The sequence below is a fragment of the uncultured Caulobacter sp. genome (assembly GCF_937900395.1).
GTDB lineage: Bacteria > Pseudomonadota > Alphaproteobacteria > Caulobacterales > Caulobacteraceae > Caulobacter.
On record NZ_CALCDX010000014.1, the window covers coordinates 1 to 57,671 of the forward strand.

General features: G+C 66.9%; 50 protein-coding genes (1 of these 50 running past the window's edge). 20 read left to right on the forward strand and 30 right to left on the reverse strand.

The annotated features are described in order from the left end of the window. The first annotated feature begins 176 nt into the window (after positions 1-176). Entirely contained in the window at positions 177-1,370 is a 1,194-nt protein-coding gene (locus Q0379_RS00925; protein WP_299003217.1) for a benzoate/H(+) symporter BenE family transporter, read from the forward strand. Positions 1,371-2,384: 1,014 nt separating this feature from the next. Here Q0379_RS00925 and Q0379_RS00930 read toward each other — a convergent pair. After that, entirely contained in the window at positions 2,385-3,296 is a 912-nt protein-coding gene (locus Q0379_RS00930; protein WP_299003220.1) for a hypothetical protein, read from the reverse strand. A gap of 329 nt (positions 3,297-3,625) precedes the next feature. Between Q0379_RS00930 and Q0379_RS00935 the strand changes: the two genes are divergently transcribed. Further along, positions 3,626-4,054 carry a response regulator transcription factor gene (locus Q0379_RS00935; protein ID WP_299003222.1) on the forward strand — a complete coding sequence of 143 codons (429 nt, stop codon included), beginning with the start codon at positions 3,626-3,628 and terminating at the stop codon, positions 4,052-4,054. Positions 4,055-4,086: 32 nt separating this feature from the next. On the opposite strand, the gene Q0379_RS00940 is transcribed toward Q0379_RS00935, so the two are convergent. Together Q0379_RS00940 and Q0379_RS00945 are read right to left on the reverse strand one after the other, a co-directional pair. After that, positions 4,087-4,809 (reverse strand): response regulator, encoded by a 723-nt coding sequence (locus Q0379_RS00940; RefSeq protein ID WP_299003225.1) that lies wholly within the window; start codon positions 4,807-4,809, stop codon positions 4,087-4,089. Positions 4,810-4,882: 73 nt separating this feature from the next. After that, the gene (locus Q0379_RS00945; RefSeq protein WP_299003227.1) at positions 4,883-6,499 is read right to left on the reverse strand and encodes a GMC family oxidoreductase N-terminal domain-containing protein; all 1,617 of its coding nucleotides are present in this window, start codon (positions 6,497-6,499) and stop codon (positions 4,883-4,885) included. A gap of 126 nt (positions 6,500-6,625) precedes the next feature. Between Q0379_RS00945 and Q0379_RS00950 the strand changes: the two genes are divergently transcribed. The 3 genes from Q0379_RS00950 to Q0379_RS00960 all read left to right on the forward strand — a co-directional run bounded on the left by Q0379_RS00950 (position 6,626) and on the right by Q0379_RS00960 (position 9,962). After that, positions 6,626-7,735, forward strand: coding sequence for a GAF domain-containing protein (locus tag Q0379_RS00950; protein WP_299003229.1), 1,110 nt, complete (start codon positions 6,626-6,628; stop codon positions 7,733-7,735). A gap of 134 nt (positions 7,736-7,869) precedes the next feature. Then, a complete protein-coding gene (locus Q0379_RS00955; RefSeq protein WP_299003232.1) occupies positions 7,870-9,129 on the forward strand; it encodes a cytochrome P450 in 1,260 nt (419 codons plus the stop codon). A gap of 155 nt (positions 9,130-9,284) precedes the next feature. Next, positions 9,285-9,962 carry an alpha/beta fold hydrolase gene (locus Q0379_RS00960; protein WP_299003346.1) on the forward strand — a complete coding sequence of 226 codons (678 nt, stop codon included), beginning with the start codon at positions 9,285-9,287 and terminating at the stop codon, positions 9,960-9,962. 50 nt (positions 9,963-10,012) lie between these two features. On the opposite strand, the gene Q0379_RS00965 is transcribed toward Q0379_RS00960, so the two are convergent. The 6 genes from Q0379_RS00965 to Q0379_RS00990 form a co-directional block, all read right to left on the reverse strand. Continuing rightward, positions 10,013-10,789, reverse strand: coding sequence for an anti-sigma factor (locus Q0379_RS00965; protein ID WP_299003235.1), 777 nt, complete (start codon positions 10,787-10,789; stop codon positions 10,013-10,015). Continuing rightward, a complete protein-coding gene (locus Q0379_RS00970) occupies positions 10,786-11,304 on the reverse strand; it encodes a sigma-70 family RNA polymerase sigma factor (RefSeq protein ID WP_299003348.1) in 519 nt (172 codons plus the stop codon). The genes Q0379_RS00965 and Q0379_RS00970 overlap by 4 nt, the downstream gene beginning before the upstream one ends. A gap of 33 nt (positions 11,305-11,337) precedes the next feature. Then, positions 11,338-12,783, reverse strand: a complete 1,446-nt coding sequence (locus Q0379_RS00975) for a YncE family protein (RefSeq protein WP_299003241.1) — start codon at positions 12,781-12,783, stop codon at positions 11,338-11,340. Position 12,784: 1 nt separating this feature from the next. Then, the gene (locus tag Q0379_RS00980) at positions 12,785-13,150 is read right to left on the reverse strand and encodes a DUF305 domain-containing protein (protein WP_299003245.1); all 366 of its coding nucleotides are present in this window, start codon (positions 13,148-13,150) and stop codon (positions 12,785-12,787) included. 576 nt (positions 13,151-13,726) lie between these two features. Then, on the reverse strand, positions 13,727-14,782 hold the full coding sequence (locus tag Q0379_RS00985) for a HAMP domain-containing sensor histidine kinase (protein ID WP_299003246.1): 1,056 nt from the start codon (positions 14,780-14,782) through the stop codon (positions 13,727-13,729). Then, positions 14,779-15,468, reverse strand: coding sequence for a response regulator (locus Q0379_RS00990; RefSeq protein WP_299003249.1), 690 nt, complete (start codon positions 15,466-15,468; stop codon positions 14,779-14,781). Before Q0379_RS00990 ends, Q0379_RS00985 begins: the two co-directional genes overlap by 4 nt. A 170-nt stretch (positions 15,469-15,638) precedes the next feature. Between Q0379_RS00990 and Q0379_RS00995 the strand changes: the two genes are divergently transcribed. From Q0379_RS00995 to Q0379_RS01030, 8 genes are all read left to right on the forward strand, one after another. Then, positions 15,639-16,760 carry an efflux RND transporter periplasmic adaptor subunit gene (locus Q0379_RS00995; RefSeq protein ID WP_299003252.1) on the forward strand — a complete coding sequence of 374 codons (1,122 nt, stop codon included), beginning with the start codon at positions 15,639-15,641 and terminating at the stop codon, positions 16,758-16,760. A 4-nt stretch (positions 16,761-16,764) separates the two neighbouring features. After that, complete coding sequence (locus tag Q0379_RS01000) at positions 16,765-19,881, forward strand: efflux RND transporter permease subunit (protein WP_299003254.1); 3,117 nt, start codon at positions 16,765-16,767, stop codon at positions 19,879-19,881. A 3-nt stretch (positions 19,882-19,884) separates the two neighbouring features. Then, positions 19,885-21,261, forward strand: coding sequence for an efflux transporter outer membrane subunit (locus Q0379_RS01005; RefSeq protein WP_299003257.1), 1,377 nt, complete (start codon positions 19,885-19,887; stop codon positions 21,259-21,261). Positions 21,262-21,360: 99 nt separating this feature from the next. Continuing rightward, positions 21,361-21,825, forward strand: a complete 465-nt coding sequence (locus Q0379_RS01010) for a sigma-70 family RNA polymerase sigma factor (protein ID WP_299003259.1) — start codon at positions 21,361-21,363, stop codon at positions 21,823-21,825. A gap of 102 nt (positions 21,826-21,927) precedes the next feature. Then, positions 21,928-22,434: a GNAT family N-acetyltransferase gene (locus Q0379_RS01015; RefSeq protein WP_299003262.1), complete on the forward strand. Its 507-nt coding sequence runs from the start codon at positions 21,928-21,930 to the stop codon at positions 22,432-22,434. A gap of 272 nt (positions 22,435-22,706) precedes the next feature. Continuing rightward, on the forward strand, positions 22,707-23,915 hold the full coding sequence (locus Q0379_RS01020) for a TetR family transcriptional regulator (protein ID WP_299003265.1): 1,209 nt from the start codon (positions 22,707-22,709) through the stop codon (positions 23,913-23,915). Positions 23,916-24,159: 244 nt separating this feature from the next. Then, on the forward strand, positions 24,160-26,370 hold the full coding sequence (locus tag Q0379_RS01025; RefSeq protein ID WP_299003268.1) for a TonB-dependent receptor: 2,211 nt from the start codon (positions 24,160-24,162) through the stop codon (positions 26,368-26,370). A gap of 10 nt (positions 26,371-26,380) precedes the next feature. After that, positions 26,381-28,222, forward strand: coding sequence for an alkaline phosphatase D family protein (locus Q0379_RS01030; protein ID WP_299003271.1), 1,842 nt, complete (start codon positions 26,381-26,383; stop codon positions 28,220-28,222). 315 nt (positions 28,223-28,537) lie between these two features. Here Q0379_RS01030 and Q0379_RS01035 read toward each other — a convergent pair whose 3' ends face one another. Next, positions 28,538-28,945 (reverse strand): hypothetical protein, encoded by a 408-nt coding sequence (locus Q0379_RS01035; protein WP_299003273.1) that lies wholly within the window; start codon positions 28,943-28,945, stop codon positions 28,538-28,540. A gap of 233 nt (positions 28,946-29,178) precedes the next feature. On the opposite strand from Q0379_RS01035, the gene Q0379_RS01040 reads away from it, so the two are divergent. From Q0379_RS01040 to Q0379_RS01055, 4 genes are all read left to right on the forward strand, one after another. After that, the gene (locus tag Q0379_RS01040) at positions 29,179-29,589 is read left to right on the forward strand and encodes a hypothetical protein (protein ID WP_299003275.1); all 411 of its coding nucleotides are present in this window, start codon (positions 29,179-29,181) and stop codon (positions 29,587-29,589) included. Between the two features lie 102 nt (positions 29,590-29,691). After that, positions 29,692-30,132 carry a hypothetical protein gene (locus Q0379_RS01045; RefSeq protein ID WP_299003277.1) on the forward strand — a complete coding sequence of 147 codons (441 nt, stop codon included), beginning with the start codon at positions 29,692-29,694 and terminating at the stop codon, positions 30,130-30,132. Positions 30,133-30,197: 65 nt separating this feature from the next. Continuing rightward, positions 30,198-31,757 (forward strand): hypothetical protein, encoded by a 1,560-nt coding sequence (locus tag Q0379_RS01050; RefSeq protein WP_299003279.1) that lies wholly within the window; start codon positions 30,198-30,200, stop codon positions 31,755-31,757. Continuing rightward, positions 31,754-32,650 (forward strand): hypothetical protein, encoded by an 897-nt coding sequence (locus tag Q0379_RS01055; RefSeq protein WP_299003281.1) that lies wholly within the window; start codon positions 31,754-31,756, stop codon positions 32,648-32,650. The genes Q0379_RS01050 and Q0379_RS01055 overlap by 4 nt, the downstream gene beginning before the upstream one ends. 1 nt (position 32,651) lies before the next feature. Here the strand turns inward: Q0379_RS01055 and Q0379_RS01060 are convergent, their stop codons facing one another. Next, complete coding sequence (locus Q0379_RS01060) at positions 32,652-33,830, reverse strand: MFS transporter (RefSeq protein ID WP_299003283.1); 1,179 nt, start codon at positions 33,828-33,830, stop codon at positions 32,652-32,654. 133 nt (positions 33,831-33,963) lie between these two features. Beyond that, positions 33,964-36,519: a TonB-dependent receptor gene (locus tag Q0379_RS01065; protein WP_299003285.1), complete on the reverse strand. Its 2,556-nt coding sequence runs from the start codon at positions 36,517-36,519 to the stop codon at positions 33,964-33,966. A 175-nt stretch (positions 36,520-36,694) separates the two neighbouring features. On the opposite strand from Q0379_RS01065, the gene Q0379_RS01070 reads away from it, so the two are divergent. Both Q0379_RS01070 and Q0379_RS01075 read left to right on the forward strand, forming a co-directional pair. Beyond that, positions 36,695-37,828 carry an ROK family transcriptional regulator gene (locus Q0379_RS01070; RefSeq protein WP_299003288.1) on the forward strand — a complete coding sequence of 378 codons (1,134 nt, stop codon included), beginning with the start codon at positions 36,695-36,697 and terminating at the stop codon, positions 37,826-37,828. After that, on the forward strand, positions 37,821-39,155 hold the full coding sequence (locus Q0379_RS01075) for an MBL fold metallo-hydrolase (RefSeq protein ID WP_299003291.1): 1,335 nt from the start codon (positions 37,821-37,823) through the stop codon (positions 39,153-39,155). The genes Q0379_RS01070 and Q0379_RS01075 overlap by 8 nt, the downstream gene beginning before the upstream one ends. 251 nt (positions 39,156-39,406) lie before the next feature. Here Q0379_RS01075 and Q0379_RS01080 read toward each other — a convergent pair whose 3' ends face one another. The 5 genes from Q0379_RS01080 to Q0379_RS01100 all read right to left on the reverse strand — a co-directional run bounded on the left by Q0379_RS01080 (position 39,407) and on the right by Q0379_RS01100 (position 45,797). Then, positions 39,407-40,321 (reverse strand): universal stress protein, encoded by a 915-nt coding sequence (locus Q0379_RS01080; protein WP_299003293.1) that lies wholly within the window; start codon positions 40,319-40,321, stop codon positions 39,407-39,409. Between the two features lie 19 nt (positions 40,322-40,340). Further along, positions 40,341-41,537, reverse strand: a complete 1,197-nt coding sequence (locus tag Q0379_RS01085; RefSeq protein WP_299003295.1) for an HlyD family efflux transporter periplasmic adaptor subunit — start codon at positions 41,535-41,537, stop codon at positions 40,341-40,343. Positions 41,538-41,540: 3 nt separating this feature from the next. Next, positions 41,541-43,910, reverse strand: a complete 2,370-nt coding sequence (locus Q0379_RS01090; RefSeq protein ID WP_299003297.1) for an FtsX-like permease family protein — start codon at positions 43,908-43,910, stop codon at positions 41,541-41,543. Next, a complete protein-coding gene (locus tag Q0379_RS01095) occupies positions 43,907-44,638 on the reverse strand; it encodes an ABC transporter ATP-binding protein (RefSeq protein WP_299003299.1) in 732 nt (243 codons plus the stop codon). Before Q0379_RS01095 ends, Q0379_RS01090 begins: the two co-directional genes overlap by 4 nt. 313 nt (positions 44,639-44,951) lie before the next feature. Next, positions 44,952-45,797 carry a universal stress protein gene (locus tag Q0379_RS01100; RefSeq protein WP_299003301.1) on the reverse strand — a complete coding sequence of 282 codons (846 nt, stop codon included), beginning with the start codon at positions 45,795-45,797 and terminating at the stop codon, positions 44,952-44,954. Positions 45,798-45,957: 160 nt separating this feature from the next. Here Q0379_RS01100 and Q0379_RS01105 point away from each other — a divergent pair, with 160 nt between their 5' ends. Beyond that, entirely contained in the window at positions 45,958-46,998 is a 1,041-nt protein-coding gene (locus Q0379_RS01105; RefSeq protein WP_299003303.1) for an AI-2E family transporter, read from the forward strand. Here Q0379_RS01105 and Q0379_RS01110 read toward each other — a convergent pair. The 13 genes from Q0379_RS01110 to Q0379_RS01170 form a co-directional block, all read right to left on the reverse strand. After that, positions 46,953-47,573 (reverse strand): DUF308 domain-containing protein, encoded by a 621-nt coding sequence (locus Q0379_RS01110; protein WP_299003306.1) that lies wholly within the window; start codon positions 47,571-47,573, stop codon positions 46,953-46,955. The genes Q0379_RS01105 and Q0379_RS01110 overlap by 46 nt on opposite strands. 4 nt (positions 47,574-47,577) lie before the next feature. Then, positions 47,578-49,074, reverse strand: a complete 1,497-nt coding sequence (locus Q0379_RS01115) for a phospholipase D-like domain-containing protein (protein WP_299003309.1) — start codon at positions 49,072-49,074, stop codon at positions 47,578-47,580. After that, a complete protein-coding gene (locus Q0379_RS01120) occupies positions 49,071-50,132 on the reverse strand; it encodes a patatin-like phospholipase family protein (RefSeq protein ID WP_299003310.1) in 1,062 nt (353 codons plus the stop codon). The genes Q0379_RS01115 and Q0379_RS01120 overlap by 4 nt, the downstream gene beginning before the upstream one ends. Positions 50,133-50,593: 461 nt before the next feature. Next, positions 50,594-50,998, reverse strand: coding sequence for an OsmC family protein (locus Q0379_RS01125; RefSeq protein ID WP_299003311.1), 405 nt, complete (start codon positions 50,996-50,998; stop codon positions 50,594-50,596). A gap of 90 nt (positions 50,999-51,088) precedes the next feature. Beyond that, positions 51,089-51,514: an arsenate reductase (glutaredoxin) gene (gene arsC / locus Q0379_RS01130; RefSeq protein WP_299003312.1), complete on the reverse strand. Its 426-nt coding sequence runs from the start codon at positions 51,512-51,514 to the stop codon at positions 51,089-51,091. 11 nt (positions 51,515-51,525) lie between these two features. Beyond that, positions 51,526-52,596 carry an ACR3 family arsenite efflux transporter gene (gene arsB, locus Q0379_RS01135; protein WP_299003314.1) on the reverse strand — a complete coding sequence of 357 codons (1,071 nt, stop codon included), beginning with the start codon at positions 52,594-52,596 and terminating at the stop codon, positions 51,526-51,528. A 27-nt stretch (positions 52,597-52,623) separates the two neighbouring features. Further along, positions 52,624-53,157, reverse strand: coding sequence for an arsenate reductase ArsC (locus Q0379_RS01140; RefSeq protein ID WP_299003316.1), 534 nt, complete (start codon positions 53,155-53,157; stop codon positions 52,624-52,626). Then, on the reverse strand, positions 53,154-53,528 hold the full coding sequence (locus Q0379_RS01145; RefSeq protein ID WP_299003318.1) for a metalloregulator ArsR/SmtB family transcription factor: 375 nt from the start codon (positions 53,526-53,528) through the stop codon (positions 53,154-53,156). The genes Q0379_RS01140 and Q0379_RS01145 overlap by 4 nt, the downstream gene beginning before the upstream one ends. Before the next feature lie 71 nt (positions 53,529-53,599). Continuing rightward, on the reverse strand, positions 53,600-54,760 hold the full coding sequence (locus Q0379_RS01150; protein ID WP_299003321.1) for an MFS transporter: 1,161 nt from the start codon (positions 54,758-54,760) through the stop codon (positions 53,600-53,602). Next, the gene (locus Q0379_RS01155) at positions 54,757-55,251 is read right to left on the reverse strand and encodes an arsinothricin resistance N-acetyltransferase ArsN1 family A (RefSeq protein WP_299003324.1); all 495 of its coding nucleotides are present in this window, start codon (positions 55,249-55,251) and stop codon (positions 54,757-54,759) included. Before Q0379_RS01155 ends, Q0379_RS01150 begins: the two co-directional genes overlap by 4 nt. After that, the gene (gene arsH, locus Q0379_RS01160; RefSeq protein WP_299003327.1) at positions 55,248-55,988 is read right to left on the reverse strand and encodes an arsenical resistance protein ArsH; all 741 of its coding nucleotides are present in this window, start codon (positions 55,986-55,988) and stop codon (positions 55,248-55,250) included. Before arsH ends, Q0379_RS01155 begins: the two co-directional genes overlap by 4 nt. A 58-nt stretch (positions 55,989-56,046) precedes the next feature. Continuing rightward, positions 56,047-56,373: a metalloregulator ArsR/SmtB family transcription factor gene (locus Q0379_RS01165; RefSeq protein ID WP_299003330.1), complete on the reverse strand. Its 327-nt coding sequence runs from the start codon at positions 56,371-56,373 to the stop codon at positions 56,047-56,049. A gap of 255 nt (positions 56,374-56,628) precedes the next feature. Continuing rightward, on the reverse strand, positions 56,629-57,671 hold the 3' portion of the coding sequence (locus tag Q0379_RS01170; RefSeq protein ID WP_299003333.1) for a PLP-dependent cysteine synthase family protein. 34 nt of this gene lie beyond the right edge of the window; 1,043 of the gene's 1,077 nt are visible here — the last part of the coding sequence; its start codon lies off the right edge, out of view; its stop codon occupies positions 56,629-56,631.

Consider the following 57,671-nt stretch of genomic DNA (forward strand, 5'->3'; position numbering starts at 1 on the left):
CCGAGGCCGTCGCCAATGTCATTGACAAGGCGGCGACGGCGGCCGGTGAAAAGACGAAGTAGCGCCAAGGTCTTCTCAAGACCCGTTAAGCCAGCCGCCGACGCATCCCCCGCGTCGGCGGCTTCCCCGATGGCGGCTGGAAGTCGCCGTCGCTCTCCTGCTATGCGGCAAGCTTCATGGCCTTCAAAACACCCCCCGTCACCGCTTGGTCCGCCGCCCTGATCGCCGCCCTCATCGGTTTTGGCGGCACGGTCGCGCTGGTCGTCCAAGCCATGAAGGTCATGGGCGCCAGCCCTGAACAGACAGGCTCAGCCGTCACCGCCCTCTGCCTGGGGATTGGTCTCGCCGGCGGCGCGCTGTCGGTCGGGCTGCGGATGCCCGTCGTGCTCGCCTGGTCGACGCCGGGCGCGGCCCTGCTGGCGGGGACCACCGCTCAGCTCTCATGGCCCGTCGCGATTGGCGTTTTCGTGATCTCGGCCGTGCTGGCGATCGTGCTCGGCTTGGTTCCGGCCCTGGGTCGACTGGCCGAGAGGATTCCGAACGCCGTCGCCTCCGCCATGCTGGCCGGCGTCCTGCTGCCGTTCTGCCTGACCCTGTTTCGCACCGCCACGGTGGACCCGGTTCTGGTCGGCGTGATCCTGGCGGTCTTCCTCGCGGCCCGGCAGCGCGCGCCGCTCTATGCCACGCTTCTGGCCCTGACGGCCGGGGTGGCGCTGACGCTGGCGCGCGGAGACCTCTCCTTGCCGTCCTCGGGCCACGTCCTGGGGATGCTGGCGCCGCAGGCGCCCCTCTTTCAGCCCGCGGCGATCGTCAGCCTCGCCCTGCCGCTCTTCCTGGTCACCTTGGTCTCTCAGAACCTGCCCGGCCTGGTGGTGTTGCGCACGGCCGGCTATCGCCCGCCGCCCCGCCCGCTGCTCGCCGGAGTTGGCCTGGCGTCCTTGCTGGCGGCGCCGTTTGGCGCTCATGGCGTGAATCTGGCGGCCATCACCGCGGCCATCTGCACCAATCCGGAAGCCCATCCCGACGCGACGCGGCGCTGGGTGGTCGGCGTGATCTACGCCGGCGTCTATCTGCTGCTGGCGCTGTTCTCGCCCTTCCTGGTCGGCGTCTTCCTGGCGTTGCCGCATGCCGTAATCGCGGCGCTGACGGGGCTGGCCCTGATCCCGGCCCTCCTGGGCGCGCTCGAGTCGATGTTGGCGTCGAACGCCGACCGCGACCCGGCCATCGTCACCTTCCTGGCCACCGCCTCTGGCGTGACCCTTCTGGGCGTCGGCTCGGCCTTCTGGGGCCTGACCGCGGGCTTCCTCGCCCTGGGCGCTCGCGCGCTCCTGAGCCGCCGCGCGCGGACAGATCGACCGGGGGCGACCTAGCCCCAAAGGGCGCTTCGGCTACGACTGAAACCGAAAAGCCCGAACCTGTCCTCTCGCCGTAGCCGGGGCGCGTCATCACGCGATCGATATCGTTCTTACGGATTCGATCATAAAGACCTTCGCGCCGCTTCTCCTCGTCGGCTTGATCTCGGCGTGCGCGCCGGCCTCCTCGCCCTCGGCGTCGATCGAGAAAGCCGCCCCCATCGGCATCGAGCTCGGCCGCTACCAGATCCGGATCAGCGGCGGCGGCGACTGCCGCGCGCCCAGCGACCCGCGGGCTGACGACGGCGCACGGCAATCTCTGCGGCTCGGCAGCCCCGCGATCGCGCTCCACGCCCCGTGGGGCGCGGCTTGCTCGGGCGATTTGCGACTGACGGCCGCCACGACCTCTGAAGACGCGCGCCCCGCGACGCCGGCGTCCGATGACGGAGCGCCAGGTCTGCTCTGGCTGATCAACCAGGCGAGCAGATTCCCGAAGCAGAGCACGCTCCGGCCCGATGTACGCGCCGTACGCTCAACCCGCCGGACTGCGCCCCAGAGCTTGGCGCCCGATGAAGGACGCTCGACGCCTGAAACCGGCATGGCCGCTGTCGCTCCGGTCGGTCGTTGAGCCGAAATGTCCGGATTGCTTCGCCGCGCCCTCATAAGCTTCGCCCTGGCCGCCGCGGCGATCGCATCGGTCTTGTCCACCCATGCCTAGAGACAGGATCGACACCGATAGCCCAACTATTACCGCTGAAACCGTCCTTTGATTGCGAAGCCGACCGGTAACAACGACAGTCGATCTCAAGAAAGCGCCGCGTTCTTCCGCCCTGCGAGCATCGGGATGGATAGGCCCAAGGCGCTCACCTCATTCGTCCCCTCCCCCCGACCCTCGGGACGACGACTTCGACGCGACGCCTCCAGCGCGCGTCCTTCCGGCCCAGACGGAAGATCGGCGCCCCCGACCTGCGTCGTGACCTCCAGCTTGAACCGGCCGAGTGGCGGCGGGCCTCGAAGCCCGCCGTCGATGTTTCAGCTCTTCTCCGGCGCCGCCGCGCTGGCCCGCGCCAGAACCGCTTCGGCCGCCTCGAGACGCAGTCGAACGGAGGGTGACTTGAGCGGCTCGATCGAGACGATTTCGGCGCCGCGCTCGTCCAGCACCTGGATCTTCAGCGGCGTCGCAAAACGACTGGAAAGCGCTCGCCAAGCCATGAGCTCGGCGAAGTCCTCGCCCGCCGACGCCGTGGAGTACAGCGACACGAAAGGCGTCTGCGCCAGCGATCGGTAGAGCGCCGGGCTTTGGGAGAGCGGAAGTTTGGGTGCACGTCGATAGACGGAGCGTGAGGCCGCACTGCCCGCATAGGGCTGCGCCAAGCTCCGATAATCAACCCATACCGCCTTGAAAGGCCCGCCGCCCGTGGTGACGTCCAGCGTGCGATCGACCACATGCGTGGCCTCGTGCAGCAGGATGTAGGTCAAGGCCGCCGTGTCCCCTGCCGAGACCCGAACGCTGTAACCCGACCCGTCGGGAAAAAAGAGCGCCGCCTCCTTCTGCGTGAGGAACTCCCACAGCGATTGTTCGAGCACCTCGGCGCGTATGGTGATGTCGAACATCGACTCCCCGTTGGGTCCCCCGGAAGCGCGCGTCAGGGCCGTGCCCAGGCTGGCCGGCGCGTCGACGAAACTGAGCCGGGCTAGGCGTTGCTCTAGGACGCGTCGGTAGAGTTCGGGAAGGTCGGCGATCGCGTCCTCGACCAAGGCCCATTCACGTTCGGTGAGGACATGGGCCTTGGTCTCCTTCGCACCCGCGTCCATGTAGGCCTTGATTGTCTCCTCGTGCGGCGGAACGATCCGCCCGCGAAGAACCGAGGCGGTCTGGTCGCTTCGCGTCATCATCCTCGCCGTGGCGGCGGTTTGGGCGAGACTATCGCCGGGCCAGGCCAACAACAGCAGGCCGCCCGCGAGGAACGCGCCAAATATCAGAGCTGGGCGCCACGAGACTTTCGGCATGCGCGGTCTTTTTCTCCATTAGGGGTCATCAACGGGCGAGGATGTCCGGCCAAGCGAGCCTGGCCAAGCCCCCATGGGCCGCCGTCGTGTTACGGCGGTAACGGCTTGGCGCTGTTACGCAATGGAGCCGACACGCGCGCCGCTCAGGATCGCCGCATGCCGTCAGCTCCCTTGAAAATCGAAGGCGATCCGACGCGCCGTCAGGCCGCGGAGGATCGCGACCGCTTGTTCGTTGGCCCCGTTATTCTGGCGGCCGGTTGGAAATGGGGGCTGACGACTATCTCGTCAGTCCGATCGACCTGCGTGAATTGATGGCGCGCATTCGAACCATTCTCCGGCGGCGAAGCCTCGCGCGACGCCTCATCGAGGGCGCCTTCACGCGCCTGCGCTTCGGCGCCTGGGACCTGGACGACGCCACGCGCCTTCTGCGCCAGGACGGGCAAGCGCCGGTTCGGCTGACGCGGAGGGAGTTCGACTTGCTCTCGGCGTTCCTGCGCGCCCCGCGAAAAGTCCTGTCGCGCGAGGATCTGCTACGCGTGACCGGCGCGCCCGGGGATCTCTTCGACCGGGCCATCGACACCCAGATTCGGCGGTTACGCGGCAAGTTGCGGAGCGGCCGGCAGGGCCGCGCGGTGATCGAGACAGTGCGCGGCGTGGGCTACGCGTTCCAGGCCGAAGTGGAGCCGGCCTGAACCAACGAATTCCCCGCCGAGACGGCGCGGCGTTAGACCGTTTCGACCGGCACGGTGAGGGCGTAACCTTCGCCGCGCTCGGTGCGGATGATGCGCTGACCATCGGGCCAGCCGGCCAATTTTCGGCGCAAGCGCAGGATCATCACGTCGATGCTGCGATCGGTGACTTCGTCGGGATGCACGCGACAGGCCGCCACCAATTGCTGACGACTGAGCACCTGACGGGGCGCCTTGAGCAGCGCCGCGAGCAGGTTGAACTCGGCGGCCGTCAGCTTGACCACCTCACCGGTCGGCGCGGTCAGACTGCGTCGTCGCATATCGGCTTCCCAGCCGACGAAGCGCCAGCGGACGCGTTGGCGCACGCGCGCCGATCGCGCCGGTCCCGCGCGCCGCAACACGGTGCGGATCCTGGCGAGCAGCTCGCGCGGGCTGACCGGCTTGCTCATGCAGTCATCGGCGCCCAGCTCCAGCGCCACGACCTTGTCCGGCGCCTCTCCCGGCGCGCCGGTGAGGCTGATCACGGGCGCCACGTCGCGATCGATGACGCCCCGCATCAAATCAAGCCCGTTCTCGGCGCCCAGCTCCAGGTCCAGGACGACAAGATCCACCGGCCGCGCGGCCAGGATCCGCTTCATGGCCGCGCCGTCCGGCGCCGTGCTGACCTGAAAGGCGTAGGCGCTCAGATAGCCTTGGAATTCGTCTCGGGTCCGCGGGTCATCGTCCACCACAAGGACGTGTCTTTGGGCGTGCTGCATGCATCCGGCTTTCTTGAAATTCAACGCATGGGACAGACGCGGCCACGACCTCAAAGGCGCGGCCGCGTCGCGGTCAGAGTCCGTGATCGGCGCGGATGTAACGAGAAGCCTTCTCACCAATGATCACACAGGGGGCCATGGTGTTGCCCGTCGCGACCTTGGGCATGATCGAGCCATCGGCGACCCGCAGCCCTTCGACGCCATAGACGCGCAGACTGGCGTCGACCACCGACATCGCGTCCCGCCCCATCTTGGCCGAGCAGGTCTGGTGCCAGTAGGTCACCGCCGCGTCCCGCACATATTGCTCCATATCCGCCTTGTTCAGCGGCCCCGGCAAGGCTTCGCGGGTGACCAAGGGGGCGAAGGCCTGGGTGTTGCCGAGGTCGCGGCAGAGCTCCACGCAAGCGAGCGCGGTCTTCAGGTCGTCCGGGTGGCTGAAGGTGTTCAGCTCGATCCGCGGGGCGATCGTCGGATCGGCCGAGGCCAGCCGCACCCGGCCGCGGCTCTTGGGATGAGCCAGGCCCGCGAACATGGTCCAGCCGTGCTCGGGAACGCCGCGCCCGGCCGTCTCGGGGCTCGGGACCGGGAACTCGACCTGGCAGAACAGCAAGTCCGGCTCGGTCAGAACCGCCTCCGACTTCCAGTAGAGCGTGGCTTCGCTGCCGCTGTTTCGCGGCGCGATGGGTTCCTTGTATTCCCAGATGCAGCCGAACGAGACGTGGTCCTGAAGGTTCGCGCCGACGCCAGGCAGGCTTTGCGCCACCTTGATGTCGTGGGCGCGCAGCTCGGCCTCTTCGCCGACGCCTGATCGCATCAGGACGGTCGGCGTCTGGATCGCGCCCAGGCACAGGATCACCTCGTGGGCCGCCCCGAAGCGATGGAGCGCGCCGTTGCGGACGGCCTCGACGCCAATGGCTCGGCCGCCTTGGATCATGACCCGGTTGACGAGGGTGTCGGTCAGCAGGGTCAGGTTGAGCCGGTCGAGATACGGATAGGTGAAGGCCCGGAAGATGGAATGACGCTTGCCGTCGCGGATCAGCACATCGCTGATCGCGCAGCCGCCCGGGCTCTCCATCATCTCGCCGTTCGGCGAGGCGTAGGTCGGTATGCCGAGCTCCTGGGCGGCGTCGACCATGGCGTGGGCGGCCGGGCCCGGGTCCGGCGCCGGCTGCACATAGACCGGCCCACCCGTCCCTCGCCGCAGGGGGTCGGGCGCGCCCTGCCAGTTCTCGAGCTCCCGATAGATGCCTAGCACGGCGTCGTAGCCCCAGGAGCTATCCCCGCTTTCCTCAGCGAAGTGGTCCCAGTCGCTGCGGTGGCCGCGCGCCCACACCATGACATTGATGCTGGAGCCGCCGCCGCAGACCTTGCCCATCGACATCGGCATGGCGCGTCCGTTCAGCTCGGGATCGGGCTCGGCCACGAAACCCCAATCAGTGTCGCCACCCAGGTTGGTCGGCCAGGCCGCGGGCTCCATCACGCTGGCGCGCTCGTCGCCGCCCCCCGCTTCGATGAGCAGCACCTGGACGGCGGGGTTCTCCGCCAATCGCCGGGCCAGCACCGAGCCGGCGCTGCCCGCGCCGCAGACGATGAAATCGTAGGTCGACTTCAGATTGACCGTCCGCTCGGCCTGGTTGGCCGCGACCCGGGCGGCGAAGTCGGGATGGTCGCTGGGGAGGTGGTCGATCACGGTCATACTCCAAACTCAGAATGAGGTATCAAATCTATCAATTTCATCAAATGCATCGAATTTTGACCTTGTCAAGGCAAGGCGGGGTAGGCATCTGTTCGCCGTGGCGCTAGGCCCGGAGACACGATGGACACGGCCGAGAAGGACATCCTGACCACCACGGACGTGGCGAAGATTCTGGGCGTGTCGGTGCGCACGGCGCAGTTGCTGATCGAAGGCGGATCGATCCCATCGTGGAAGACGCCGGGCGGTCATCGCCGCGTCTATCGGTCGGACGTGCTGGCGCTGGTGCCCGGCGAGGCCTTGGCTCTGCCGGTGTCGGCGCGGGTGATCGTCATCGCCGCTCCCGAAGCCCTGCCGGCGTTGACCGCGCAGCTGGCGCGAGCGCCCTCCTGCTTCGTCGACGCCTATCCCGAGCCGTTTTCCGCCCTGCTGAACATCGGCGGACGTTCGCCGGCCGCCGTGGTGATCGACGCGGGCTCCTTGCCGACGGCGGCCGAGCTGCTGCGAGCCCTGGCGTCTGATCCAGCGCTGTCGCAGACGGCGATCCTACTTCTCGGTCCCAAGGCCCAGACCGCAGCCTTCGCCGAAGCGGCCGGCGGTCGGGTCGGCTTCGTTGAGGACCTGAACACCCTGGCCGAGGCCGCCGAGACGGCGGTGCGGGGGCCGACGCCGCCTCCAGCCGCCCCCGAGGACAGCTCAAACGTCCCGCTGCCCGCCAACGAATCCCAGCGCCTGCTGGCGCTCGAGCGTTCGGGCCTCGTGGACACCCCGCCCGAGGACGCGTTTGACAGGCTGACCTGGCTGGCGGCCCAGACGCTGGGCATGCCGATCTCGCTGATCACCCTGCTGACCCCGACCCGCCAGTGGTTCAAGTCGCGTCACGGCCTGGACATGGCCGACACGCCGCGCAGCTGGGCGTTCTGCAACCATACCATCCTGGAACGGCGCTGCATGGTGTCGGAGGACCTGTCGGCCGACCCGCGCTTCGCGGACAATCCCGCCGTCGCCGACACGCCGCACTTTCGGTTCTACGCCGGCTGCCCGATCGTCGATCCCGACGGCTTCACACTGGGCTCGCTCTGTGTGATCGACACCAAACCGCGCACGCTGGACGCCACCCAACAAGCGATCCTCACCAATCTGGCGTCCCTGGTGTCGGATGAGATCAAGCTGCGCGTCACCGACGGGCGGCTGAGACGCGCCATAGACGTCCTGGAGCGCAAGTCGCGCTAGTCCGCGCGCGCCACGTTACAACGGTCATCGATTAGCACCTTCGCTGCAACGCGGAGGTGATATCCGATCAGCAGGGTCGATCGATCGGTCGGAGCCATTGAAGGGCTTATCGGCCGTTCGCCGAGGACCTCACGATGACCGCTTTCCCTCAACGTCCCGATCATGCTGCCCAGGATGGCTATTCGACGGGCCAGCCGCCCTTCGTCCCCTCCTCAGCGCTGGAGAGTGATCCGCACGCCGTCTTTCGATACTGGCGGGTCAGGACGCCGGTCATTCAGCGCGAGGACGGCGCTTGCCTTGTACTGCGCGCCGCCGATGTCGAGGCCTTGCTGACCGATGGCCGGACGCGGCAGATCGATGGCGGACTCTACAGCCGCATCCGCGGCGTCCCCCCAGGACCGCTACATGACCTGCTCGTCGAGTCTCTGCTGATGTCGGAGGGCGATGCGCACCGGCGGCGCCGTGCGCCGATGTCCCGCGTCCTGGCGTTCCGCGCCGTGGAAGCCTTGCGCGACACCGTTCGCTCGGCGGCCGAAAGCCTGATCGACGACGTTGAGACCAAGCGCGGGACCGAAGACGAGATCGATCTGATGACCGCGTTCTGCGCGCCCTTGCCACCGTTGGTGATGAGCCGGCTGCTGGGCGCGCCGTCAGGCGACGCCCAAGCGTTCGCGCGCTGGGTCTATCAGGCCTCCCCAGCCTTCGCGCCTTCCCTGCCCGGCGAGGACATGGGGGAAATGGTCGAGGGCGCCACACGGCTCACGGCCTATGTCGAACAGGCCTTGGCCGAGGCCATGGCGGGCGAAGGCCCGCGCTCGGAGCTGATGAACAACATGGTCGCGGCCGTCGGCGCCGAAGCGCTCACTCAGGCCGAGGCCGTCGCCCAGCTTGTGACCCTGATCATCGGCGCCAGCGACACAACGCGAACCGCGATGGCGATCCAGGTTGGGCTGGTGTTGGCGACCGGCCAAGCCTGGCGGCGGCTCGGCGACGACCTAGACCTGGCCCGCGCGACCGTCGCCGAGGCGCTGCGGGTGCAACCGGCCGTTGGCTCCATTCCGCGTTACGCGATGGAGGAGATCGTGCTGGACGGGGCGACCATCCCCGCTGGACGGCTCGTATCGCTTTCGACACTGTCGGCGATGCGCGATCCCGCCCGGTTCTCCAATCCCGACGCCTTCATCATCGACCGGACGGACCATCCGCGATGGCCGCTGGCGTTTGGCGGCGGAGCGCATCGTTGCATCGGCGAGGCGCTCGCGCGCCTGGAACTTGAGGAGGGCCTGATGGCGCTCAGCCGTCGCTTGCCCAGCCTGCGCCTGGCGGGGCCGCCGCCGAAGATCGAAGGCTATGCAGGCATCCGCCGCATCGACGGCCTGCGGGTGGCGCTGTGATCCGGCGGCGGTTTCTCCTAAACACGGCTGGCGGCCTGTTGGCGCTAAGGACTCTGGCCGGATGCGCGACGGCGCCAAGCGAGGCGAGCGCCGAGGGCTACTTCGAGCGGGATGGCGCCAGGCTCTGGTACGACGTCGTCGGAAAAGGCCCGCCGGTGATCCTTCTTCACGGAGGCCTATCGAGCCACAGGGTCTGGGACGGCCAAATCCCCGCCTTGATCCAGGCCGGCTACCAGGTGATCCTGTTCGATAGCCGGGGACATGGCCGCAGCTCCCTGGGCTCAGCGCCGCTGACCTATGAACGGATGGCTGGGGATGTCGGCGCCTTGATCGCGCGCCTGCGCCTGAAGCAGCCCGCGATCGTCGGCTGGAGCGACGGCGCGATTATCGCGCTCGTGCTGGCTATGGACCCTGCGGCCGGTCTCGGACCGATCTACGCCTTCGGCGCGAATATGAACCAGGCAGGCGTGCGTCCGAACGCCGGAGACGCTCCGATCTTGAAGCAGGTCGGGCCGCGGCTCGCGGCTGACTACGCCGAGCTCTCGCCAGCCCCAGATTTCTCCGCGCTCGCCCGGGCGGTGAGGACAATGCAAAGCTCAAGGCTCAACTTTGACGCAGGCCAGGTCTCCCGCATCCGGGCGACGGCCGTCAGGATCGCGGCTGGTGATCATGACGAGTTCATTCTTCCAGCGCATGCGGCCTGGATCGCAAACGCCATTCCTGGCGCTGAACTCGAAATTCTGACCGGGTGCGGGCATTTTGCGCCCTGGCATGCGCCAGCGACCTTCAACCGCTCCGTCCTCTCCTTCCTGAACGCGCACGGACGCTCCTGATCCGGGGCAATGACCCGACCGCGTCAGTACGTTCGGCGATGGTCGTCGAGCTAGAAGCCGCCCTTGACCTGACGCCGGACCTCGTCTGCTAGAGGATAGAGCGCGTTTGGCGAGCGTGGTGCGACCAGGCTATAGCCAAGGCCGTCGGTCGCCCAGGAGACGCCGTTGAGATCCTCATCCTCGCGCTCGACCATGGCGGCGTTCTTCTCCCGCTCCATGGGCCGCACCATCACCGCCAGACGCAAGCCGTTGGCGTCGTCGTAGATGAACATGGCAGCCGGCCCATGCGGCGTAGTCACCAGCCGCCCGCCGATAAAGTGGTAGCCCGCCCCGCTAAGGTCCGGCACCGCGACGGGGCTGCGCAGGCGATTGGACACCCACCGCACCAGGTCCGCCTTCTGCGCTGAATCCATCTCTACAGGGCGGTGAACGTCCGACGCATAGACCCGATAGTTGTCGGCCGCTTCGCGCGACAAGGCGCCGACCCCATTAGGCGGCGGCGCGAAAACACCCCTGGCCGTCCATCCAGCTAACCCTCCGACCACCAAGACGGCCGCCGCTGCGATCGCGGGGCGCCAGTGGGCTTGGCGTATGCGACGAGCCTCGATCAAGGCGCGCAAGCCTAGCTCTGGCGGTATCGGCTCCTCGGCAATCCCAGCCAGAGCGTCGCGCAAGACGGCGCGATCGGCGACATAGCTTCCGATACGCTTGGCTTCGTCAGGGTGCGCGGCGAGATAGGCTTCCACCTCCTGACGACGCGTCGAGGACAGAGCCTCGTCGACATAGGCGTGAAGGTCGTCTTCGCTGATGGGGCGCGGGGCGCTCATTTGATCCTCCGCAGATGCGGCGTTCGGACTTGGGCGGCCGAACCATTGGCCATGATCTGGGCGAGGCGCTCGCGACCACGCGAGAGCCGCGACATCACCGTGCCGATCGGCACGCCGAGCACCTTTGCGGCCTGAGCGTACGAAAGGTCCTCGACACCGACTAACAGGAGAACAGAGCGGTAGTCGGGCGGCAGCGCCGCCAGGGACTTGAGGATATCGCTTTGGTCCACACCGTCGTGCTGGGTGGGGCGCTCGGCCAAGTCTGCCTCGCCGAGATCATCTAGGGACATCTCTCGCCCGCGACGGCCCAGACGGCGCCAACGGCTGATCGCCAGATTGTGCAAGATCGAGAAGAGCCAACTTCGGGCGTCGCTCGCCCCCCTGCGCTGTCCCCAGCGCGCTATCGCCCGTTCCAGACAATCTTGCACGAGGTCATCGGCTTCGGCGGCGTCCCGCACGAGCGAGCGCGCGTAGCGTCGCAGGTTTGGGATCGACGGTTCAATCAGGCGGATCATGTCGTCCACGACGAATCTCCGGGGCGCGCGCCCCTAGCGGGCCTGAACCTGAACGGGCTGGCCAAGTTGCATGGCTGTTCCCGGCGCGATCACCAGATAGCGCCTTTCCGTCGCGCTTTGCGCTTGCACCACCTGCCGGATAGGCCCGATCGCATTGACGATCGCCGCGCCGGCCGGGTTTGTCATGAAGCTTGCCAAAGGCTCGAGTTGACCAGAGCCGTCAGCCTGTCGCGCCAAGGCCAAGACATAGGCTTGTTTGGGCGTGAGGCCGGTGACCGACGCCTGCAGCACCTGGAGGAGCCCTTGGTCGAAAAGGCTCACGCTGGTGGGTTCTTGGCCGCGCCCACCGATGGGCGCCAACGCGAGATGCGTGCTCGCGCCGCCATGGCCGAGCAGCTGGAGGTTTTGCGTTCCGGGGCCTTCCGGGACCGCGTTGGGAACGTAGGTCAACGCCTGCGGAGCCTGGCCGATCGGCACGTTGGCGACAACGCTGTTGGTCGCCGTATCGATCACAGCAAGCGCGTCCGCGTTTTCCAACCCGACATAGATCCGCGCGCCATCCCCCGAAGGCCACAGACCGTGCGGCAGCTTGCCGACAGGTATGGTCGCCACCTTGGAGAAGTCGTCGGTTCGAAACACCTGCACCTCGTTCTTCCCCCCGACGGTGACATAGGCGAACTGGCCCCTGTCGGTGCGCGCGAAGTTCACGTGGTTGGTGATTGGACCGATATCCAAGGTCTTTAGCACGTTGAACGGCGGGCGCGCCTCGAAGGCGACCACCTTGCCGATGTCCTTCAGCGTGAACCACACTTGGGCGCCATCGGGCGTCGCGGCGATATTGGGACAGAAGGGGCTGGGTTGCTTGACGCGTCCGACGATCTCACGCGTGGCGACATCGATGACCACGGTCTCGGGATTGAACGACGAGCAGACATAGCCGTAGCGCCCATCCGGCGAGAAGATCGCCATCCCGGGGCCGGCGGGCGTGACGATCCGCGCGGTTTCGGCATAGGTTTGGGCGTCGATCACCGAGATGTAGTTCTCGCCTCGCACCGTCACCCAGACTTCCTTGCCGTCCGGCGTGAAAAACGCCTCGTGGGGCGAGCGTCCGATATAGGTGGTGTGCTTGACGGTATTGGTGGCCGTATCGATGAACGAGACCGCGTTCGAGCCGATCGACACGACCGCTAGTGTCTTATGGTCGGGCGAGGCGCCCAGGCCGTGGACGAGCAATTGCCCCCTATAGAGCGGACTTAGATTGCCCGGTGCCGGATCGCCCAGCTTGATGAAGCCTAGCAGGCGATTATCAACAGGATCTGTCACCGAGACGGTGTTGGAGAACTGCTCGGCGGCATAGACGCGATCGCGATGCGAGATGGCGGTATCCGGGTCGCGGGCCTTTCTCGGCGCCTGGTCGGCGTTTGCGGGCATGGCGGCCAAGAGCGTCAGAGCCGAACTCAGAAGCAGGGCGATCTTCATCTCAGCGCTCCTCATGATGGGAGGACGTCGGGCCGTGCGGGATCGGCGTCGTCGGCGAGGCGCTTGGCGGCGGCGGGGGCTGGCCGATGGCCAGGCGCATAGCTGCGATCTCTTGCTGCTGGGCGACAATGATCTCCTGGGCAAGCCGGCGAAGTTGCTCGTTCTTGCCATAGCGCAGCTCGGCGACGGCCATGTCGATGCCGCCCTGATGGTGAGGGATCATCATGTTCACGAAGTCGCGGTCCACGTCACCCGATGGCTTGATGTCCATGCCCGCCATCATCTTGCTCATGGCCGCGTCGTTGGCGCTCATGAACGCCATGTGTGGTGTGCTGGCGGCCAGCGGGGTCGCCGTCAGCGCCGCCACAAGGGCCAACGCTCTCCCTCCCGACCGCTTCGAGTTCTTTTGACGCAAGGACATGGGAGGTCTCCGGACGGCGAGACGATCAAGCGCCTCGATCGTGAGACGCTCGCCAGACGCCGTTTATTCCCGAGACATCGCCGACGCTGAAAAAATCTAGAGCACGGAATAGTCCGTCGAGCGTGGGCGGCTAACGGCTCAGGTCGATACCCACATTGGTAGCAGCCTCATGCCAAGACCCGACATCGTTGGAACTTCGGTTGGCTTATGCCTAGTCGCCGCAGCTGCTGCCGCCGCCGCCGACCAGGCCCCCGCACCGCTGTTCGGGACCAGCCAGACCGACCGTCCACTTGGACGAGCGCCTTAGCGCCTCAGGCTCAGCTCTCCTGACGGCATTGCGCCAGGTCGAGGCAACGCGGGGATGACGGTGGTGGGGCCGGCGGCTCTCAATCGGAAAGCGGACCTTCCGAACGTCGCCGATGACTCAATAGCTCCCCTTGGCCCCTTTCAGGAACGCGACGTCAATTGACCTCGCCCCACCTACAGTAGATCCGGGCGACCGTATGAATTGGCGGGATGCAGCTAGCAGTTCTTGGGCAGCGTAATCGTGAAAGCTGAGCGCCCATCGCGGCGCTCGTAGCTCACGTGCCCCCCATGGGCCTCGGCGATGCCGCGTACTACGGCAAGGCCGAGGCCCGTTCCGGCTTTCAGGTCGACGTCGTCTCCGCGTCGGAACGGCTCGAAAGCGCGTGCGGTGAGGCTCTCCGGCATCCCCGGTCCCGCGTCGATGACACTGATCGCGACGTCGGCGTCCGAGAGGCGCGTGGCGATTTCAAGGACGCAGGGTTCGGCGTACTTCAGCGCGTTGTCGACGAGGGCCAGCACCGCTTGTCGCAGGCGGACGGGATCGGCGATGCAGCGACCGCTCGTGAGGGTCATGCGCAGGCCAAAGCCCGCCTTGTCGAGGTCGCGTTCGACGAGGCGGGCAAGTCCCTCGATCTCGGAGGCCAGATCGATTTCGACAGGCCGCAGCTGCAGGCGGCCGCTGTCGAGCAGGCTGACGACCCGCAGGTCCTCGACAAGCCGCGCCAAGGCGTCGGCCTGGTGGTGAAGCGATTGCAGGAGCACGGGGTCAGGCTGAAAGACGCCCTCGGCGAGCCCCTGAAGCCGCCCCTTGAGGATCGTGACTGGAGTCCGCAATTCGTGGGCGATCAGGCTGTTCCAGGTGACGATGTCATCGACGGCCTTCTCAAGCCGATCGGCCATGGCGTTGAAGTCGGCGATCATCTGGCTGGCCTCGGTGGGCGCCGGAGCGGTCAAGCTCGCCCGAGCCGACAGGTCTCCGCCAGCGATCTGACGTGCGGCCTCCGCCAAAGTTTCAAGCGGCTCGACCATGCGTCTGGCCACCCGGGTCGCCACCATGCTCGCGGCGATACTGCCTAGCACGATGCAGACGGAGTACATCGCCCATTCCACCGGAGCCGGCAGGATGGCGTCTTCCGCCGACACCAGCTTGGGAGCGAACTGAAATAGAAGCCCGTAAGCGAAGGCAATGAAGATCAAACTGAGGATCAGGGTCGCCAGGGTGATGCCGACGACCGCCAGGTTGAGGCGCTGGGAAAGGCTCTGCGCTTTCATTGGTCCCCCAGGAGGCGATAGCCCAAGCCCCGGACGTTGGAGAGCATGCCCGGCGCGCCGGCGGCCTCGAGTTTCTTGCGCAGCTTGCTGAGGTGGCTATCGACGGTCCGCTCCAGCGCGTCGCCGCCCGACAGGCAGGCGTCCAGCAGCTCGGCGCGCGTGTAGAGGCGCATCGGAGCCTGAGCCATGTGAAGCAATAGGCGGAACTCGGTCAGGGTCAGGGTCAGCCGGCGCGCGCCATCCGGCGTGTTCACCATCGCGGTGTGATTGACGGGATCGACATCGAGCGGCCCGGCGCGCGCCACCGAGGCCGCGTCCCGGCCCGAGGCGCGGCGCAGCACGGCCTTAGCGCGGGCGGCGACCTCCAGGGGGTTGAAGGGCTTGACGACATAATCGTCCGCCCCGATCCGCAGCGCCTGCAGCTTGTCGAGATCCTGGTCCAGAGCCGTCAGCATGATCACGGGCGTCGCCCCGCGCCGACGCAGCTGCGCCAAGACCTCCCAGCCGTCCAGCTTGGGCAGTCCGACGTCGAGCAGGACGATGTCGGGGCGCAGCGCCTGATGCAGCTCGACCGCCGTCTGGCCATCGCGCGCCGTGACGGTCCTAAATCCCTCGCGCTCCAGATAGCCGACGAGGATCTCCGCGATCTCGCGCTCGTCTTCAACGATCAGAACCAGGGCGTTCACGGGATCTCCTATGCGGGCCGCGGGCGGATCGTTGGAGCACTAATCACCCTTCTCCGGGCAGCGCTAGCGCCCTCCACCAAGTCGCAACATTGCCTCCACGATCACGCAACCGGCCTCGGGCATAGGCTCGCGGCGCCTTCGAGGGCGCGCCTCGGGAGCCTGTCTCTTTCATGGACCGCCGTCACCTGCGCATTGCCACCGCCCTCTTGCTGAGCGCATCGACCCTGGCCGCTTGCGGTCAGGCCGAGGTCGGCGCGTCGCCCTCCCCCATCGAAGTCGCCGTGGCGACCGCGCAAGTCGCGACCATCACTCCGATGGATGATCTGCCGGGCCGGGTGGTCGCTTTCCGGACCGCGGAGATCCGTCCGCAGGTGTCCGGCGTCGTGACCCGGCGGCTCTTTGACCAGGGAGGCGAGGTCTCGGCCGGCCAGCCGCTGTTCCAGATCGATCCCACGCCCTATCAGGCGGAGGCCGCAGGCGCTCAAGCCGCGCTTTCGCGCGCGATCGCGGTCGCCGACCGCGCCAGGGCCCAGGTCTCGCGCCTAGCGCCGCTGGTCGAGGCCGACGCCATCAGCCGCCAGAGCTATGACGACGCGGTTTCGGCCAAGGCCCAGGCCGAGGCTGACCTCGCCGAAGCGCGTGCGACCCTGCGCCGCCGCGGCGTCGAGCTCAGCTTCGCGACCGTGACGGCCCCGATCTCCGGGCGGATCGGCGAGGCGCAGGTCACGGAGGGCGCTTTGGTCACCGCTGGCGGCGCTGGCCCCATGGCGACCGTCCAGCAGATCGACCGGGTCTATATCGATGTCCGCCAGCCATCGGCGCGTCTGGAAGCGCTCCGCGCCATGGCGGGCGGCGGCGCGGGCCGCGAGGTCGAGATCCTGTCGCCCTCCGGCGCGCCCTACCCACGCAAGGGGAAGATTCTGTTCTCCGGCGTGACGGTCGATCCCGCCACCGGCGACGCGATCGCGCGCGTCCAGATCGACAATCCCGATCGCGCGCTCCTGCCAGGCATGTTCGTCCGCGCCCGTCTGCCGCGCGCGCCGATCCAGGGAGCGGTCCTGGCGCCTCAGCAGGCGGTGCTCAGAGACAGCGGCGGCAAGCCGATCGTCAGCCTGGTGAACGCCAGGGGCCTCGTCGAGACGCGCGCCGTCGACGTCGGCGATGTCGTGAATGGCCACTACGTGGTGACGCGAGGCCTGAAGCCTGGCGAGCGCGTCATCGTCGAGGGACAGGACCGCGTCGCCGCTGGCGCTCCCGTCAAGGCCGTCCCGTTCCAGATGGGGGCGCGCTAGTCCCATGCCGAAGTTCTTCATCGAGCGGCCGATCTTCGCCTGGGTTATAGCGATCGCGATCGTCCTGGCCGGCCTGATGGCGATCCCTCGCCTGCCCGTGGCGCGCTACCCGGTCGTGGCGCCGCCGACCGTCAGCATCTACGCCAGCTATCCGGGGGCCACGCCCCAGGCCATGAACGACTCGGTCGTCGGCCTAATCGAGCGCGAGCTCTCCAGCGTCAAGAACCTGCTCTACTTCGAGTCGTCGACCGATACGTCGGGCTCGGCCTCGATCACGGCCACCTTTAAGCCGGGCACGAACCCGGAGTTGGCCCAGGTCGACGTCCAGAACCGCCTGAAGACGATCGAGCCGCGCCTGCCCCAGACCGTGCGCCAGACCGGCGTCAGCGTCGAAAGCGCCGCCTCCAACTTCCTGATGATGGTCAGCCTGCGCAGCATCGACGGGCGCGACGACGAGGTCGCGCTCAGCGACTACATGGTCCGCAACATCGCCGATGAGCTGAAGCGCGTGCCGGGCGTCGGCCGGGTGCAGATGTTCGGCTCCGAGCGCGCCATGCGGATCTGGGTCGACCCCAATAAGCTGACCGGCTTCAATCTCGCGCTAAGCGACGTCACGGCGGCGATCGCGGCCCAGAACCAGCAACTCGCGCCCGGCGCGCTGGGCGGCGAACCGACGGTCAAAGACCAGCGCGTGACCATCCCGCTGACCGCCGACGGCCAATTGCAGACCGTCGAGCAGTTCAAGGCCATCGTGCTGCGCGCCAATACCTCAGGCTCGCGCGTCACCTTGGGCGACGTCGCACGCATTGAGCTGAACTCGGCGAACTTCAACTTCGCCACCCGTGAGAACGGCCAGCCGGCCACAGCCCTGGGCGTTCAGCTTTCCCCCGGCGGCAACGCGGTGCGAACCGCGGCGGCGATCCAGGCCCGGCTGGACGAGCTGCAGAAAGTCGCGCCGCCTGGCATGAAATTGGCCATCCCCTTCAACACCGCGCCTTTCGTCCGGATCTCGATCGAGAAGGTCGTCCAGACCCTGGTCGAGGCCATGGCGCTGGTGTTCCTGGTGATGTTCCTGTTCCTGCAGAAGGTCCGCTACACCCTCATCCCGGCCATCGTCGCGCCGATCGCCCTCTTGGGGACGTTCACGGTGATGCTGGCGGCGGGCTTTTCGATCAACGTGCTGACCATGTTTGGCATGGTGCTGGCGATCGGCATCATTGTCGACGACGCCATCGTCGTGGTCGAGGCGGTCGAGCGGATCATGGCGACCGAAGGCCTCTCGCCCAAGGACGCCACCCGCAAAGCGATGTCGGAGATTACCAGCGCGATCATCGGCATCACCGCCGTGCTGGCGGCGGTGTTCATCCCGATGGCCCTGGCGGACGGTTCGGTCGGCGCGATCTATCGCCAGTTCACCCTGTCGATGGCCGTCTCGATCTTGTTCTCGGCCTTCCTGGCCCTGTCGCTGACCCCGGCCCTCTGCGCGACCTTGCTCAAGCCGATCGAAGGCCATGCGCCGAAGAAAGGCTTCTTTGCCTGGTTCGACCAGCGCTTCGATCGGATGACCCAGAGCTACGAGCGCGTGCTGGGCAAGGTCTTGCGCCGGGGCGGGCGCGCGATGGCTGCGTTCGGGGTCGTCGCCGCCGTCACGGCGGGCGCCTTCCTGGTCCTGCCGTCGGCCTTCCTTCCCGAGGAAGACCAAGGCTACTTCATGACCTCGTTCCAACTGCCGGCCGACGCCACGGCGCAACGCACCAGCGAAGCCGTCGCGCGCTTCGAGCACTACGCCCGCACGCGCCCGGCCATCGAGACGACCCAGGCCGTCACCGGCTTCAGCTTCTCGGGCCAAGGCCCCAACGCCGCGCTCGTCTTCACGATGCTGAAGGACTGGAAGAAGCGCGAGGGCGCCACTAGCGCCGGCGAAGTCCAGGCCGCGACCGAAGCCATGAAGGCCCAACGCGAAGGCGAGATCATGTCGGTGATGCCGCCGTCGATCGACGAACTCGGCAACTCGTCGGGCTTTACCCTGGCGCTGCAGGACCACGCCAACCGTGGCCCCGAGGCCCTCATCAAGGCCCAGACGCGCCTGCTCGAGCTCGCGGCTCAGAGCAAGCTGGTGACCGGCGTCTATCCCGACGGCCTGCCGCCGGGCTCGACGGTGCGGCTCGATATCGACCGCCAAAGGGCCCAGGCCCTGGGCGTCTCCTTCGCGGCGATCGGCGACACCCTGTCCACCGCCCTGGGTTCCAGCTACGTCAACGATTTCGTCAACGCCGGCCGTCTGCAGCAGGTGATCGTCCAGGCCGACGCGCCGTTCCGGATGCAGCTCGGCGACGTGCTGAAACTCTACGTCCGCAACGAGTCCGGCGGGATGGTGGCGCTGTCAGAAGTGGTGACGCCGGTCTGGACGAAGGCGCCGGCGCAGATGACGCGCTTCAACGGCTATCCGTCGGTTCGCTTGACCGGATCGGCCGCGCCCGGCGTCTCGAGCGGTCAGGCGATGGCCGAAATGGAGCGGCTGGCCGCCCAGCTTCCCGGGAGCTACGCGGTCGCGTGGACCGGTCAGTCGCTGCAGGAGAAGCTGGCGGGCGCCCAGGCCCCCGCCCTGCTCGCCCTATCGATGCTGGTCGTCTTCCTGGTCCTGGCGGCGCTTTATGAAAGCTGGTCGATCCCCCTGTCGGTGATGCTGGCGATCCCGCTGGGCCTGATCGGCGCCCTGGCCGCGGTGCTTTTGCGCGGCCTGCCCAACGACGTCTTCTTCAAGGTCGGGCTGATCACCATCATCGGCCTCTCGGCCAAGAACGCCATCCTGATCGTCGAGTTCGCCAAGGCCAGCCGCGCTCAGGGCATGGGGCTGACAGAAGCGGCCATCCATGCGGCCAAGCTTCGCCTGCGTCCGATCCTGATGACCAGCCTGGCCTTCGCCCTGGGCGTCGTCCCCCTGGTTCTCGCCTCGGGCGCCAGCGCCGAAACCCAACACGCCATCGGCACCGGCGTGTTCGGCGGGATGATTACCGGCACCTTGCTGACGATCGTCCTGGTTCCCGTCTTCTTCGTCGTGATCGTCGGCGCGGCCGAGCGCCTGACCTCCCGACACAAAGCCGCTTCGGCGGAGGGCTGATCCATGCGTGCTCTGATCCTTTGCAGCGCGGCGCTGCTTGGCGCCTGCTCCGTCACGCCTCGCCTGGAACTCCCTGCGGCGCCGGTCGCCGCGGTCTATCCCGTGATCGAAGGCGGCGTGGCGACGGACATGCCTGCGGCAAGATCATTGGCCTGGAGGCGGATCTATGGCGATCCGAGGCTTCAGGCTCTGATCAGTAAAGCCCTCGACCACAACCGGGACCTCCGCGCCGCCCTGCTGAACGTCGAGGCCGCCCGCGCCGAACGCGGCATCGCGCGCGGCGCCCTGGGCCCGAGCCTCGACGCCAATCTGTCCAGGACCCAAGAGCGCTCACCGTCTCAGGGCCGGTCGGACGCCTATGCGGGCAATCTTGGATTGACGGCCTTCGAGCTGGACTTGTTTGGACGCCTCCGGGCCCAGTCCAGCGCCGCCTCCGAGCGCTATCTGGCCAGCGAGACGGGCGCGCACGCCGCGCGGATTACACTCATCTCGGCCGTCGCGACGGCCTATCTCGACGAGCGCCTGGCCGAGGAGCAGTTGACGCTGACCGAAGCCACTCTAGCGGACTGGCGCGCATCGCTCGACATCGCCCAGCGGCTCAAGTCGGCCTCGCAAGCCAGCGGCCTCGACGTCGCCCAGGCCGAGGGCCTCGTACGCCAAGCAGAAGCCGATCGAGAGGCCGGTCGCCGCGCCGTCGCCCGCGCCCGCAATGCCCTTGAGCTCGTGCTCGGCGCCACGGAGCCGGGTTCGCTGCCGCCGCCCATTCGCCTGGCCGATCAGCCACTTCCGACCCAGCTGGAGCCCGGCCTCCCCGCCGAACTACTGGTCCGCCGACCAGATATCGCCCAGGCCGAGCACATGCTGCGCGCCGCCAACGCCGACGTCGGTGCCGCGCGTGCGGCCCTGCTGCCCAGGATCTCGCTGACCGGAGCGCTCGGCGGCGCCAGCGCTGATCTCGGCGCGCTGCTCGATCCTGCAAGCCGCGCCTGGTCGTTCGCCCCCCAGATCACCCAGTCGATCTTCAGGAGCGGACAACTGCGGGGCGCCATCGCCTTGAGCGAGGTGCGCAAATCGCTCGCCGTGACCGCCTATGAAAAGCAGATCCAAGTCGCTTTCCGGGAAGTGGCCGACGGTCTCGCGGCCCAGGCCACCTACGCCAATCAGGTCAATGTCCAAGAAGGCGTGGCCGAGGCCGCCGCTCGGCGTCTGCGCCTTTCGAGGCTGCGCTATCGCGCCGGTCTGGACGGCCGGCTTGAGCTGCTCGACGCGCAGCGCGCCGACTACGCGGCGCGCCAGGCGCTGCTGTCGCTGAGACACGACCAGCTCACGGCCATGGTCGCGCTCTACGCCGCGCTCGGCGGCGGCCTTGAGCCGGCCTAGCGATCCCGGAGCCACCGAACTCGAGGCCTCGTGAAAGAAGCTCCACACACGCCGAGAACGCACGCACTGATCCTCGCCTACTTCGCACGGCGGGAGGACATGCGTCGCTTTTTCTCTATCCGTACTCGCGCGAGCGTGGACGTTGAGGACTTGATGCAGGATCTCTTCCTGAAGGTTCAGCGGGTGGATAGCGACACCATCGAGAACCCGTCCGCCTATCTTTATCGATTGGCCTCCAACCTACTGCTGGACCGGCTTCGTGCTCGACGCCGTTCCGAGGCCCGCGACGCTGTTTGGCGGAGCGTAAGCCACACGACCGTGGACGGAGCCGACATCGCGGATTCGCCGGACGCCGAGGCCGCGGCGGACGCTCGCCTACGGCTTGAGCGATTGACCCAGGCGCTCGCGGAGTTGCCCCCTAGAACGCAGCAAGTCTTCTGGCTGCACAAGTTCGATGGCCTCACCCATGCTCAGACGGCCGAGCGGCTCGGAATTTCACGAAGCGCGGTCGAGAAACACATGACGCGTACACTCCAGCATCTGCTCGTGAAAGTCGGGCGATAACATCACGATGACGACGTTGCTTCAGGCGCCTCGCCATGGCTCGCGGAGGGGCAAACTCGACTTGGATTTCGTCGCGCCGACGGGACCGAGGCTGTCCACCCGATGGTGAGACTAAAGGCGCTCGAGCCCGCCGGGAGATCGCGCTTCAAAGCCGATCTTCAAGAGGCGTTCACCACCGCCGCGGGGGAACAGCTTGGCCGCGCCCAGGAGCCTATTCCGTCCGATCACGATATCGAACGATCGCTCGATGCGCCGGGCGCTGTCGCCTATGACATCCTCGTCGCTGGCGTGGTCGTCGGCGGCGCCATTGTCACGGTCGACGTTCGCAACGGCCGCAACAGCCTCGACTTCTTGTTTATCAAGACGGGCCAGCATGGACAGGGCTTCGGCCAGCAGGCCTGGCGAGCGATAGAACGCCAGCACTCTGAAGCCAGAATTTGGGAAACCCACACACCCTATTTCGAGAAGCGCAATATTCATTTCTATGTCAATCGCTGCGGCTTCAAGATCGTGGAGTACTATATCGATGGCCGCTCCGATCATGACGACAAACACGGCGTGAACAGCTCCGAGGACGAGGGCATGTTCAGGATGGAAAAGAGGGTCTAAAGCTCCATCGCCGACGCGGCCGGGGCCCCGTTTCAAACGCGGCTTGATCCCGGGGGGCGATTATGTCCAACAAGCGCCAGGAGCAGAACTTGGCGAGCTCCAGATTCCGGACCTTCAACGGACGGTCAGGTCTGGTAGTCTGAGTGTTAGGGACACCTCTTCAACCAAGTGTACGCATCGCGATTGTTCGGTGCGGCCGCTCGCATAAAATACCGTCGAGCAAGAGTGGATCCTTCTCGAGGTTCGCAGGCGCGCTCGCGCTATAGGAAGTCATGACCTCAAGACCACCCGACGCCGTTCCCGCCGCTGAGCCCCAGGTAGATCGCCTGATCGAGGCGGCTCGACGAGAGCTCGCCCAGGGCGGCTTGCGCGCGATGAGCTTCCGTCGCCTGGGCGACGCCGTGGGCGCTACGTCCGGCGCCCTGGCTTATCATCTCGGCGCCAAGGCCGATATCCTGAGCGAGGTCGTCGCACGCGAGCGGCTTCGCGATCGCCGCTGGCACGACGAATGGCTGGCGCGCCTGGATGGTCTCGAGCGACTGGAGCGTCAGGCCGTGGCCGCCATCCTGGAGCAATATCTCGACGCCCTGGTCCAGGCCGAGGGGCGCCTGACGCAGTTGATCTGGATGGACCTGGTGCTAAGGGCGCCGCGCGACGCTGAGGTCGCGACCCTGGTGGCGCCGTGGCTGGCCGAGCGCAGGGCGTTCTGGACGCGGCTGTTCGAGGAGCGGATCGAGGACGCCGCCATATGGGCCGGTCTGGCCGCCGCCTATGTTACGGATGAAGGATTCAACGGCCTGGTCGTGGGCGACGATCCGGACTACCGCCTGCTGCGCCGGATGACGATCGACCGGCTGGCCAGCCGACTGGAACGCGACGGCCTCGGGCGCGAGCCGCTGTTCTCGCGACTGGTGCGGCGAATGGACGGGCGCCTTGGCCTGCCAGCGGGCGATCTCCCGGCGGACGCCATGGGGCCAGGCCCAAAGCGCGACGCCGCCCTCGCCGCCTGTCATGTGCTGGTCGACGGCGGCGCCGAAGCGCTCACCCATCGGGCGGTCGCCGAGCGCGCCGGCTTATCGCGTTCGGCCGTGGGCTATTATTTCCGAACCGCGGCGGACCTGTTCAAGGCGGCGATCAGCGGGGTCTATCTGATCGCCGACGGGCGCGGTGATCCGCCTCCGCCGCCGCCTGGCGTTGATCCGATCCTGTGGCGCGGCCAAGCCGTAGCGCGCGGGGAGCTGGCCGTGGTCCTGGCCGCCGCGCGGAATCCGGCGCTGTCTCCGTATGTCATCGATCAGCGCCGCTGGCGTGGCGTCAACTATGTCCGCCTCTTAAGATCCAGGGGCTATCCCGGTCTCGACGCCCTCGACGGCCAGACCGCTTCGATGATCGCCACCGGACAGACAATCCTATCCGGCGTGGACGGCGACGACCGCCGCGACCGGCTGGTGAGCTGGCTGATCGCGCGCCACAAGAACTAGACAACCGTTCAATCCCGCGCGCGACGATCGAGGCATTTTGCGGCTTAGATTAGGACAACTGTTATGTTGACGTCATAATCATCTGCGATTAAGCGCCCATTCAATGGCTTTTAGGGGGCGGTCGCCTATGCCGGCACAACGAATTTTCTCGGCCTTCCGTCTGGCGCTTTGCTGCGGCATCAGCGCGCTTGGCGCTGGACAAGCGTTTGGTCAGGAGTTGCCAGCTCGTGATGATGTCGCGACCGTGGGCGATATCATCGTCACGGCGCAGAAGCGCACCCAACGCATTTCGGAAGTGCCCATGTCGATCAGCGCCTATGACGGCGCGACGCTGGAGCGGCTGGGGGTGACGGAGTTGGACAGGATCGCCCAGCAGACGCCGGGTTTGGTCATCCAACTTCAGGATCGCCTGCTGCCGGGGATTTCTCTACGCGGCATCACCTCTGACGATACGTCGCCGGCGGCCGAACCGCGGGTCGCCCTCTTCCAGGACGGCGTGCCGATCACGCAGATTGCTTCAGCCTATGGCGAGATGTTCGACGTCGACCGCGTCGAGGTCGAAAAGGGTCCGCAATCGACCCTGCATGGTCGCTCGGCCTTGAACGGGGGGATTTCCACTTTCCAGAAAATGCCGACCGACACGCTCGGCCTGGAGGTCCGCGCCGGGCTGGGCGACCATGGTCAGCGGCTGGCGCAGGCCGTGGCCAATCTTCCGGTGAACGAGAAGTTCGGCCTTCGCATCGGGGCGCTGCAGCGCAAGCGAGACGGCTTCCTGAAGAACACCCAGGGCGGAACCTATAACAACGTTGACGGCCAAGCCTATCGACTGACAGCGCGTTACGAGCCCACCGACACCTTCAACTTCCGGTTCTCGGGAACATACGACCGCGACAACACCGACAGCGGCGGCGCCTTCAAGTCCAACGTCTTCCTTCCCCGCAACCAACAGACCGGCGCGGTCGAGGGCGACCTGCGCTTCTGGACGCCGACCCACCTTGGCACGTTCGGCGACATGGCGGCGGACTACAGCCGGCGCAAGATCGTGGGGCTCAGCGGGACCGCGGACCTGTCCCTGAACGAGCGCTTGGACCTGACGTCGATCAGCGGGTATCGCTGGTACAAGGCCTGTCAGGCGGGCGATATCGACGGCGCGCCCACCAACATCATCGCCTATGATCTTTGCAATGACGGCGAACAGTTCTCCCAGGAACTGCGCCTCAACATTCGGCGTGACGGCGCTTTCGAAGGCTTCGTCGGCGCCAGCTATTTCAAGGCCAGCAATTCCCAGCAGACGGACCTCGGCGCCGACGAGCGCGCCATGGCGATGCTGCTGTCGGGCGCGCTGCACCGATATGCGCCGAACGGCCTGACGAACAGCCAGATCAATGCGGCTCTCGGCTCGGCGGCGGCCAACTACAAGCCCTTCCACCTGGATCGCCGGCGACAGACGGCAGATATCGAAACCTATGACCTGTTCGCCGACGGAACGTTCCATCTTTCCGAGAAGCTTCAGGCCTTTGTCGGCGGGCGCCTGACCTGGGACGACAAGGCGGTGTCCATGCAGGTCACCACGCCCAAAGGCGTATCGCGCCTGACCGGAGCCGCGCTGCTGATGACCCTGACGCCGGCCGGCGCGGTCGTCACGGGCGACCATTCCTCCAGCCTGGCCACGGGACGTGCCGGGCTACGGTATCAGATGACGCCGACCGTGAATGTCTACGCGGTCTATGGGATCGGCAAACGCCCGGAGAGCATCGACCTGGCCGCCTCCGGCGCGGTCAACATACTTCCCGCCGAAGAACTGGCGTCCGCCGAAGCGGGGATCAAATATCGCCTCTTCAGCGGCGCGCTGTACGGCGATGCGTCGATCTACAGCTTCGACTACTCCAATTTCCAGACCTTCCGCCGGAACGGAGATCGCCTGGAGCCGGTGAACGCCGGCAAGGCCAAGGCGACCGGCTTCGAGACCCAGGCGACCTGGCGCCTGACGGACGGCGTGTCGGTGTTCGGAAGCTACGCCTACAATCATGCGCGCTTCACCGGCGGCGCCTACGACGGCAACAGTTTCCGCAACAGCCCGGACAACAAGTTCGCGCTGGGCGTCAACGCCGCCGTTTCGACGCGCCTGGGCGAGCTATCGCTCACCCCCGTCTACAGCTGGCAATCGAAGATCTTCTTCTCCGACGACAACGATCGCGCCGACCTTCAGGTCCGTTCTCGCCCGGCGTTTTCGGACAAGACGGTCGATGAATACCAGGACGCCTTCGGTCTCCTGAACATCCGTCTCGGCCTTGTCCCCGCGTCCGCCCCCTGGTCGTTCGCGGTCATGGGCGAGAACCTGCTGGACAGGAAATACATCGTCGACGGCGGGAACACGGGCGACTCCTTCGGCATGCCGACCTTCATCACGGGGCCCCGCCGCACCGTGCGGCTCGAAGTCAGCGCTCGCTTCTGACGCATCGGCGGTGACCGAAGCGCCGACGCGACGGTCACCGCCCTCCCAGGGAACCAGAACCATGAAACTTGATCGACGAGCGGCGCTCGGCCTCGTTGGCGCGGCCGCCTATGCAGCGACGGCGGCGAAAGCCGCCGCGCGCTCCGAAGAGCCCGCGCGCTTCCTGCACGGCGTCGCCTCCGGCGATCCCCTGCAGGATCGGGTCATTCTCTGGACCCGCGCCACGCCCTTGCGGCCCGACGCCGCGGCGGTGTCCGTGGAGTGGGAGGTCGCAACCGACATCGGCTTCAAGAACGTGGTCCAGCGCGGCGCGGCGACAACGACCAGCGCCCGTGACTTCACCGTCAAGGTCGATGTCGCGGGGCTGCGACCGAACACCCAGTACCATTACCGTTTCCGCGCCGGCGATCAGATTTCCCCCGTCGGCGTCACGCGCACCCTTCCGGTCGGCGCCGTGTCGGAAATGGTCCTCGCCGTCGCATCCTGCGCGCTCTATTCGACCGGATTCTTCAACGCCTACCGCGACATCGCCAACCTCGATCGCGTCGATCTCGTTCTGCATCTGGGAGACTATATCTACGAATACGGCGGCGCCCCCGACCAACTCGGCATGAGCATCGGGCAGAAAATCGGCCGCGCCCCCACCCCGGCGAACGAGGCCCGCACGCTCGCCGACTATCGGGAGCGGCACGCCTGCTACAAGCTGGACGCCGATCTGCAGGCGGCCCACGCGCGAGCGCCCTGGATCTGTGTCTGGGACGACCACGAGACCGCCAATGACTCCTGGAGCGGCGGGGCGCAGAATCATCAACCCGACGAAGGCGTCTGGAGCGATCGTCGCGACGCCGCCGTGCGGGCCTTCTATGAATGGATTCCCATTCGGGAGCCCGAACCGGGCGTATCGCTGCTCGCGATCAATCGGACCTTTGAACTGGGCGATCTGGCGACCCTCATCATGGTCGAAAACCGGTTCCTCGGCCGAGACCGCCAGATCAATCTGCGCGACCCCAATGACGTGACCTGGAATGCGGTGGACCTGACCGCGCCGGACCAGCCAGTGGTGGTCTCCAACCCCGAGCTCAGGCGGAAGATATTGACCGCGTTCAGCCAGGGCCGCCCCGTGGCGGCACCCTACGGCGTCAGGATGGACGCCGATTCCATCCGTCGCGCCATGTCCCGCCCCGAACGCAGCGTCTACGGCCATGCGCAGGAGGCTTGGCTGCGCGACCGCCTGGAGCAGTCGGTGCGGGCTGGGAAGCCTTGGCAGGTCATCGGCAATCAGGTGGTGATGGCGCACACGACAGGCGCCGACATCGCCGGCTTCCTGGGAAAGGAGGGCTGGACGCGGGCCTTTGCGCAGGTGACACCCATCCTGCGCCCCTGGCTGGAGCAACTGGCGACTCTCCCGAGCGATGTTCCGTTCGAATTCGACGGCTGGGATTCCTATCCCGCCGCTCGCGCTCGCATGGACCGAATGTTCGCCGAGACCGGGAGCCGGCCCCTGGTGCTGTCGGGTGACAGCCATGCCTTCTGGGTCAATGAACTCCACGACGCCCAAGATCGGCGCGTGGCCGCGGAACTCGGCGTCACCGCCATCACCAGCAGCAGTCTTGGCAACATGCTGGGCGACGTCGAGCTGGGCCCGGCTTTTTCAAAGGCCTGCCCTGAGGTTCGGTTCTGCCAGCATCTGACCAAGGGCTACGGGCTGGTCACCCTGCGGCCCGACGCCGCCCGGATCGATCTGATCGGCGTAACCACCGTTCTTGATCGGAACTATGAGCGGTTCGTCCTAAAATCCTATCGAGTTCCCGCCAACCCGACGGGCGGCGTCGGCGCGATCGAGGAAATCTAGTGGACGTGGGCGGTCACGATCGACCATAGGCACGATTTGACCGCTCGCACCGTTACGCCGCGCATACGCTCGCGCCGAACCGAAGCGCTGGCTCCCATCGAACTGAGCCCGGGGCCGGCGTTTCCCGGCGCGATCGAGGACCTGCTGCCCATGCAGAGACGATGACCCCGCGATAGAGCATGGCCGCCAATGCATCTGGTTCAGGCGTCCAAGGGTTGACCTCGACCATGCAGTCGAAACGACCTGGGTCTCGGCGATAGCCAGGTCCGGCCATGCCACGGGCGAAGCGCTGGGCCAGATCCACTTTTCGCCCCCTTATCTGCGCCCGGCCGTCATTAGCCGCTCATCAAAAGGCCTGCCGCCACTTTTGCCGTGGGTGTAGGCCTCACCGAAAGCCGACCTCAACATCTCGGCCATCAGCACCTCGTCGACGCCCTGCAGGCGCACCAACGTCACACCCGTGCTGCGCCGTCGCCCGGGCTCCACGGTGACAGCGTCACTTCGGGCGATCGCCTTGGCCTGGTCCTTTCGGCTGAGCTTGACGACCGCCCACCCCGACGCTGGCCAGCCCAGGGTGGCAAAGGCCTTGTCGCCGATGCGAAACTGCACCGCGTCAAGCACTGGCCTGACTTGGACGCCTGGGCACAGGCGGGAAGCAAGTTCGGAAAAGCCTTCAGGCGTCATGACAATCCTCGCACGCGGCACGACGTCCTTGACGGCCATGAGTCGCGCCGCGGTCGCAAAGTTGGCGGCGCCCTGCGTCAAGAACGGTCGCCAGACGATCGACGCCTCCCCACCCACAGGCAATTAATTCTATTATGTAATTAAATTGACGCGAACTTGGCCTATTCCCCAACCCGCGGCTGATCCGGCCGCGACAGGTTTCATTCGCCGATCAGGCGCAGCCGAGGATGAGAATGGTCGCAGGTTCAAGGTTCAAGAAGGCGTTGGCGCTAATGGCGACCACCGTCACGCTCGCCGGAGGGCTGAACGCCCCGGCGCAAGCCGCCGGCGTTTGCGAGCGCGGCTATGTCAGCGAAATCATCGTGTCGGCCCAGGACACCGTGCGAGGGCGACCCCGGAATTGGCCGCGCGTTCTTTTCCGCGTCGATGGCACGGGCTTTGCGCCCCCAACCATCTCGGACGGTTACAAGGTCTATCTGCACGGTAGGTCCTACAGCGAAATCTCGCTGGAGCCCGGCGACGACGAGATGGATCTGCGCAACAAACTGGCCGCGCTGAATATGGCGTTCCTCTCGCGCACACCCGTCCGAGTCTATTCCGATTTCGGCAGCTGCACGGAAGCGGCCAAGCACCTCGAGATCATGCTCTGCTCGAGCGAGAGCGCCTGCAACGCGCAGCGCTGAACGCGATGGCGCGCGAGCGTCGCTCATCAACATCGAAATCTATCGGAACGTGAAGATGGCCTTCCCAAACCTTGCCCGCGCCCGTAACGCGCCGTTAAGCGCATGAGCAAAACAACGACACTCATTGGCGCCCTTGTGTTTTCGACCGCCCTGACCTCTGGCGCTCAGGCCGACACGGTGTGCGAACGTGGCTATGTCACCGAGGTGATAGAGTCCGCGATCAGCACGACGCCGGGCCCCTACAAGCCTTTCCCTCGCCTGCTCTATCGCACCGACACGACCGGCTTTGCGCCCGTCGCCTCGGATGGCTTCAAGAGCGAGCTCGGGGGAAAGTACTACTCCGAAATCGAATTTGTCCAAAATTCCGACCCTGATAAAAACAAGGCCAACCAGTTGGACTATGAACTCAAAGTTCAAATGATCAAATCCGCGATGATATCAAAGACACCTATTCGGGTGTTCTATTTCTCGAACACGTGCGGCGTTGGCTCCACGTCCGTCGAGATACTCACCTGCACCTCCGAAACCGCCTGTAATGTCTGACCTTTCCTAAGGAGATCAGGATGTTTCGAACCTATTAACCCGCGCGCACGCGGTTGAGATCGAGTTTGTCGACCGCCGCGCTGTGCCTGGCGCTGATGAGCGGCGAGCACGGCGCCGTGGCGGCCCCCGTCGCGTCGGCGACGGCTGCCCAGGCGCCGACCAGCGGGTGCGTCGTCGTCAAGGATGACGGCGAGACCTTCACCGACACCTCGGTCTCTGGCTGCCAGGACTACTATCCAGAAGGTCACGCCTGCCATCGCCCCCGCGCCCCGGGCCTCTCGGCGTGCGCTCTGCAGGACCGTATCAAGGCGGTCGACGTCAATGGCGTCGACATGATCATCAACGCTCACCGCGGCGTCTGGGGATTGAAGCTCAACGACCCACAAGCCGCGACCAATCCCCAATTCCAGATCGCCAAGACGACCATAGGCGGAGCGGCCGAGAACTCCCTCGACGGGCTCGTGGCGGCCAAGGACTCCGGATTTCAGACCGTCGAGTTCGACGTCTTTCTCGTTCGGGAAGACCAGACGGGCAAACCCACGCCCTGGGGCCAGGTCTTTGTCACCCACTTCACCGACTATCGCGGCTTCACCAGCTACAGCGGCGAGCAGGTCATTCCCCAGACTGGGATCGACGGCGCGGCCGGGTTCCTGATGACCGCGCCCTCCAAGAACACGACCATGGTGTCCAAGCTACGGCTCAAGGACCGCGACGGGGCGCTCACCAACGCCACCTTGACGCCCTTGCGCGACTTCGTCAGCCAAGCCGCCGATCGAGGCATGCTGGTGGTGCTGGATGTGAAATTCGCCAAGGTCCTCAAGCAGCTGCGGCCCACCGCCAGCCAGGATGGGTTCAAGAACGAGATCATCGGCTTCCAGGACGCCTATCCGGACCCGACCTGGGTTCCGATCGCTAGCTGCAAGGCCGACCCAAACGACCCCCAGAACCGCCAGCACGTTGTTGCCAACCGATCGTCGGAAGATCAGACCCTGGCGACCATCGCCGCGATCAACCATGAACTGAAGGACCCGTCGGGCAAGCAACGCCCGGACCTCCGTAGCTGGGTCGTCGTAAAGTTTCCGCAAAGCGCCGTGCCTTGCCCATCCTTCCTCAAGGCCGCGCTGGGCGAGGATTTCGAGAAACTGATGTTCGCACCGGGTCCAGACGCCGTGCGCCCCAAATGGGACGAAAAGCCACCCGAACCCGATCCGAACGCTCCCATCAGCGATTACACCACCCAGTACGTCGCCGAATGGATGCGGATCGCGCCACGTTCGGTGGCCTTCTGGGACACGACCATCCCCTCCAACAAGCATTGGCAGGGCCGCCCGTTCGATGCGTTCGACCAAAGCGGACGCCCGACGCGCTACGCTGACTTGATGGACTATCTGTTGCGCGTCACCGGTCGGCGCTCGGCGATCTGGAACATCGATCCTTCGGGACCGGGCGGGCGGCATGGAAACTTCGGCATGGCCTGGGAGCACAACCCGAATACCGATACGGACGGGCGCGGCGACCAGCACGCCAATCTCGTGTTCAGCGGCGCCAAGCACGCTCTGATCACCACCGACCGCCCCGACGTCTATCTGCTGCTGCGCAACTACATCAAGGCCGCCGCCCAATGAGCAAGATCAGACCTTTGACGCGCGCCCTGACGCATTGCGCCCTGCTAGGCGTTCTGGGGCTTTGCGCCGGCTCACGCGCCTCGGCCGCCGAAATGCTGGTGATCAAGCCCGGCGCGCGCCCCCTGGCGGAGATCGGCCCGGCCAATGGCGCCAAGTCGTATTGGCTGGACGCGGTTCCCGTCCTGGCGCCCATGGAGACCAACACCGGCCTGCTGATCAGCGTTCCGGTCGATTTGTCAGGGCTAGATTGCCAGGGCGAGGACCAAGGCGCCCTCACCCTGCTGACGATCGATGGCGACGCCCACGCCTTTGACGAGGACAGCGACGACATCCGCGGGCTTTCCGCCCTGACGCTGACCTTCTACCCAAAGGATGGGGTGATCGGGGTCAAGAGCACGGTGCGGCCGCTGGTGGCCGGCAAGCGCGCCACACAGCCGCTCACCTATGAGTTCAAGATCCCGGATCGTTTCAGCGCCCCCGCCCGCTTCTGCTCGGCCAATCCAGTGCTGGGCCCTCATCAGTTCAACTTCTATCTCAGCGCCTCGAGCTTCGTGGTCGAGGCCATCCCGCGCGGCGCGGGCCTCGGCCAGACCTATCTAAGCCCCGTGAACATGGGGCTAGGCGATACGATGTGGATCAATATCCGCAAGTATCCCGACAGGGTGATTTTGCACGGCCGCTTCGGACGAAGCATCCAGGACTCGGTCATGCTCGACAATCGCAAGGTCAAGATCTGGGGCGTCAACTGGACCTCGTCCGCCACCGACGCCCCCCAACCAGGGCTCTATAACCTCAAGGACAGCCTGAACTACTACTATGGGGCGCGGGCCTTCCCCACGCGCTCACCCACCTTGACCCAACCGCGCGCCGCCGCGGCCCTGATCGCGCGGTAGATCAAGACGGGTTCGCGCGCCGGCGCCCAATCGCCAGAATGGCCAGCCCCGACAGGCCGGCCATGACGCAATAGGCGCCGGCGCCCATGCGGTTATACAAGCTTCCGCAACACAGCATCACCAAGCCAACGCCGAAGCCGCCGGCCACGCCCGCGCACATCGATTGCGCGACCCGGCTGTCCCGAGCCGCAGCGTTGGCTCCGATAAGGTGCAGGGCGGCCACGAACGTCGCCGAGTAGCTCAGCGCATGCAGACCTTGCAGCACGAGCTGAGCTTCGAAGCTCGGCGACAGCGCCATCGCGATCCAGCGCGCGACGCCGACGGCAGCGCCGATCCTCAAAAGCCCCCAGTCGCTCAAGGCTTCGCGGACACGCTCGGCGACCACCAAGAACATAATCTCAGCGACCACGCTGGCGCCCCACAAGGCGCCGATCTGGACCCCGTCGAAACCCCGGTCGCGCCACAGAAGGCTCGAGAAACCATAGAAGAGTGCGTGCGACCCCTGGACCAGCGCCAGGACGATCGTCACCCGGCCAAATCCTGGCGCCTCCCATAGGCGGCGCAGCGTTTCGATCGGGCCGTCTTTGGGCGAAACCCGCTCAGCCACTCTGAACGGCGGGAGCGTCCTTGCGCCCAACGCCAGCATGGCCGCCGCAGCCAGGCTCCAGACAAGCAAGGCCGTCGGCCCAAATAGCTTCAGCGCGAAGCCGCCCGCTAGGCTGGCCACGGCGTAAGCGGCTGATCCTAAAGCCCGCATTCGCCCGTAGGTCCAGGCGCTCGCGCGAACGGCCGTCAGGGCCATGGCATCGAGCAGCGGCAAGCAGGCGGCCGAAGCGGTGGCGGCCAAAAACCAGGCCCCGCCCAGGACCCCAGGGCTCCTGCTGACGCCAAGCACCGCGAACCCCAGGCCAATCGCGCCCCCAAGCCAGATGAGGCCGGATCTCTGCAGCGCCAGGCGATTGGCGGCCAACGCTATGGCGGGTCCGGTCAACAGCCGCGCCAGGTTGGGCGCGGCCAGAACCATCGCCAGGGCCTCCCCGGACAATCCACGGCTGTCGAGCCACAGCGGCATAAGCGGAGAAGCCACGCCTCGCCCCAGGAACAGCGCCACATAGACCAGCCCGATCGCAGCCAGGCCCCCAGATCGATCCTCGCCCGGATCATTGGCCGCCTGGTTCATCATCGCTCCCCGCCGTCACGCCATACAGGACCTGGCCGGCGCCGGCCGCTCCGGTCGCGACGCCGGTCTCCACCCCAGCGTCGCCTTTAGCGCGCGCCGCCCAGAATCCGAAGCCACCGCCGAGCGGTAGTCGTCAGTAGCGGTATTTCACGCCGGCGAAGTAGCTGCGCCCCGGGTTGACGGCTTGAGCCGCCACATCGGTCGCGCCGGTCGTCTGACGCCAGTCCTGATTGGTGAGATTGCGCGCCTCGGCGAACAGGCGAAGGCCGTGGCGCACGACGAAGTTGGCCTGCAGATCCAGCTGTTCGTAACGATCGATCCACACGTCCTTTTCGGCGCTGGTTCCGAAGGCGCCGGTAAAGGTTCGCCCGCGCAGGCGCCAAGCGAGGTTCAGGTCCAGCGGCCCGGCGTCATAGCTGACCATGACGTTCGCCAGCCAGCGGGGCTGGTTGCGCAAGCCATCGACGCCGCGCCGCGCACCATCGGTGAAAACGACATCCCAGCGACCGTCGAGATAGGTGTAGTTGGCGTTGAATCCCAAACCCTTCAGCAGCCCCGGCAGGCTCTCAAAGCGACGCTTGACCAGACTGACCTCCAGGCCCTTCACCTGGGCCGCGCCGGTGTTGAGCGGAACCTCTTCGGTGAGGATGGCCACGCCCGCGGCGTCGAACTGCTGCGTGCGCTGGGTGAAGGTCTCTTCGTGCAAATCCTTCCTGAAGACTCCGATCGAGGCGAAGCCGTCCTGGAAATAGTATTCCGCCGCCAAGTCATAATTGGTCGATTGGCGCGGGTTCAGATTGGGGTTGGTGCCCTTGATGACGGGGTTGCCCAGGCTATCGAGGGTGGTCGTGCGCCCCATGGCGAAATCGGAGAAGTCGGCTCGAGCCAGGGTCTTGGTGAAGGCCGCCCGAAGACGCAGCTTGTCGGTGACGTCGAAGCTGGCCTGGGCGTTGGGTAGCCAGTTGTCGTAGCCGCGATGACGCGTGGCCGTCTTGGTCACGCCGTTGATGATATCGGCCGTGTCGTTTTCGAACCGGGTATGCTCGTAGCGCAGGCCGGTCAAAAGCCGATAGCGATCGCCGGTGAAGGACATGCTCGCATAGCCCGAGGCCACGTCTTCGGTGAGGCGATAGTCGGCGGTCGCCTGATCATCGCGCGTCAGGACGCCATTGGACCGCATGGCGGCCCAAAAGGCGCTCCAGTCGTTCTCCATGGCGCTGTTGTCCGCAAGGCTCGATCCCGCCGGCGCCACCTGCGACAGCCGCAACGTCATCCCGGTGGGCAGCTTGTAATTGTCCTGGGCTTGGTCGTAGTCGCGATCAAGACGGGTCCAGGCGGCTCCCGCCTTGAAGCCCAGCCCGCGCGCGGAGTGGCCGCTGTTGAAATCATAGTCGGCGCGCAGGGCGTAGACCTTGTCGGATAGACGCTGGAACTGCTGATAAGAGGCGCTGGCGTTGCGGTAGACCCAATTGGCCGGATCGCCGAAGCCTGGGGTGGATACGCTCGCCGACGGGCGATCGCCGGAGACGTCATAGGATCCGCTCAGGCCCGACATCTGGAAGGTTTCAGGATAGCGCAGGTCCACGTCATAGTCGTAGTCGGTATAGTTGCCGCGCAGGGCTAGAACGCCGCGCGCGCCGAGCTGATAGTCGACGCCGCCGCCCAGCACGGTGGCCTGGCGCTTGATGTCGTAGTCATATTCCTTTGTCTGGCCCACGGCCTTGTTGAAATTGGCCTTCCCGTTGGAATAGTCGGTCGTCCGGCCGCTGGTTTGATAGATATAGACGCCGCTCCGCTGCAGGTATTGCTTGGTGTGCTCGTCGAACACATTGGCCGAAAGAAAGGCGTACAGCCTGTCATTGGCTCGCGCCTCGAGCTTGCCATAGACCGCATTGCGCCGGATATCCTTGTCGTACTTGCCCTGATATACTCCGCCATTGACTTGGTCGCTCCCCGACACTTGGCTATAGCCGTCGACGGCGACATAGCGGTCGAAATTGCGGGTGCGTTGGCTGTCGAAACCAAGAACGGCGCCGAACTTCCCTTCTGCACCGAAGGTCGTCTTGCCAGCGCCATAAATCCGGTAGGAGGGGCCGCCCTGGCCTCCCGATCCATCCTGATCATAGGCCCCAACCCGCGCGCCGAGTGACAGATAGGGTTTGGATCCGCCGTCAAAGGCCCGCAGCGTGCGCAGCGAGATGTGTCCACCGACCGCGTTGGCGTCCTGATCCGGAGTCACGGTCTTGAAGACGTTGACCTGATTGACGATCGAGGCGGGAAAGATCGCCAGCTGGGCGCCGCGATTGTTCTGGCTGGTGAACCAGATCGGATTGCCGTCGATATCCATGCTGTTGTAGCGGGCGTCAAAGCCCCGCACGGTCGTCGATCCGGCCTCCGAGGTCTGGGTGAACTTGTCGGAGCTCACTCCGACCACGCGATCAAGGGCCTCGGCTAGGGTGGTGTCGGGCAATCGAGCGATGTCGCGGGCGGTGATGGAGTCGACAACGCCTGGGGCGCGTCGCTTGATCGTGTCACTGGGCGTATCGACCTGCCGATTGCCGCTGACCACCAACGCGTCGACCGTCGCACCGCTATTCGGGTCGGTCGACTGAGCGATGGCCGGCTCGACGCCGAGACCAAGCGCCAGAGCGGAGGCGGCCCAGACGACGGGCTTGGAGGTGATCGACATGGCAGTCCCCTTGATGACTTCGACGTGAGGTGCCCATAAAGCCGATTCATGACATTTTGACTTATCGTGAAATTAATTTGAGCCCAACCAACGGTCACCCCGTCTCCAAACTTCCTTGCCCACCGCCTCATGACAGGCTAGTCCGAGCTTACAATTCAGCTTGCCTGGGAAATTAATGCCAGATCCGACCCTCTGGAGCCTGTCGCCAAGTGAACGCACCGTTCTGCGGGCGATCTGGCGGCACGCGCCCATATCGCGAAACAGTATCGCCAAGCTCACCGGCCTGGCGCCGGCTTCGGCCACGCGACTGGTGCGCGATCTGGAACAACGCGGCCTGGTGGCTGACTCGGTGCTTCGCCGCGGAGGCCGCGGCCAGCCCAGCCGCCCCCTCACCCTGCGCCCAGAGGGCGCCTATTCGTTCGGGGTCTATTTCTCGCACAGCTATATGGAGATGGGCCTGATCGACCTGGCGGGCCGGCCGGTCTCTCATGAGCGCTTGCGGTTCGCGGCCGCCGATGTGGACGTGATCACCCAGACCGCCCGCGCTGGTCTGCTGCGGCAGGCCGCCCAACTGGACATTCCCCTCGACCGGATTGTCGGCGCGGGGTTCGCCCTGCCTGGCGACTTTGGCGAAACCCCGGCTTTCCTCAAGGCGCACGCCTATTTTCCAGCGCTGCTCGATCGTGATCTGGCGGCGGAATTCGCCAGCGCCATGCCGGTCTCAGTGTTCGTCGAGAATGACGCGGCCAGCGCGGCTCTCGGCGAGCGCGTGAACGGCCAGGGGCGCGATCTCAAGTCTTTCCTCTATGTGCATATCGGTCATGGCATAGGCGGTGGCTTGGTGCTCGACGGCCGCCTCTATCGCGGTGAACGCGGCAACGCCGGCGTCATCGGGGCCATCTACCCGATGGGAGAGCCCAGGCCCTCGGGCCAGGACCTGCTCGAGTCCCTGGCGGCCCGCGGAGTGGCCGCCGCCGACTTCGACGCCCTGGAAGACCTGCGCCCGGAGGACTGCCCCCCCTTGCGTCAGTGGATCGCCCGGGCGGGCGCTCAGTTGGAAACCGGGATCCATATCGCCGCGCGGATTCTCGATCCGTCGGCGGTCATTCTCGGCGGCCGGCTGCCGCCGCACATCGTCTCGGCCCTCCTGCAGGCCATCGATGTCGACGCCGCTTTCAAGCCCAGCCGCGTGATCCCCGCGCCGCCGGTGCTGGCCTCGAGCCTGGGTTCGTTCGCCGGCCTGATCGGCGCCGCCTCGATCTGCCTGTTCGAGGTGCTGTTCAAAGAAGAAGTCTCGGCCGTTGTCTGACACCCCGCTCGCTCGCGGCGTCTGCCGGCCACGCCGGGCCGTCTTGGCCCTCGCCCTTGTCTTGGCCGCCGCCATCAAAGCGCCGTCCGCCGTCGCGATGGCCCCGGCGACAAGCCAGGTTGGTCAGCCCCTGCCCCCATGGCGCCCTGGCCTGCTCGACATCCACCACATCAGCACCGGACGCGGCAACGCTACCTTCGTGATCATGCCCGACGGCACGACGATGCTGATCGACGCCGGCGAGTTGGACCCGGCCGCCTTCGCGCGTTTCGCGCCCTTGAAACTGGGGCCCGAACGCCCATACGCTGGCGCAGGGGCTGGTCGGACGATCGCCAACTATATAGCGCGCCATGCGCCACCAGGCCGGCCGCCAGCGCTCGACTACGCCGTGGTCACCCACTATCACGACGACCATATCGGCGCGATGCGCCCCGAGGCCCCGCTCTCCAAGACCAGCGGCTATCGCTTGACGGGCCTCGCCGCTGTCGCCGCCAGGATTGATATCCGCCGGCTGCTCGATCGGGGCGAAGAGGACGGCGTCGCTGGCTTAGCCTCGGGTTCGGACGCGGCCTACGCCAACTACCGCGCCTTCACACGCGACGCGGCCGTGCGATCGCAGCTTAAGGTTGAGACGCTTCGCGCCGGGTCGAGCGACCAGATCGCGCCAGTTCACGACCTGGGCGCAGCGTCCGGCTTCTCGGTGCGGGTGCTCAAGACCGGGCGTTGGCTATGGAACGGCGTCGACGACGGCAGGCGCGAACTGTTCTCCAAGGCGCAGGCCAGCCAAGCCGGCAAGGCGGCGGAGAATGCTCTTAGCGTGGCGCTTCTGATCCGCTACGGCGCGTTCAGCTACTTCAGCGGGGGAGATAATCCCGGCCTGGGAAGTCCCGAACGCGCGCCATGGCAGGATGTTGAGACGCCGCTGGCCGCCGTGGTTGGTCCGGTTGAGGCCATGACCCTCGACCACCACGGCAATCGCGACGCCAACAACGCCACCCTGCTGGCCAGCCTGGCGCCGCGCGTCGTGATCCAACAGTGCTGGACCTCCGACCAGCCCGGTCAAGAGGTGGTCCAACGTCTGGTCGCCAGCGGGTCGAAGTTTGGCGAGCCGCAGGCGTTCGCGACCCAGATCTCGCCGGAGGCCGCCGCGGCGATCGGGCCGCCGATGCGAAGGCTGTTCAACCCGGTCACCGGCCACGTCGTACTGCGGGTGGCGCCGGGCGGGCGGACCTATGACCTGTTCGTTCTGGACGACAAGCGCAAGACCGCCACGATCCGGTTCGCCAAGTCCGCGAGCACAATGCCGCGCCCCGTGGACAAGCCCTGAACAGGTTCGGCGGTCGCACGACGCCTAGAAGGCGCAATACGACGTAGCTTGGCCAAATCGAACGCCGGCGCCTTACGCTTGGCGCGGTCTACGGCAGGCCTAGTCTAACGACCGCGCCCCTCGGGATCGCGCTCGCGGGCGCACGGCAGCTCGTTGAGACCGACCGCGGTGAGGCGCGCGGCCGCCGGCGTCTCGTCCAGGCCGCTCAGCACCTCAACCGTCATGGCGCGACATCACCGAACGATAGGCGCTCAATGCGCCAGGAACAGCGGAACCTTGGGGTCATGCAACATGTGCTGCGTGGCCCCGCCCAGAATTAACTCGCGCGCTCGCGATCGACCATAGGCGCCCATCACCAGAAGATCGCAGGCGGTCTTGGCCAGGTAGGCGTCGAGGCTCTGGCCGATGGACGCGTTCCGTCCATCGACCTCGTCGATCGCCGCATCGATGCCGTGGGCTCTCAGATGACGGGCAGCCTCGGCGGCGAGGCCCGACACGGCGGAGGGCTTTTCGTTGATCACCGTAAGCACACGAACGGTCTCGGCCCGGGCAAGGATCGGCAGGGCGTCCGAGAGAGCCCGCGCCGCGCTCCGCCCGCCATCCCAAGCCACGACCACGGTCTGGAGTTCGGTGGCCGAAAGCGTCCCCGCGCGGTACAACAAGACGGGTCTTCCGGAGTCAAAGATGACGCCAATCGCCACCTCGATCTGGCCGTCCAGCGGCTTGCCGAGCGGCGTCATGCAGAGGTCGCGCGTGCGGGCGCGCAAGGCGACGTGCTCGGCCACGGCATAGTAGTCCGCACGCTCCAGCAGAACCTCGCCGAATACGCCAGCCGCTTCGGCCACTGCGGTGAAAGCCGCCAGGCTGGCGCGCCCGTTGACCAGACTTCGGGCCAACTCGTCAGCGGCCATGTTGCTTAGGCCGATGAGGCGATCTGCGATACGATTGCTGTGGATTGGAAAGTTCACACCGACGGCGAGACCCGAAACCTTGCCGCCTATCAGCCGTACGAACCCGACCGCGTCCTCGATCGCTTTAGGCGACGTGGGATCAGAATAGGTGTCGATCTGAAGCAGGACGTCGTTGAGATCCATCTGCGAGCCCGTCCCAATCGGGTTTGTCGAGCTAGCAACCGGCGCACGTTGATCCGCCTTGATGCTGATCAATCCGCAGCGTCTGGAGCCCCTAGTTCGCCCGTGGCTTGAGCCGAACGCCGTCGCGGATCTGATCCGACGGGAACAGGACGACCTGTTCCTGGGCGCGGAGCCCCTTGAGGATCTCGGCCTCGCGATCGGTCATCGCCCCGACGTCCACGGGCGCCACGCGCGCCCGGCCCGCCTGAGCCTTGAACACCGCCCAACCGCCGCCTTGACGCACAAGGGCGCCGAGGGGAACCTTGAGCGCTCTGGGCTCCCGCCGCAGGAACACCCTGCCCCACAAGCGGTAGCCGGGGCCAAGGCTGGCCCAGCGCTCCGGGTCCCCGCTCATCTGCAGGAACACGAGAACCCTCTGCTCTTCAACACCGAGCGCGGAGACCTTGGTAAAGCCCTGGGGCTCGATGCGGCGAACCACGGCGGGCAGCGGCGCGCCGCCCCAGTCGAACACCTCCGCAGCCATTCCCTCGCGGACCTTCACGGCATCCTGGGAGAGAAACTCGATGGCCGCCTCGAGCCCGCCCTTGTCGCTGACCTCGATCAACGGCGCGCCGACGGCGACGGTGCGCTCGCTCTCCTGCAGCACCCGGGTGACATAGCCGGAGGCTGGGGCGTTGACCGCGACCGCGCCCCGGCCTTCTCTCTCGGGGCCGATCAGGGCCGCCCGCGCGACGCCGAGTTCGGAACGGCGCACGCCCAATTCAGCCTGGGCGGCGCGGACTCCCGCGCGCGCGGCGCGCGCCTTGTTCTCGGCGGTCTCCAGAGCTTGAGAAGAGGCGAAGCCCTTGCCGGCCAATTCACGCTGGCGCGCGAGATCGCCTTCGATTTGACGGGCGCCGGCGACTAACTGGTCCAGTTGCGCACGGGCGCTAGCGACGGCCGCGGTCGCGGCCGCGACGCTCGCCTCGGCCTGGGCGCGGGCTCGGGGATCAAGAAGCTCGGCCCCGGACGGCAGGATGCGCGCGATGATGGTCACGCCCTTCTCGACCCGATCGCCGACATGCAAGTCCAGGCGCTGCAGGCGTCCCGAAACCGGGGCCGAAACGACATAGGCCTCCCGTACGCGCGCATAGCCCTGATCGGCGACGCTGTCGGCAATGGGCCCAATGGTGACGGGGGCGAGCGTCACCGATACGGAGCGCGGCGCGACCATGACGGCCACGGCGATCACCGCCACGAGCAAAAGCGCCGCCAACAGAGCCCAGCGAGGCCAAGCGATCCTGTCCATCGTCTACTCCCGCGTCTTAAGAACGGCCACGAGGTCAAGCGCCCAGACGCGACGAGCAACCAAGCCGCAGGCTACGATCACGATAGCGAGGTAGACGGTGACCGCCACCGCGTAGCTGTCGACGTTGATGACAGCCGGCAGGCGAAGCTCCTCGCGCGAATAGGCGGCCACCAGTCCACGCGCTAGCGCCTGACCGCCTAGCGCGCCGATGGGAATGGCCAGGAGGCTCAGGATGATCAGCTCGCCCACCAGGACGTAGGCGCAGGTGACGGGTCCGAAGCCGAGCACCTGCAGGGTCGCTAGATCGCGCCCGCGTTCGGAAAGGGCGATGCGACAGGTGTTGTAGGCCACGCCAAACGCGATCGCTCCGGCGAAGCCGAGATAGAAGATGATCGCGGTCCGAAACGACTGGGCCATCACCAGGCGCCAACTAGTCACGGTGTCGTCGCGAGACGAGGCGCCGGCAATCTGCGGCGTGCGTTCGATAGCGCGGTAGAAGCCCGGCCGGGCGTCGGCCGCGACCAGCAACTCCGCGCCGCTGGCCAGATCGCCCTCGCCCATCACCCTGTTGAGCGCCGCGCGGCTCATGTAAGCGGTCAGCCCGCTGTAATCCCGCGCCAGACCGGTGATGGGCAAGAGCGCGCTCGGACCAGAGCCGTCGAGAACTTCCGTCCACACGGTGTCGCCGGCTCCCAGGCCAAGGCGGGTGGCTAGGGCCTCGCTGAGCACCAGGCCCCGACCTTCGAATGGCACGCGCCGCCCGGCCGCGTCGAGGGGACGATGGAGGTGGGATGTTGGCTCAAGCCCGAGGATGCGAACCGTTTCCTGACGGGCGCCGGCCTTTAGGCGAGCGGCCACGACGCGCGTGGGCTCGGCGGCGTAGACGCCTTGCCGTCGCGCCACGTCACGGACGGCCGCCACGTCCCTCGGCTCGACGAAGCTGATGGCGTCGCTCCAGCGCTGGACCCGATAGTAGGTCGCATCGACGACCTGATCGACGCCGTCGAACAAGAACTGCGTCCCGACCAGCAAGGCCAGGCTGGCCGCAAGGCCGATCGTCGTCAGCAGAGCGCGACCTGGAAAGCGCTCCAAACCGCGCACGATCATTCGGCTGCCCTGGTCAAACGCCTCTCCTGTCGTCAGGCGATCGAGCGGCGTGACAGCGTAGACGGCGGGTCTGGGCGGCTGCATGGCCACGGTTGGCGACACCGCTACAACGCGCCGCACGGCCGCCAGGGAGCCCGCGGCGGCCGCGGCCACCGAGACACCGGAGGCCGCGAGGAACGCGGTCCAATGGAAATGGACGCTCAGGACGGGAAATCGGAAGTAGGCGCGGTAGATGTCGACAATGGCGGCCCCGAGCGCCCCGCCGGCCGCTCCGCCCACTAGCGCCCCGACCAGGCCGATCGCGGCGGCCATGCGCAGATAGACCCACGCCACGTCCCGGTCGCGGTAACCGAACGCCTTGAGCAGACCGATCTGCTCTCGCTCCGCATCCACCAGACGGGTGACGACCAGATGGATGAGACTGGCGGCGACGATCAGGAAGACGGGCGGCAAGATCGAGGCCGAGGTGGACAGCTCCTTCAGCTCCGCGTCCAGAAAGGCGTGCGAAGCCTGGTCGGTGCGGGCGTAAGCGGCGCGCCCGCCGTAGGGCGCGAGCAAGCGGTCGACCTCGGCCAGCACGGCCGGCAAGGACGCGCCCGACGCCAGCACCAGGCTCGCGGAATTGAACGCCCCGCTCATTCCGCCCGCGCGCTCAACCGTCCGGCGCGGCGCCCACAACACCCCTTGGTGCGCGTCGTCTGGCATGAAGGACTCGGAGGACGGCACGTAGACATATTCGGGCGACAAGACTGCCCCCACGATCGTCAGGATGATTTCGCGGCCATTGATCGTGGCCTTGAGAGGTTCACCCAGTCGCACGCCGGCGGCGTCCATGAAGGTCTTGAGCGCCACCGCCTCGCCCACCCGCGTCGGATCCGGCATGCGGCCTCGCACGAGACGAACCTGGTTCAGGCTCCGCCCGGGATCGTCCGGCAGGGAGATCAGCCTCGCCGTCGCCGGGCGTTGGAGACCAGGCACGTCCATCAGACCCGACTGCACGATCCGGCTATCCGTGGCGATCACCCCGTTGATGGCGGCCAGATCACGCGCGCGGGAGATCGGCGCCCGCTTGGCGCTGGCGAAAACGTCCGCGAAGCGGGTCTCGGCGTAGAAGGTCCTCTGGGCCTCAGCCAGGGCGCGCTGGGCCGAGAAGGCCATCACCGCCACGGCGACGCCGCAGGCGATCAGCAGCGCGATGGCCCCCACTTGCCAGCGCATGCGCCAAAGATCGCGCAGCAGCTTGCGGTCGAGCGGCGCGGGCCTCACCAGCGCATCTCCCGTGGTGGAATCCGATGAGGATTGGTCGAGATTTCGGTAATCTGGCCATCGCGAAAGCGGATGACCCGGTCGGCCATCGCGGCGATGGACGCGTTATGGGACACGATCATCGTCGTGGCGCCGACCTCGCTCGCGACCTCGGCGATGGCTTCAAGCACCTGGACGCCGCTCTCGCTGTCCAGAGAGCCGGTCGGCTCGTCGCAGAGCAGCAACGCCGGCCGTTTGGCGATAGCCCGCGCCACGGCCACGCGCTGTTGCTGGCCGCCGGACAACTGGGCGGGGAAGTGGTCCATTCGGTCGGCCAGGCCAACGCGCGCCAAGGCGTCCTCAGGGCGCATCGGATTGGCGGCTATTTCGGTGATCAGGGCGACGTTCTCCCGCGCCGTCAGGCTGGGCACGAGATTGAAGAACTGGAAGATGAAGCCGACGTTCTCGCGTCGATACCGGGTCAGCGCCGCGGCGCTCGCGCTGGCCAGTTCGAATTCACCGAACCGGGCCGAACCAGACGTGGCGCGGTCGAGGCCGCCGAGGATGTTGAGCAGCGTCGACTTCCCCGAGCCCGAAGGTCCCAGCAGCACCAGAACCTCGCCGGCCGCGATCGTCAGATCAACGCCCCTTAGCGCGTGAACATCGCCGCCCCCTGTCGGATAGACCTTGCACAGGTCTCTGATCCGCAAGGCCACCCCCGCTGGCGGGTCCGGGTCGCTGACAGACATGGTCGACCCTCCCCGATCCACCGCCTCCCGTCATCTTCAGAACGAGAATGGCTTGGGCCTTGATCCTCCGCAATTCCTCGCCTTCCCGCCTAGGCGCCGACAAAGAGTTCCGCGAGCGCGATGGCGTTTGTCGGGTGTTCGATGGAGTCGGTCGAAATGAACTATTAGGCACGGCCTCGAGCCGCGCCAGCGCATCCTCGCCGAACACCGCGTACGACCACGCAAACCGGCGCGGCGAAGCCTTGCCGCTTGAGCGCCTCAGTCTCCACCGGCGCTGTTCGCCAATCCGCGGCGTGGCCGGCTATCCGGTCGCTCAGTGCGATAGAAATAGCGCGGTGGGCACATTGCGCAGGACGTGGTCGGTAGCTCCGCCCATCACGAACTCGAGGATTGGCGCGCGGCCCGAGGCGCCCATGACCAGGATGTCGGCGGGCGTCCGGGCGAGATAGGTGTCGATCGCCCGGCCGATGCTCACATCCGAGGCGTCGATTTCGTCGACGGCCGCGTGGATCCCGTGGGCCGCCAGATGCCTAGCCGCCTCGGCGGCGAGCCCCGGCTTGGCCGCCACCTTCTCGTTGACGAAGGTGACGATCCTCACCGCTCGGGCCTGCTCGAGGATCGGTAGCGCGTCAGCCAAGGCGCGGGCGGCGTGGCGACCGCCATCCCAAGCCACCGCGACATCGCCCACCCGCCCCTCGGCCAGCAGCGGCCTTCCGCCCATGACGACCACAGGTCGGCCCGATGCGAAAATGATGCGTTTTACCCACTCGACCTGCTCGTCGAACCGTTCGGCGAACGCCGCCAAGCACAGGTCGCGGGCGCGGACGCGCTGCGCCACGCTATCGTCGGCCTTGAGGAGATTGATCCGGTGGATCTCCGCGCCCGCGAAGACGCCGGCGGCGCGGGCGGCGCTCTCGAAACGTTGAACGGCTTGGCGACAACTGGCCAAGCATGAATCTTCCCAGTCCCGCTCCAGCCCGCCAAGCTTGATCAACGCCTCGGCGATGGCGTTCCTGGACAGAGGAATGTCGACCTGTAGGGCTAGCACCGCAAGCTCCGCGTCCAGAACCTTGGCGAAAGCGACCGCCTCCTCGATGGTCTGGTCGGGGGTGGAGGCCGGGTAGCTGTCGATCTGCAGGAGAATGTCCCGGAATCGCATGACTGAGTGCCCTTGGCCCGCGCGCAAATCCGCCACTCTGGAACGCACGCCCTGGCAAGCTAGCGGAGGTCAGCGGCTACGCTTTGACCCAGCTCAAGCTTGATGAACGATCTTGACCGGGATCAAGGCTGGCGGTGATCGCGTGAGGCTAGCTGCCGACATGAGGTCGACGAGCCCAACACCCTCGCCTAGCGGCTCGGTCCAGCACAACGTCGTGCTGGTCGCCGCCATCATCGGCTTGGCCTTGCTGGCGATCCGCTTGGCCAACGTGATTTTGATGGCGTTCGGCGCCGTTCTGGTCGCCGTGCTTCTGCAGGCGATCGCCGAACCGCTACATCGTCGTCTTGGCCTGCGGCGCCCCCTGGCGTTGACGCTCGCCGTCGTGGTGGTGGTCGTCTGCGTCGCGGCCACAGTCTGGATCTTCGGCCGACAGGCCGAGGCGCAGTTCATCGCCTTGAACGATGTCCTGCCACGCGCTTGGAATGAGCTGGACACGCGGCTGTCCTCGACGCCGTTCGGCGGCGCGGCTCTCGCCAAGCTGGAGCAATGGCGCGGGTTCGAATGGCTGGTAAGCCTTGGCCCCAAGCTCGCCGCCGACGCAGCCGGAGGTCTCGCCGGGACGATCATCGTGTTGTTCGCCGGCCTTTATCTGGCTTACCACCCCGCCTCCTACGTCGATGGCGTACTGATGCTCTTCCCGCGTCCCCGCCGGGAACGGGCGAGACAAGTGCTGGACCAGATCCATCGCGCCCTGCGGCAATGGCTTGTCGGTCAGCTGTGCTCCATGGCGCTGGTCGGCGTCACCACCGGAATCGGCCTGGCGGTCGTGGGCGTCCCCTCCGCCGCCGCGCTCGGCCTGATCGCCGGGATCGGCCAGTTCGTTCCGGTGATCGGCCCGATGGTCGCGCCCCTGCCCGGACTTCTGGTCGCGCTCGAAGCCGGTCCGCAGACCCTGCTCTGGGCCGGGCTGGTCTATCTGGTCTCGGCGCAGCTCGAGGCCAACCTGATCACGCCACTGGTCTTGCGGCAGCTGGCGCAACTGCCGATGGCGGTCACCCTGTTCGCCGTGCTGGCCATGGGCGTCCTGCTCGGCCCTCTGGGTGTCCTGTTCGCCACGCCGCTCGCGGTAGTCGCCTACGTCCTCGTCCGCATGATCTATGTGGAGGGCGTCCTTGGCGAGGTCCTAGGCCCGCCGGCCTGAACGGCGCTCGCCAGCCCCCGCCCCGCACGGCGGCTCCCCAGGGAGATCAGCGCCGCGCCGGTGCTGGCCAAGGCCAGACCCAGGAAAATCGCCGTCAAATCCCGCGCCCGTCCGGCGCCCGCCACCGCGACCCCGGCCAGGCCGCTGGCGATCGACGAGGCCAGCACCCAGCGCCAGACGCGCGCGGGCCGCAGATCCAAGGCCAGAACGAGCTCGCTGGCGCCGTCGAGGATCAGGACCGCGGCGATCAGCAGCGTGGCGGCCATCAGACCCACCTCGTGATGGAAGAATAGGAAGGCGCCGGCGACAACGGCCGCCAAGCTCGCCACGATCCCACCCCACAGGGACTTGCCCGTGGCGATCAGTAGCGACACGAGCAACATCGCCGCGCCGAACAACCAAAGCAGCCACCCGGCGGCGGCTCCGATGAGCAGCGGCGCGACGTGCGGCAGGGCGACGGCGGTGAGGCCGGCCACGATCAGCGCGCCGCCCAGGCCGGTCAGGGCCCTGCGGTGGCGCCGCGACTTCGCGGCGATCCGCCGGGCCGGTCCGATCGATGCGCGTTTCTTCGTCATAGCTTCATCCGGCGCCGTCGCCGTCGCCGAGCTTGCAGGGCGCCGCCGCCACCGTCCAGCCCGACGGGCCAGACGCGTCGCGCGGCCACGGAAGACGGCGGCGCGCCTTGACCAGTCGCCAACTCTCGGTCGCACGCGCTGGATCGCCCAGCCGCCAGGCCGATACGATGGCGCCCCACCACCCACTCCGCCCCGGCCTGATCGGCCGCAGGCGCCCTGGGCCGTTGAGCGCCTCTATCGCGTCGATGAGCCTGCCTTGCTCGCGCCGAGTCGCGGCGAGCCTCGCTTCGGAGACGCCGAGATAATGGGCCAAGAGAACATCGCGCAGCTGAGCAACCTCACGCCGGGTTCTCGGATCCCGCGCTTCGATCGCGACTTCGCATTCGGTGTCGAACCCCTCGGCCCGATTGTTGAGGTTCGCCGAGCCGACACGCGCGACACGATCATCGAACAGGCTGACCTTGGAGTGCACCACGATCGGCCTGCCGCGAGCCGTATTCGGTGCATAGACGCGAAAGCGGCCATGCTTATCCGCCGCGAGCAGTCGCCGGATCAGCGGCGCGCGGGCCGGATCCATGGTGAGTCGGTCGAACCAGCTTGGCGCCCTCCCGGTGAGCACCAGGATCACTTCGGGCCCCTCTGGTTCGGACAGCCGCAGCGCCAGAGCATCCGCCAGCAGCTGCGAGGTGAAATACTGGTTCTCTAGATAGATGACCTCCCGCGCGCTGGCGATGCACGCCAGGTGAAGCCGGAGGATCTCGTCGATCAGCGGCCGGCCCCGATAAGCCGGTTCGGTCCGCGCGATGGCGACCGGCGTGTCCGACAGGTGAGCTGACTGGTCCTGAGGCCATTCGGCCCCGCTGGGCTCAGGTGCGAAGTCATCGCTCCAGGCGCGGGCCCATCGCGTCCTGAAGAGATCGGCCAGGGCGGCGGCGGCCGGCCCCTCGACCAGCACCATCACGTCATGCCGCGGAGCGTGGCGAGCCTTGTGCGGCAGGATCCGGCGCGGGTCATCGTCGTGGTGCCAGACCGTATCCCAGCGGTTCGCGGCGATATCGGCGCCGCCGCAGAACGCGATCTCGCCATCGACGACCACGACCTTCTGGTGGTGGCACGCTCCAAACGGGATCTCGCCATCCTCGCGATATCGGACGGCCGTATCCTGGAACGCCTTACGCGCCCGATGCTCCAGGATCGCGTGGCTGCCGTTGACCGAAAGGGTCGACTTCCAGATCAGCACGCGCACGTCGAGGGCCGGGTTGGCCTCGGTCAGGCGAATGAGCACCTGTCCGATTTCATCGGGGTCGTTTGGCCCCTCGTGACCGTCGGGCGCGAGGCGCGTGCGCGGGTCGAAGGCCCATCCCAGGATCCAGATGGACTGCTTGGCCCGTTCGAACGTCTCCAGCAGGGCGGCGTAGTAGGCTTGGGCGTCGATCAGGAAGGCCAGCCGCCGGGCCGCCTCCACACGCCAACAGGTTTCGCCCGGGCGCAAAAGGGTCATAGCCGGTTCACAAGCTCCTCCCACGGCTCCAGCCGCACGGCCGGGGCTTGCCAGAAGCCTTCCGCCCGGGCGGCGGCGCAGCCAGCCTCGAACGAGGACTTCATGGCTTCCGTGTCGAAGTCGAGCATCGCGCCGTTCGCCGTGGCGGCTGACGTGTCGGGAATAGAAGCGACGCTCAAGGGGATGTTGTTGCCGATACAGAAGGCGGTCGCGACGTTCAGCGCCTGCCGATAGGAAACGCGCAACATTGTATCGAAGCTGCGGACCAGAACCGCGGCCAGACTTGGCGAGGTCGTGCGTGGCGAGGGAACGATCACAGTGTTGATAAGGACGTAGATGCGCCCCCGTCGCAATCGCCGCCCCACCCGGCGCCATCTCAGCAGGGCTTCGGGCAAGACGAAGAGCGGAGCGGTGACGCCCCCGTCGACGTGTAGCTGGTCGAAGGGCTCCCCCGCCGCCTCGCAGCGGATCAGGCGCGGTGGAAACAAGCCCGGCAGGCTCGCCGACGCCGCGAGGATAAGCCGGAACATTTCCACCGCCGAGGGGCCGCCTCGACACGCGATCTCGCCCATGTCCCAGATGGCGGGCGTTTGGCTGTCGAGATCGGTCGTGGCGATCAGCAGGCGACGACCGCGGCGATGCTCGGCGGCGATGGCGTCGAGCATCGTTTCGTCGACGAATGGGGCAATCAGGCCATCAAGGCTCTCGGCCGCGAGCAGACCACCCTGAAACACGCCCGCCAACGCCGTCCAGCGAAACTGCTCGGCGGCCCGCCCCCCGGTATAGGCCTCTTTCAGACGATCATCCCACGCCGAGCCCAGGAAGGCGAAAGGCGCGATGAGGGCTCCCGTGCTAACGCCAGTCACGATATCGAACCGGGGACGACGTCCCGCCAGGCCTAGGCCGACGAGCACTCCGGCGCCGTAAGCGCCGCCAGCCGCGCCGCCGGAGATCGCCAGGACGTTGAATTGCTCGCCGCCGAGCCGAGGATGGGGCAGAGCCAGGCGCTCGGCGGCGGACTCGAGGGACGCTTCCGCCTCCTCGAAAGTCAGTCTCACGCCGGGGAAGCCGAGCGGTTGGACCATTGCCGATGGCGGCGCGGGCAACCGTCGCGGCCAGAGTTCATCGAAAGCCCAGTCAAACTTGCGATCTGACACCACAGCCTCGCCAAATGGTCTGGGCGAAGTCCATCCATATGGACCGTTCCATCAGGTACGAACTTCGGCAAGCTTGGCTTGATCGAGGTCAAAAGACTCGCCGTTGTCTCAGGCGGTAGCCGAGGAGGTCGCCCTCAGGCCGCTCCCTCACCCGCGGGCGGTGTCCCCCAACTCCGAAAATCGCTCGCGCCGGCGATCTAAATGTCCGCTTGGCGTCCAAAAGCCAAGGCGTCCTTCGCCCCTTGGCGGACCCTATCCCTCTCCCCTTGTGGGAGAGGGCGGCCGCCATCCACCCCAGACAGACGATCGGAATGTCAGATTAAGGGCCGGCGCCCGGTTTCGTCTGTCACGCTCTGCCGTTGTCATTTCAGGGCCTGGATGACCCCTTCCAGTTTCGTGGCGAGCGCGACGGTATTGGAGATCGTGCCGTACTTGCGCACGTTCTTGTGCAGCAGCTCCAGCCGCTGCTCGCTCTCATCGGTGTCCACGATCAACACGTAGTCGACCGACGTGATCAGCGGCGGGGCATCCTGACGAACCGCGTGCAGCCGAACCTCGACCCCGCGAAGATCAAAGTCGAGCATTGGGGTGACGCGTTCGATGCCCTTGATCATGCAGGCGGCGATCGCGGCCAGGAAGAGTTCGGCGGGATTGAAGGCGTCCGAACGGCCGGCCAGATCGGTGTCGAGCACGACCGCGGCGGCCTTGGCTTCCGCCACCGAGCCGTGCTGGTCAACGCGTCGGGCCGTAACGCGATACTCAAGCATGAGCATTCTCCTGTTCCGCGCGGAGACTAGCCCCGCGCTGAACCACGTCCATGATCGAGCGCAAAGCGCGCCTCCGCTGCCATGTCGCCCTTAGGGGCGAGCCGACAGGTCGACCACCTCGCCGTCTTCCTTGGTGAAGCCAGTGGGGTGACGATCGAGGAGATCGAACACCACCTCCGAGGGCCGGCAGAGCTTGACGCCGCGCGGCGTGACGACCAGCGGTCGATTGACCAGGATCGGATGGGCGACCATGGCGTCGAGGATCGCATCCTCGCCGCTCCCCTCGGCGGTCAGGCCAAGCTCTTCGGCCGGCGTGCCGCGCGTGCGCATCAATTGGCGGAAGGTCAGGCCAGCCGCGCCGGCCAGGTCGCGCAGCTGCGCGTGGGTCCAGCCGGCCTGCACATACTCAATGACCTTGGGCTCGTAGCCGGCGGCGCGGATCATCGCCAGGACGTTGCGGGACGTGCCGCAGCTGGGGTTGTGGTAGATCACCACCGGGAAATCAGGGTCGCTCATACGTCACCGTCCTACGCTTTGAAGGCTGTGTCGCCGCGCGCGGCGGCGACCTTGCGCACGGCCTGACCGCGCTCGTACCAGGGCTTGGAGGCGTTCACGATCGCCACGATCGACAGCATCACCGGCACCTCGATCAGCACCCCGACCACCGTGGCCAGGGCCGCGCCCGACTGGAAGCCAAAGAGGCTGATGGCGGCGGCCACCGCCAGTTCGAAGAAGTTGCTGGCCCCGATCAGGGCCGAGGGCCCGGCAACGCAATGGGCCTCACCGCTGACACGGTTGAGCAGATAGGCCAGGCCCGAATTAACATAGACCTGGATCAGGATGGGCACGGCCAGCAAGGCGATGACCAACGGCTGCCTGAGGATCTGCTCGCCCTGGAAGCCAAACAGCATGACCAGGGTCGCCAGCAGCGCCACGATCGACAGCGGCTGCATCACCGACAGAAAGCGGTTCAAGGCCGCCTCGCCCTTGGCAAGCAGGACCTTGCGGATCAGCTGGGCGGCCAGCACCGGCACGACGATGTAGAGCCCCACCGACAGGGTGAGGGTCGACCAGGGCACGGTGATGGCCGAAAGCCCGAGCAGCAGGCCGACGATCGGCGCGAAGGCCACGACCATGATGCTGTCGTTCAGCGCCACCTGGCTCAGGGTGAAGTTCGGCTCGCCCTTGGTCAGGTTGCTCCAGACAAAGACCATGGCCGTGCAGGGCGCGGCGGCCAGCAGGATCAGGCCGGCGATGTAGCTGTCGATCTGGTCGGCCGGCAGATAGGGCCTAAAGAGCTGGCTGATGAAGATCCAGCCCAGCAACGCCATCCCGAACGGCTTGACCAGCCAGTTGATCAGCAGGGTCACCGAGATCCCGCGCCAGTGGCGCGCGACCTGGCCCAGGGCCGCAAAGTCGACCTTGATCAGCATCGGGATGATCATCAGCCAGATCAGGGCCGCCATCGGCAGGTTGACCTTGGCGATCTCGGCTGCGGAGATCAGATGGAAGACTGGCGCGAAGACATGGCCCAGCGCGACGCCGGCGACGATGCAAAGCCCAACCCACACGGTGAGGTAACGTTCAAAGATGGACATTCAGGATCCTGGTCGGGCGGCGAAGGACTAGGCGGCGCTCTCGTCAGGCGCGACCGACTTGCCGATCTCGTCGAGGCGCTTCTGCAGCGACAGCCGGTCGAGCGAGGCCATCGGCAAGGCGCAGAAGAGCGTGATGCGGCTGTTGAGCTGGCGGTAGGCCTCGGCGAAGGCCAGGGCGATCTCCGCCTCGGAGCCGCCGGCTTGGCCCGGATCGGGGATTCCCCAGTGGGCGCTCATCGGCTGGCCGGGCCAGATCGGGCAGATCTCGCCAGCGGCGTTGTCGCAGACGGTGAACACGAAATCGAGCTCGGGGGCGTCGGGGTTGCTCTCCCGCGAGAACTCGTTCCAGCCCTTGGAGCGTAGCTGGTCGGTTTTGTAGTTGAGGCGCTGCAGCAGGCTGATGGCGTGGGGATTGACCTTGCCGCTCGGCATCGAGCCGGCGGAATAGGCCACGAAGCGCCCCGCCCCGACCCGGTTCATGATACTCTCGGCAACGATCGAGCGCGCCGAATTGTGGGTGCAGAGAAAAAGCACGTTGTAAGGACGGGTCTGGGCGGTCATGGCGTCGTCTCCAGGGTCGTGAGGCAGGTCCCGTCGCAGGCCGCGGCGCGGGCCAGGATATCGCTCAGCGGCGCGCAGACCTCCGGGGCCCCGCCGCAGCAGTCGTCCATCAGGAAGGCCAAGAGCTGCGTCATCGCCCCATAGCGAGCGGTGTAGATGATCGAGCGGCCCTCGCGGCGCGAGTCGATCAAGCCGGCGTGGCTGAGGATATTGAGCCCCGAGGACAGGGTGTTGGGGATGATGCCAGTGGTGCGGGCGATCTCGCCGGCGGCCATGCCGCCCTGCCCGGTCCTGACCAGCAGGCGGAAGATCGCCAGGCGCCCTTCGTGGGCCAGGGCGCTGAGCGCGGTGACGGCGGCTTTTGATTCCATAATTCGAACATACTCGAATAATAAGAAAGTTCAATGACACGCCGCGCCTTCGTCGGCGTGATCAAATCGCCTTAAGCGGTCTCTGCCTGTCGGCTCGACAGCGGCGCCATCAGCGCCAGGGCCGTGAGGCAGGCCAGGCAGGCGGCCATCAGGGCGACGATCGGCGAGATCCCCATCGCCAGGGCGAAGGCGAACGGGGCCAGCGCCTGGGAGAGCCGGCCAGGCATGGCGATCAGCCCCAGGCGCGCGCCGTATCCGCCCGGCCCAAACAGCGCCAGCGGCGCGCTGCCGCGGGCGATCGTGAAGAGCCCGTTGCCCGCCCCGTAGAGCGCGGCCAGCGCCATCAGGCCCAGGGGGCCGCTCACCAGGACCAGGCCCGCGCCGATCGGCAAGAGCATGACGGCGATGCGGGCGGCGTTAAGCGGATGCAGCCGCCGCGCCAGACCCCATTCGGCCAGTCGCGCCAGGACCTGGGCCGGCCCGACCAGGGCGGCCGCGGCGAGCGCCTGGCCTGGCGTCGCGCCCAGCCCCTTGAGCAGTAGCGGCAGCTGAGCGCCCAGGGCCGCGCCGACCGCGCTCATCGCCGCGAAGGCGCTGGCCAGCAGCAGCACCGCCCCAAGCGGCGGATTGGCAGGGACCCGCGCCGGACGGTCGACCGCCTCACCGGCCTCTCCAGGCCCGGCGGGCAAGGTGAGATGCAGCGGCAGGGCCAGCGCCAGCTGCGCCCCGGCCCACATCAGGCACGCCGCGCGCCAGCCGTGGTGCTCAGCGGCAAGGGCGGTCAGCGGCCAGCTGATCGTGCTGGCGAAGCCGGCGATCAGAGTCACGCCGGTGATCGGCCCGCGCGCGGCCGCGCCAAACCAACCCACGAGACCGGCGAAAGCGACGTCGTAGAGACCCAGCGCCATGCCAAGACCCATCAGCGCCCAGGCGGCAAACAGCAGCCACGCCCCTTGGGCCAAGGCCAGGGCGATCAGGCCGGCGGCCAGGACGAGGTTGGAGAGGATCAGCACGCCGCGCGCGCCGTGGCGATCGACGCGCCGGCCAATGCCTGGCCCGAGCGCCACCGTCACCAGGAGCGCGCCGGCATAGGCGGCGAACACCGTTGGCGTGGCCAGCCCCAGATCCTTGGCCATCGGCGCGGCCAGCACCGCCGGCAGATAGGCGCTGGACGCGTAGCCTAGGGTCTGGGTGACGCCCAGCCGGAGCACCGCGGCGCGCGGGCTGATCACGCTTCGATCAGGCGCTCGACGGCGACCACGTCACGCCAGACGCCATCGAGCTGGCCATGGCGCTGGTGGACCCCGACCTCGCGAAAGCCCTGGCTGCGCAGGAGGCCCAGACTGGCGCTGTTCTCGACGAAGACCCGCGACAGCAGCTTGTGCAGGCCCTGCGCCCTGGCCGCCTCGATCAGGGCGGCCATGGCGTGCTTGCCCACGCCCGTCCCGCGATGGTCGCGAGCGACATAGACCGAGAACTCGGCGATGCCGGCGTAGCAGCAGCGATCCGAATAGGCGAAGGTCGCCGCGTAGCCGACCACGTTCTGGGCTGCGTCGACGACCACCACCACCGGCAGACCGCTGGCCAGCCAGGCCTCGATCGCTTCGACGCCGCGCGGGCTCGTCTCGAAGGTGGCGATGCGATCCTCGATGCCCTGATTGTAGATCCTGGTCATGGCCGGGGCGTCGGCCAAGGTGGCGGCCCGGGTGCTAAGCCCGCTCATGCCACGACCTTCGCCGCCTCGTGCTCCATGGCCTTGGCGCCGAGCAGATGTTCATGCGTCTCCCGCCCAGCCGCCTTGCGCTCGCTATAGCGGTCGACCAGGTAGTCGGCGCGATCGCGCGTCAGCAGGGTGAACTTGTAGAGCTCCTCCATCACGTCGACGACGCGGTCGTAGTAGCTCGACGGCTTCATGCGATCGTTCTCGTCGAACTCCTTGTAGGCCATGGCCACCGAGGACTGATTGGGGATGGTGATCATCCGCATCCAGCGGCCCAGCAGGCGCAGGGTGTTGACCGCGTTGAAAGATTGCGAGCCGCCGCTGACCTGCATGACCGCCAGGGTCTTGCCCTGGGTTGGCCGCACACTGCCGATCTCCAGCGGAATCCAGTCGATCTGCGCCTTCATGATGCCGGTGATCGCCCCATGGCGCTCGGGACTGCACCAGACCTGCCCCTCGGACCATTCGGAGAGCGCCCGCAGTTCCTGGACCTTGGGATGGTCGGCGGGGGTGGCGTCGGGCAGCGGCAGGCCGGCCGGATCGAAGACCCGGGTCTCGGCGCCCATCGCCTCGAGCAGGCGCTGGGCCTCGAGCACCAGAAGCTTGCTGAACGAGCGCTCGCGCAGTGACCCATAGAGCAGCAGGATGCGGGGCGGATGGGTCGAGACCGTGGCCGGCTCGAGCTTGGCGAGACTGGGCCGATCGGCGAAGGCCGGGCTGAGGGCGGGAAAGTCGGTCAAGCGGCGGGTCCCTTCATCACGAAATCTCTAGAAAACTGGTGACGTGAAGCCAAAAAATTCAGGCGGCGCTGTCTTGAGCGCAACCCAAGCCCAGGCCCGCGCAGCAGTTCTCCGTCAGGTAGGCGGCGAGCGCGTTCACCCGGCCATAGTCGGCCGTGCAGATCAGCTCGCGACCGCGCTTCTCCTGGCGCACGAGGCCGGCGCGCGACAGGGCGGCCAGGTGATGGGCCAGGGTCGAGGGCGGGATGTGGCTCAGCCGCACGAGGTCGGTGACATTGGCCCCCTCGTCGCCGGCCCGCACCAGCAGCCGAAAGACGCGCAAGCGAACGGGACTTCCCAAGGCCGAGAGGCCGGCGGCGGCGTCATCTTCGGTGAGCTGCGACATGACACAACGATATTTCTAGAAAATTCGTGATGTCAAGCCGCGCAGCGGCGCGATGGCAACGGTTCGTCGATTTCATCCCGGCGCGGGAACATCGCCCGGCCAGCGCCGCGTCCTCTAAGGCGCGATCGATCTCAACAGCCAGCCCTTGCCGGACCGGCTCGCCGTCGGCCTGAGCGCCGAGGAAGCTCGGCTTGTGCTGCAATGGCGCCCGTTCAGCTTGAGCGAACAGTCCAGGCCGCCAGCCCCCTCCCGCGGCTAGAGCGCTCGCCAGCCGAGCAGTTCGACCTCGGGGGTCAGATAACCTGCCCGCACCGGCTCTTCCTGGGCCAGGGCCGTGGAGAGATAACGGGCGTGGTTGTCGCACAGCACCGTGGCGACGCGGGCGTCGGGCCGCTCCTCCAGCACCTTGATGGCGGCCAGCAGATTGGCGCCGCTGGAGATCCCCACCCCCAGGCCCAGCTGCTGGGCGACCTTCTGGGCCATCAGGATGGCGTCGCCGTCATGGACGGCGATCACCGGGGCCAGCTCGCTCAGCTTGACGATGTCGGGAATGAACTCGTCGGAGACGCCCTGGATGCGGTGATGGCCGACCTTGTGGCCGGTCGACAGGGTCGGCGACTCGGCCGGCTCGACGGGATGGACGGCGGCCGACAGGCCGCGATCGCGGAACAGCCGGCCAAAGCCCATCACCGTCCCGCCGGTGCCAACCCCGGCCACGAAGGCGTCGGGGGCCAGGCGATGGGCGGCCATCTGGGTCAGCAGCTCCTCGGCGGTGCCGTGATAGTGGGCGCGCCAGTTGTCGTCATTGGCGAACTGCCGCGACAGGAAGGCGCCCTTGGCGCTGGCATAGGCCTCGGCCATCTTTACCGAGCCGACGAAGCCGCCCTCGGCCTTGGAGACCAGGCGGATGGTCGCGCCGTGGCTGGTCAGAAGCGCCCGGCGCTCCAGGCTCATCCAGTCAGGCATGAAGATGGTCACCGGATGGCCCAAGGCCCGGCCCAGGGCCGCCAGGGCGATGCCGGCGTTGCCGCTGGTGGCCTCGACGATCTCCTGGCCGGGCGCGAGCTCGCGCCGCTCATAGGCCGCGCCGATGATGCTGCAGGCCATGCGGTCCTTGATACTGCCGGTCAGGTTATAGAGCTCGGCCTTGGCGTAGACAGTGGCCGGCCGGCCGCGCCAGGTCAGGTCGATGGCCAGCAGCGGCGTGCGGCCGACCAGGCCCGCCATCGCCCCGAGCGCGGCCAGGGCCTGATCGCAGCCGCGCCCCGACGGGGCCTGCGGCGGGGTGGCGAAACGGT

Excerpts from the sequence above, each read along its gene's own strand:
- Q0379_RS00925 (WP_299003217.1), top strand. The coding sequence starts at position 177 with ATGGCCTTCAAAACACCCCCCGTCACCGCTTGGTCCGCCGCCCTGATC.
- Q0379_RS00935 (WP_299003222.1), top strand. The coding sequence starts at position 3,626 with ATGGGGGCTGACGACTATCTCGTCAGTCCGATCGACCTGCGTGAATTG.
- Q0379_RS00940 (WP_299003225.1), bottom strand. The coding sequence starts at position 4,809 with ATGCAGCACGCCCAAAGACACGTCCTTGTGGTGGACGATGACCCGCGG.
- Q0379_RS00950 (WP_299003229.1), top strand. The coding sequence starts at position 6,626 with ATGGACACGGCCGAGAAGGACATCCTGACCACCACGGACGTGGCGAAG.
- Q0379_RS00955 (WP_299003232.1), top strand. The coding sequence starts at position 7,870 with ATGACCGCTTTCCCTCAACGTCCCGATCATGCTGCCCAGGATGGCTAT.
- Q0379_RS00965 (WP_299003235.1), bottom strand. The coding sequence starts at position 10,789 with ATGAGCGCCCCGCGCCCCATCAGCGAAGACGACCTTCACGCCTATGTC.
- Q0379_RS00970 (WP_299003348.1), bottom strand. The coding sequence starts at position 11,304 with ATGATCCGCCTGATTGAACCGTCGATCCCAAACCTGCGACGCTACGCG.
- Q0379_RS00975 (WP_299003241.1), bottom strand. The coding sequence starts at position 12,783 with ATGAAGATCGCCCTGCTTCTGAGTTCGGCTCTGACGCTCTTGGCCGCC.
- Q0379_RS00985 (WP_299003246.1), bottom strand. The coding sequence starts at position 14,782 with ATGAAAGCGCAGAGCCTTTCCCAGCGCCTCAACCTGGCGGTCGTCGGC.
- Q0379_RS00995 (WP_299003252.1), top strand. The coding sequence starts at position 15,639 with ATGGACCGCCGTCACCTGCGCATTGCCACCGCCCTCTTGCTGAGCGCA.
- Q0379_RS01000 (WP_299003254.1), top strand. The coding sequence starts at position 16,765 with ATGCCGAAGTTCTTCATCGAGCGGCCGATCTTCGCCTGGGTTATAGCG.
- Q0379_RS01005 (WP_299003257.1), top strand. The coding sequence starts at position 19,885 with ATGCGTGCTCTGATCCTTTGCAGCGCGGCGCTGCTTGGCGCCTGCTCC.
- Q0379_RS01010 (WP_299003259.1), top strand. The coding sequence starts at position 21,361 with ATGCGTCGCTTTTTCTCTATCCGTACTCGCGCGAGCGTGGACGTTGAG.
- Q0379_RS01015 (WP_299003262.1), top strand. The coding sequence starts at position 21,928 with ATGGTGAGACTAAAGGCGCTCGAGCCCGCCGGGAGATCGCGCTTCAAA.
- Q0379_RS01020 (WP_299003265.1), top strand. The coding sequence starts at position 22,707 with ATGACCTCAAGACCACCCGACGCCGTTCCCGCCGCTGAGCCCCAGGTA.
- Q0379_RS01035 (WP_299003273.1), bottom strand. The coding sequence starts at position 28,945 with ATGGCCGTCAAGGACGTCGTGCCGCGTGCGAGGATTGTCATGACGCCT.
- Q0379_RS01040 (WP_299003275.1), top strand. The coding sequence starts at position 29,179 with ATGGCGACCACCGTCACGCTCGCCGGAGGGCTGAACGCCCCGGCGCAA.
- Q0379_RS01045 (WP_299003277.1), top strand. The coding sequence starts at position 29,692 with ATGAGCAAAACAACGACACTCATTGGCGCCCTTGTGTTTTCGACCGCC.
- Q0379_RS01055 (WP_299003281.1), top strand. The coding sequence starts at position 31,754 with ATGAGCAAGATCAGACCTTTGACGCGCGCCCTGACGCATTGCGCCCTG.
- Q0379_RS01060 (WP_299003283.1), bottom strand. The coding sequence starts at position 33,830 with ATGAACCAGGCGGCCAATGATCCGGGCGAGGATCGATCTGGGGGCCTG.
- Q0379_RS01065 (WP_299003285.1), bottom strand. The coding sequence starts at position 36,519 with ATGTCGATCACCTCCAAGCCCGTCGTCTGGGCCGCCTCCGCTCTGGCG.
- Q0379_RS01070 (WP_299003288.1), top strand. The coding sequence starts at position 36,695 with ATGCCAGATCCGACCCTCTGGAGCCTGTCGCCAAGTGAACGCACCGTT.
- Q0379_RS01085 (WP_299003295.1), bottom strand. The coding sequence starts at position 41,537 with ATGGACAGGATCGCTTGGCCTCGCTGGGCTCTGTTGGCGGCGCTTTTG.
- Q0379_RS01095 (WP_299003299.1), bottom strand. The coding sequence starts at position 44,638 with ATGTCTGTCAGCGACCCGGACCCGCCAGCGGGGGTGGCCTTGCGGATC.
- Q0379_RS01100 (WP_299003301.1), bottom strand. The coding sequence starts at position 45,797 with ATGCGATTCCGGGACATTCTCCTGCAGATCGACAGCTACCCGGCCTCC.
- Q0379_RS01105 (WP_299003303.1), top strand. The coding sequence starts at position 45,958 with ATGAGGTCGACGAGCCCAACACCCTCGCCTAGCGGCTCGGTCCAGCAC.
- Q0379_RS01110 (WP_299003306.1), bottom strand. The coding sequence starts at position 47,573 with ATGACGAAGAAACGCGCATCGATCGGACCGGCCCGGCGGATCGCCGCG.
- Q0379_RS01115 (WP_299003309.1), bottom strand. The coding sequence starts at position 49,074 with ATGACCCTTTTGCGCCCGGGCGAAACCTGTTGGCGTGTGGAGGCGGCC.
- Q0379_RS01125 (WP_299003311.1), bottom strand. The coding sequence starts at position 50,998 with ATGCTTGAGTATCGCGTTACGGCCCGACGCGTTGACCAGCACGGCTCG.
- arsC (WP_299003312.1), bottom strand. The coding sequence starts at position 51,514 with ATGAGCGACCCTGATTTCCCGGTGGTGATCTACCACAACCCCAGCTGC.
- arsB (WP_299003314.1), bottom strand. The coding sequence starts at position 52,596 with ATGTCCATCTTTGAACGTTACCTCACCGTGTGGGTTGGGCTTTGCATC.
- Q0379_RS01140 (WP_299003316.1), bottom strand. The coding sequence starts at position 53,157 with ATGACCGCCCAGACCCGTCCTTACAACGTGCTTTTTCTCTGCACCCAC.
- Q0379_RS01145 (WP_299003318.1), bottom strand. The coding sequence starts at position 53,528 with ATGGAATCAAAAGCCGCCGTCACCGCGCTCAGCGCCCTGGCCCACGAA.
- Q0379_RS01155 (WP_299003324.1), bottom strand. The coding sequence starts at position 55,251 with ATGAGCGGGCTTAGCACCCGGGCCGCCACCTTGGCCGACGCCCCGGCC.
- Q0379_RS01165 (WP_299003330.1), bottom strand. The coding sequence starts at position 56,373 with ATGTCGCAGCTCACCGAAGATGACGCCGCCGCCGGCCTCTCGGCCTTG.